This is a genomic window from Variovorax rhizosphaerae (assembly GCF_037889975.1).
GTDB classification, from domain to species: Bacteria; Pseudomonadota; Gammaproteobacteria; order Burkholderiales; family Burkholderiaceae_C; genus Variovorax; species Variovorax rhizosphaerae.
On the sequence record NZ_JBBKZT010000023.1, the window covers coordinates 1 to 56,218 of the forward strand.

The 56,218-nt window shown below is 66.2% G+C and carries 52 protein-coding genes (1 of these 52 cut by a window edge); 8 read left to right on the plus strand and 44 right to left on the minus strand.

The features are described 5' to 3' along the window. Window positions 1–69: 69 nt before the first annotated feature. The 5 genes from WKW82_RS32685 to WKW82_RS32705 all read right to left on the minus strand — a co-directional run bounded on the left by WKW82_RS32685 (window position 70) and on the right by WKW82_RS32705 (window position 6,056). Window positions 70–2,433: an SdrD B-like domain-containing protein gene (locus tag WKW82_RS32685; RefSeq protein WP_340347071.1), complete on the minus strand. Its 2,364-nt coding sequence runs from the start codon at window positions 2,431–2,433 to the stop codon at window positions 70–72. Window positions 2,434–2,867: 434 nt separating this feature from the next. Beyond that, a complete protein-coding gene (locus WKW82_RS32690; RefSeq protein WP_340347073.1) occupies window positions 2,868–3,185 on the minus strand; it encodes a hypothetical protein in 318 nt (105 codons plus the stop codon). Window positions 3,186–3,201: 16 nt separating this feature from the next. Continuing rightward, complete coding sequence (rlmB, locus tag WKW82_RS32695) at window positions 3,202–3,957, minus strand: 23S rRNA (guanosine(2251)-2'-O)-methyltransferase RlmB (RefSeq protein WP_340347075.1); 756 nt, start codon at window positions 3,955–3,957, stop codon at window positions 3,202–3,204. A gap of 59 nt (window positions 3,958–4,016) precedes the next feature. Next, a complete protein-coding gene (locus tag WKW82_RS32700; RefSeq protein ID WP_340347076.1) occupies window positions 4,017–5,000 on the minus strand; it encodes a hypothetical protein in 984 nt (327 codons plus the stop codon). A 135-nt stretch (window positions 5,001–5,135) separates the two neighbouring features. Beyond that, complete coding sequence (locus WKW82_RS32705) at window positions 5,136–6,056, minus strand: helix-turn-helix domain-containing protein (RefSeq protein ID WP_340347077.1); 921 nt, start codon at window positions 6,054–6,056, stop codon at window positions 5,136–5,138. A gap of 112 nt (window positions 6,057–6,168) precedes the next feature. Between WKW82_RS32705 and WKW82_RS32710 the strand changes: the two genes are divergently transcribed. The 3 genes from WKW82_RS32710 to WKW82_RS32720 are packed head-to-tail and all read left to right on the plus strand — an operon-like array spanning window position 6,169 to window position 9,331. Next, window positions 6,169–7,158: a Bug family tripartite tricarboxylate transporter substrate binding protein gene (locus WKW82_RS32710; protein WP_340347078.1), complete on the plus strand. Its 990-nt coding sequence runs from the start codon at window positions 6,169–6,171 to the stop codon at window positions 7,156–7,158. 5 nt (window positions 7,159–7,163) lie between these two features. Continuing rightward, entirely contained in the window at window positions 7,164–8,909 is a 1,746-nt protein-coding gene (locus WKW82_RS32715; RefSeq protein WP_340347079.1) for a thiamine pyrophosphate-binding protein, read from the plus strand. Then, the gene (locus WKW82_RS32720) at window positions 8,906–9,331 is read left to right on the plus strand and encodes a GlcG/HbpS family heme-binding protein (RefSeq protein WP_340347081.1); all 426 of its coding nucleotides are present in this window, start codon (window positions 8,906–8,908) and stop codon (window positions 9,329–9,331) included. The genes WKW82_RS32715 and WKW82_RS32720 overlap by 4 nt, the downstream gene beginning before the upstream one ends. A gap of 139 nt (window positions 9,332–9,470) precedes the next feature. On the opposite strand, the gene WKW82_RS32725 is transcribed toward WKW82_RS32720, so the two are convergent. Genes WKW82_RS32725 through WKW82_RS32745 form a run of 5 tightly spaced genes read right to left on the minus strand, consistent with a single transcriptional unit; the run spans window position 9,471 to window position 14,891 of the window. After that, complete coding sequence (locus tag WKW82_RS32725) at window positions 9,471–10,460, minus strand: Bug family tripartite tricarboxylate transporter substrate binding protein (RefSeq protein ID WP_340347083.1); 990 nt, start codon at window positions 10,458–10,460, stop codon at window positions 9,471–9,473. Next, window positions 10,460–12,043 (minus strand): bifunctional 3-(3-hydroxy-phenyl)propionate/3-hydroxycinnamic acid hydroxylase, encoded by a 1,584-nt coding sequence (locus tag WKW82_RS32730; protein ID WP_340347084.1) that lies wholly within the window; start codon window positions 12,041–12,043, stop codon window positions 10,460–10,462. The genes WKW82_RS32725 and WKW82_RS32730 overlap by 1 nt, the downstream gene beginning before the upstream one ends. 3 nt (window positions 12,044–12,046) lie before the next feature. Then, window positions 12,047–12,910 carry a fumarylacetoacetate hydrolase family protein gene (locus tag WKW82_RS32735; RefSeq protein ID WP_340347086.1) on the minus strand — a complete coding sequence of 288 codons (864 nt, stop codon included), beginning with the start codon at window positions 12,908–12,910 and terminating at the stop codon, window positions 12,047–12,049. Next, window positions 12,907–13,818, minus strand: a complete 912-nt coding sequence (locus WKW82_RS32740; RefSeq protein ID WP_340347087.1) for a VOC family protein — start codon at window positions 13,816–13,818, stop codon at window positions 12,907–12,909. The genes WKW82_RS32735 and WKW82_RS32740 overlap by 4 nt, the downstream gene beginning before the upstream one ends. Continuing rightward, window positions 13,815–14,891 carry an amidohydrolase family protein gene (locus WKW82_RS32745; protein ID WP_340347089.1) on the minus strand — a complete coding sequence of 359 codons (1,077 nt, stop codon included), beginning with the start codon at window positions 14,889–14,891 and terminating at the stop codon, window positions 13,815–13,817. The genes WKW82_RS32740 and WKW82_RS32745 overlap by 4 nt, the downstream gene beginning before the upstream one ends. 139 nt (window positions 14,892–15,030) lie before the next feature. Here WKW82_RS32745 and WKW82_RS32750 point away from each other — a divergent pair, with 139 nt between their 5' ends. Further along, entirely contained in the window at window positions 15,031–15,933 is a 903-nt protein-coding gene (locus tag WKW82_RS32750) for a LysR family transcriptional regulator (protein ID WP_340347090.1), read from the plus strand. A gap of 39 nt (window positions 15,934–15,972) precedes the next feature. Here WKW82_RS32750 and WKW82_RS32755 read toward each other — a convergent pair whose 3' ends face one another. After that, on the minus strand, window positions 15,973–16,341 hold the full coding sequence (locus tag WKW82_RS32755; RefSeq protein ID WP_340347091.1) for a ribosomal protein L7/L12: 369 nt from the start codon (window positions 16,339–16,341) through the stop codon (window positions 15,973–15,975). A 21-nt stretch (window positions 16,342–16,362) separates the two neighbouring features. After that, entirely contained in the window at window positions 16,363–17,052 is a 690-nt protein-coding gene (locus WKW82_RS32760; protein ID WP_340347093.1) for an ABC transporter ATP-binding protein, read from the minus strand. Window positions 17,053–17,114: 62 nt separating this feature from the next. Here WKW82_RS32760 and WKW82_RS32765 point away from each other — a divergent pair, with 62 nt between their 5' ends. Next, window positions 17,115–17,714: an arylesterase gene (locus WKW82_RS32765; protein ID WP_340347167.1), complete on the plus strand. Its 600-nt coding sequence runs from the start codon at window positions 17,115–17,117 to the stop codon at window positions 17,712–17,714. A gap of 90 nt (window positions 17,715–17,804) precedes the next feature. On the opposite strand, the gene WKW82_RS32770 is transcribed toward WKW82_RS32765, so the two are convergent. From WKW82_RS32770 to WKW82_RS32780, 3 genes are all read right to left on the minus strand, one after another. Continuing rightward, window positions 17,805–18,008 (minus strand): hypothetical protein, encoded by a 204-nt coding sequence (locus WKW82_RS32770; RefSeq protein WP_340347094.1) that lies wholly within the window; start codon window positions 18,006–18,008, stop codon window positions 17,805–17,807. A 90-nt stretch (window positions 18,009–18,098) separates the two neighbouring features. Beyond that, entirely contained in the window at window positions 18,099–19,304 is a 1,206-nt protein-coding gene (locus tag WKW82_RS32775; RefSeq protein ID WP_340347095.1) for a PLP-dependent transferase, read from the minus strand. 226 nt (window positions 19,305–19,530) lie between these two features. Continuing rightward, on the minus strand, window positions 19,531–20,616 hold the full coding sequence (locus WKW82_RS32780; RefSeq protein WP_340347096.1) for a glycerol dehydrogenase: 1,086 nt from the start codon (window positions 20,614–20,616) through the stop codon (window positions 19,531–19,533). Between the two features lie 206 nt (window positions 20,617–20,822). Between WKW82_RS32780 and WKW82_RS32785 the strand changes: the two genes are divergently transcribed. Continuing rightward, entirely contained in the window at window positions 20,823–21,266 is a 444-nt protein-coding gene (locus WKW82_RS32785) for a VOC family protein (RefSeq protein ID WP_340347097.1), read from the plus strand. A 227-nt stretch (window positions 21,267–21,493) separates the two neighbouring features. Here the strand turns inward: WKW82_RS32785 and WKW82_RS32790 are convergent, their stop codons facing one another. The 20 genes from WKW82_RS32790 to WKW82_RS32885 form a co-directional block, all read right to left on the minus strand. Beyond that, window positions 21,494–22,018 (minus strand): phosphoribosyltransferase, encoded by a 525-nt coding sequence (locus WKW82_RS32790; RefSeq protein WP_340347099.1) that lies wholly within the window; start codon window positions 22,016–22,018, stop codon window positions 21,494–21,496. Between the two features lie 48 nt (window positions 22,019–22,066). Then, entirely contained in the window at window positions 22,067–23,398 is a 1,332-nt protein-coding gene (locus WKW82_RS32795) for an adenylosuccinate synthase (protein ID WP_340347101.1), read from the minus strand. Between the two features lie 25 nt (window positions 23,399–23,423). Beyond that, on the minus strand, window positions 23,424–24,578 hold the full coding sequence (locus WKW82_RS32800) for an ATP phosphoribosyltransferase regulatory subunit (protein WP_340347103.1): 1,155 nt from the start codon (window positions 24,576–24,578) through the stop codon (window positions 23,424–23,426). Between the two features lie 74 nt (window positions 24,579–24,652). Continuing rightward, complete coding sequence (locus WKW82_RS32805; protein WP_340338777.1) at window positions 24,653–24,841, minus strand: DUF2065 domain-containing protein; 189 nt, start codon at window positions 24,839–24,841, stop codon at window positions 24,653–24,655. Window positions 24,842–24,858: 17 nt separating this feature from the next. Further along, window positions 24,859–25,788 carry a protease modulator HflC gene (gene hflC / locus WKW82_RS32810; protein WP_340347104.1) on the minus strand — a complete coding sequence of 310 codons (930 nt, stop codon included), beginning with the start codon at window positions 25,786–25,788 and terminating at the stop codon, window positions 24,859–24,861. Between the two features lie 12 nt (window positions 25,789–25,800). After that, window positions 25,801–27,180 carry an FtsH protease activity modulator HflK gene (gene hflK / locus WKW82_RS32815; protein WP_340347168.1) on the minus strand — a complete coding sequence of 460 codons (1,380 nt, stop codon included), beginning with the start codon at window positions 27,178–27,180 and terminating at the stop codon, window positions 25,801–25,803. Between the two features lie 78 nt (window positions 27,181–27,258). Beyond that, window positions 27,259–28,431 carry a GTPase HflX gene (gene hflX / locus WKW82_RS32820; protein WP_340347105.1) on the minus strand — a complete coding sequence of 391 codons (1,173 nt, stop codon included), beginning with the start codon at window positions 28,429–28,431 and terminating at the stop codon, window positions 27,259–27,261. 60 nt (window positions 28,432–28,491) lie between these two features. Then, window positions 28,492–28,737 carry an RNA chaperone Hfq gene (hfq, locus tag WKW82_RS32825; protein ID WP_340338774.1) on the minus strand — a complete coding sequence of 82 codons (246 nt, stop codon included), beginning with the start codon at window positions 28,735–28,737 and terminating at the stop codon, window positions 28,492–28,494. A gap of 176 nt (window positions 28,738–28,913) precedes the next feature. Continuing rightward, window positions 28,914–30,257 (minus strand): ribosome biogenesis GTPase Der, encoded by a 1,344-nt coding sequence (gene der, locus WKW82_RS32830; protein WP_340347106.1) that lies wholly within the window; start codon window positions 30,255–30,257, stop codon window positions 28,914–28,916. 54 nt (window positions 30,258–30,311) lie between these two features. Then, window positions 30,312–31,454 (minus strand): outer membrane protein assembly factor BamB, encoded by a 1,143-nt coding sequence (gene bamB, locus WKW82_RS32835; RefSeq protein ID WP_340347108.1) that lies wholly within the window; start codon window positions 31,452–31,454, stop codon window positions 30,312–30,314. A 7-nt stretch (window positions 31,455–31,461) separates the two neighbouring features. Beyond that, a complete protein-coding gene (locus WKW82_RS32840) occupies window positions 31,462–32,136 on the minus strand; it encodes a YfgM family protein (protein WP_340347109.1) in 675 nt (224 codons plus the stop codon). Window positions 32,137–32,141: 5 nt separating this feature from the next. Next, window positions 32,142–33,464 carry a histidine--tRNA ligase gene (gene hisS / locus WKW82_RS32845; protein ID WP_340347110.1) on the minus strand — a complete coding sequence of 441 codons (1,323 nt, stop codon included), beginning with the start codon at window positions 33,462–33,464 and terminating at the stop codon, window positions 32,142–32,144. A gap of 12 nt (window positions 33,465–33,476) precedes the next feature. Beyond that, on the minus strand, window positions 33,477–34,751 hold the full coding sequence (ispG, locus tag WKW82_RS32850; RefSeq protein ID WP_340347170.1) for a flavodoxin-dependent (E)-4-hydroxy-3-methylbut-2-enyl-diphosphate synthase: 1,275 nt from the start codon (window positions 34,749–34,751) through the stop codon (window positions 33,477–33,479). 5 nt (window positions 34,752–34,756) lie between these two features. Continuing rightward, entirely contained in the window at window positions 34,757–35,641 is an 885-nt protein-coding gene (locus WKW82_RS32855; protein ID WP_340347111.1) for a helix-turn-helix domain-containing protein, read from the minus strand. Continuing rightward, window positions 35,634–36,461 carry a type IV pilus biogenesis/stability protein PilW gene (gene pilW / locus WKW82_RS32860; protein WP_340347112.1) on the minus strand — a complete coding sequence of 276 codons (828 nt, stop codon included), beginning with the start codon at window positions 36,459–36,461 and terminating at the stop codon, window positions 35,634–35,636. The genes WKW82_RS32855 and pilW overlap by 8 nt, the downstream gene beginning before the upstream one ends. Before the next feature lie 237 nt (window positions 36,462–36,698). Next, window positions 36,699–37,868: a dual-specificity RNA methyltransferase RlmN gene (gene rlmN / locus WKW82_RS32865; protein ID WP_340347113.1), complete on the minus strand. Its 1,170-nt coding sequence runs from the start codon at window positions 37,866–37,868 to the stop codon at window positions 36,699–36,701. Between the two features lie 3 nt (window positions 37,869–37,871). Then, window positions 37,872–38,297: a nucleoside-diphosphate kinase gene (gene ndk / locus WKW82_RS32870; protein WP_340338765.1), complete on the minus strand. Its 426-nt coding sequence runs from the start codon at window positions 38,295–38,297 to the stop codon at window positions 37,872–37,874. Window positions 38,298–38,447: 150 nt separating this feature from the next. After that, window positions 38,448–40,238, minus strand: coding sequence for a pseudouridine synthase (locus tag WKW82_RS32875; protein ID WP_422823650.1), 1,791 nt, complete (start codon window positions 40,236–40,238; stop codon window positions 38,448–38,450). A gap of 206 nt (window positions 40,239–40,444) precedes the next feature. Continuing rightward, complete coding sequence (gene scpB, locus WKW82_RS32880; protein WP_340347116.1) at window positions 40,445–41,287, minus strand: SMC-Scp complex subunit ScpB; 843 nt, start codon at window positions 41,285–41,287, stop codon at window positions 40,445–40,447. Between the two features lie 135 nt (window positions 41,288–41,422). Continuing rightward, the gene (locus WKW82_RS32885; protein ID WP_340347118.1) at window positions 41,423–42,409 is read right to left on the minus strand and encodes an RluA family pseudouridine synthase; all 987 of its coding nucleotides are present in this window, start codon (window positions 42,407–42,409) and stop codon (window positions 41,423–41,425) included. Window positions 42,410–42,465: 56 nt separating this feature from the next. On the opposite strand from WKW82_RS32885, the gene WKW82_RS32890 reads away from it, so the two are divergent. Beyond that, a complete protein-coding gene (locus tag WKW82_RS32890) occupies window positions 42,466–43,275 on the plus strand; it encodes an outer membrane protein assembly factor BamD (RefSeq protein WP_340347119.1) in 810 nt (269 codons plus the stop codon). An 8-nt stretch (window positions 43,276–43,283) separates the two neighbouring features. Here WKW82_RS32890 and WKW82_RS32895 read toward each other — a convergent pair whose 3' ends face one another. Together WKW82_RS32895 and WKW82_RS32900 are read right to left on the minus strand one after the other, a co-directional pair. Next, a complete protein-coding gene (locus tag WKW82_RS32895) occupies window positions 43,284–45,290 on the minus strand; it encodes a DNA repair helicase YoaA (RefSeq protein WP_340347121.1) in 2,007 nt (668 codons plus the stop codon). Next, window positions 45,290–45,493: a DUF465 domain-containing protein gene (locus tag WKW82_RS32900; RefSeq protein WP_340347172.1), complete on the minus strand. Its 204-nt coding sequence runs from the start codon at window positions 45,491–45,493 to the stop codon at window positions 45,290–45,292. Before WKW82_RS32900 ends, WKW82_RS32895 begins: the two co-directional genes overlap by 1 nt. 109 nt (window positions 45,494–45,602) lie before the next feature. Between WKW82_RS32900 and WKW82_RS32905 the strand changes: the two genes are divergently transcribed. Continuing rightward, window positions 45,603–46,388: a PP2C family protein-serine/threonine phosphatase gene (locus WKW82_RS32905; protein ID WP_340347122.1), complete on the plus strand. Its 786-nt coding sequence runs from the start codon at window positions 45,603–45,605 to the stop codon at window positions 46,386–46,388. A gap of 20 nt (window positions 46,389–46,408) precedes the next feature. Here the strand turns inward: WKW82_RS32905 and WKW82_RS32910 are convergent, their stop codons facing one another. The 7 genes from WKW82_RS32910 to WKW82_RS32940 all read right to left on the minus strand — a co-directional run. After that, window positions 46,409–47,044, minus strand: a complete 636-nt coding sequence (locus WKW82_RS32910) for a hypothetical protein (RefSeq protein ID WP_340347123.1) — start codon at window positions 47,042–47,044, stop codon at window positions 46,409–46,411. Next, complete coding sequence (gene zapE, locus WKW82_RS32915) at window positions 47,041–48,141, minus strand: cell division protein ZapE (RefSeq protein WP_340347124.1); 1,101 nt, start codon at window positions 48,139–48,141, stop codon at window positions 47,041–47,043. The genes WKW82_RS32910 and zapE overlap by 4 nt, the downstream gene beginning before the upstream one ends. 6 nt (window positions 48,142–48,147) lie before the next feature. Beyond that, on the minus strand, window positions 48,148–49,575 hold the full coding sequence (lpdA, locus tag WKW82_RS32920; protein WP_340347125.1) for a dihydrolipoyl dehydrogenase: 1,428 nt from the start codon (window positions 49,573–49,575) through the stop codon (window positions 48,148–48,150). Window positions 49,576–49,725: 150 nt separating this feature from the next. Further along, on the minus strand, window positions 49,726–50,988 hold the full coding sequence (gene odhB, locus WKW82_RS32925) for a 2-oxoglutarate dehydrogenase complex dihydrolipoyllysine-residue succinyltransferase (RefSeq protein WP_340347126.1): 1,263 nt from the start codon (window positions 50,986–50,988) through the stop codon (window positions 49,726–49,728). A 51-nt stretch (window positions 50,989–51,039) separates the two neighbouring features. Continuing rightward, window positions 51,040–53,916, minus strand: a complete 2,877-nt coding sequence (locus tag WKW82_RS32930; RefSeq protein ID WP_340347127.1) for a 2-oxoglutarate dehydrogenase E1 component — start codon at window positions 53,914–53,916, stop codon at window positions 51,040–51,042. 169 nt (window positions 53,917–54,085) lie between these two features. Beyond that, window positions 54,086–55,996 carry a propionate--CoA ligase gene (locus tag WKW82_RS32935; RefSeq protein WP_340347128.1) on the minus strand — a complete coding sequence of 637 codons (1,911 nt, stop codon included), beginning with the start codon at window positions 55,994–55,996 and terminating at the stop codon, window positions 54,086–54,088. A gap of 172 nt (window positions 55,997–56,168) precedes the next feature. Beyond that, window positions 56,169–56,218 carry the end of an isochorismatase family protein gene (locus WKW82_RS32940; protein ID WP_340347130.1) on the minus strand. The gene runs 553 nt beyond the window's last position, so 50 of the gene's 603 nt are visible here — the last part of the coding sequence; its start codon lies off the right edge, out of view; the stop codon is at window positions 56,169–56,171.

The following is a 56,218-nucleotide window of genomic DNA, read 5'->3' on the forward strand; positions in this document are numbered from 1 at the left end:
CCGTGCACCGCCATCCTTGTCCAGTTCCATCGTCAACATCCTCAATGTGAAGACGTCGACCTTCCTTCATCAAGGATCCATTCGCAAGAACGGGGACGCTCGGACATTTACATTGGCATTGGCATCCACCCAGACGCGATCGCCCAGTTGGGCCGAGCCGACACGAACCAGGCCCGCGTCTACCGTCAGGTTCTGTTCGCCCGCGGCCAAGGTGTATTGGCCCGTGTTGCCATAGGTGGGCGTGTTCGCATCCCCATAGGGGTTGGCGTCGCTGTCGGAGGCGTCATTGCCGACGTTGTAGCCAACGAAGCGATAGTCATCGGGGACCATGAACTTGACCGAGTAGGTGCCCGCTGCCAGGTTGTTGAACAGGTAGTTGCCGCTGGCATTGGAGACCTGCGTGGCAATCACCGCCCCGGTGCTGTCGAGCAATTTGACCGTGACGCCGGCCAGGCCGACTTCACCGGCGTCTTGCTGACCGTTGTTGTTGGCGTCCAGCCAGACGCGATCGCCGATGGCGGCATTGTTGAGGGGCTTGAAGCCTGCATCCACCGTGGTGTTGGTCTGGCCGGAGGTGAGCGTGTAGACACCCGTCAGGCCATTGGCGCCTGCGTCCGAGTCCGTCGCGTCATTGCCCACGTTGGCCGTGGTCAGCGTCGAACCATCGGGGCTGGTGAACTTGACGACGTAGTCGCCCGGCTTCAGGCCGGTGAAGTTGTAGCCCCCGTTGGCATCGGTGGTCTGCGTGCCCACCAAGGTGCCCGGTGCACCGTTGACCGAGGTGTACACCTGCACGGTCACACCCGCCTTGCCGGCTTCGCCCGCGTCCTGGACGCCGTTGCCGTTGGTGTCGGTCCAGACACGGTCACCGATGCTGGCGTTCTTGTAGAAGCCCGCATCGATCGTCAGGTTCTTCTCACCGTCGGCCAGGCTGAACACGCCGGCTGTGTTGTAGCCCCATTGGTCGATGTTGCTGTCGATGTTCGACGCACCCGCGTTCGCTGCGGTGACCACGTACCCGCTGAGCCCCGTGAATCTCACCCAGTAGTCGTTGCCGGCGGTGAGGTTGTTGAAAAGGTAGTTGCCATTCACATCGGTGGTCTGCGAGCCGATGGCGTTGCCGCCCTTGTAGAGCGTGACGGTCACACCTCCCAGGCCCGCTTCACCCGCATCCTGGAGCCCGTTCGCGTTGGCGTCGATCCAGGCGCGATCGCCGATGCTGGCGGTGGCCAGTGGCTTGAAGCCGGCATCCACCGTGGTGTTCACTTCGCCCGAGGTGAGCGTGTAGACACCCGTCAGGCCATTCGCGCCTGCGTCCGAGTCGGTGGCATCGTTACCACCCACGTTGGCCGTGGTCAGCGTCGAGCCATCCGGGCTTGTGAACTTGACAATGTAATCGCCCGGCTTCAGGCCCGTGAAGTTGTAGCCACCGTTGGCATCTGTTGTTTGCGTGCCCACCAAGGTGCCCGGTGCGCCGTTGACTGCCGTGTAGACCTGCACGGTCACACCCGCCTTGCCGGCTTCGCCCGCGTCCTGGACGCCATTGCCGTTGGTGTCGACCCACACCTTGTCGCCAATGCTGGCGTACTTGTAGAAGCCCGAGTCGACGGTGGCGTTGTACTCCCCGGCCGCGAGCTTGATGACGCTGGACAGCAGGCCATCGCTGTTGGTCCCCGAAGCCGCATTGCCGTCCACTTGGCGCGGACTGGCCGCGTCGTAGCCCGCGGGGTTGACGAAGCGCACCTGATAGCTCAGGCCCGGCGTCAGGCCCTTGAAGCTGTAGCTGCCGTTGGCATCGGTGGTGGTGGTGCCCAGCACTTCGTTGGCGCCGATGAACTGGCCGTCGCCGTTGGCGTCACGCACGAGTTGCACGGTGGCGCCCGAAATGCCGGACTCACCCGCATCCTGGATCCCATTGGCGTTGCTGTCGGCCCAGACGCGGTCACCGAGCTTGGCGGCCCGGGTCTCGACGATCAGGTTCTGGTCGTGGATCTCGCCCCTCACCGGGTCGATGACCACGGCGATGATCTGGCCGGCATCGGCCACGAAGTCGTTGTGGCTCTTCGCCATGTCGACCAGGCCGTTGGGAACCGAATAGTCCCCGGTGATCAGTTGCCAGATCGTCTCTTGCACCGACTCGGCCGAGTAGCCCGAGGTCCCGCCGCGGTAATGGTTGAGCAGCCAGTTGATGGCGCCTGACTGTTCGAATCCGTTGTCGGCCGCCACTTCGAAGCCCGGATAGCCGAAGCCCGAATAGACGAAACCGCTGTTGTAGTCCAGGCGGACCTGGGGCTGGATGCACCAGGCATCCAGTACCGTGCCCGACGGCCCCAGTGGCGAGGCGGCATTGAACAGTACATCGTAGTAGCTATCGTTGCCGGGACTTGCCGGCTTGGAAATCACGATGGGCGAGGCGAAATAGGCAGTTGCCATGTCGAGCGATCCTTGTCAAAGCTGAACAAATCCGATGCGCGGGCGCAGTCCAGGCAGCAGCCCTCGACCGGCCCATGCACCGGCATGCAGGATGAAGAAGGGTTGATGTGCGATCGCGATCGTCAGGCACGCACACACGCGTACCCCAGCGGGTCGCGTGCGGTGATTGACGGCTTCCGGCGATCACACGCCAAGGTGTGCCGCCAGGTTGTTCTTGCATCCCCCTGCCAATCCAATTCACCCGTTCCGATGAATTGGCTCGGATGCTACAGAAGCGCTGAACCTTTTGACTTACCAATCGACCTAGATCGAAGGTATGTCAACGCCACCGGTCCATGGGTCGAGGCGGCCGCGAGGAAGATGCCGCACCTGCGTTGCAGCGCCGTCGGCCAGTCACCGTGCGGCGGCGCCCGCGAGCTTGGACGAAACCGGATTCAGCTCTGGTCGGGCGCCAAGGGAATATCACCCAGCGCCTCGTCATTGCGCACGCCATGCGCGGCCTTGAGCAGTCCGATCGACAAGCCCTCTTCCTGGTTCGCGAAGCCCTTGGCGATGCCTTCGAGCGCAGTCGCGAGGTTGGCGTCGCCGTCATCGCGCGCGTCCATGCTGATGTTGAGCACGCGCGCCGCCATCTGGCGATAGGTGACCACGCCCGATCGCTCGAGCACCGCCACGAGGTCCAGGTAGAGCGCGAGATTGACGTCGAAGACCAGCTTCGCGGAAACATCGATTTCTTCGTGCCTGTTCTCCATGGGCTTGCTCCTCTTTCTAGGTACGGATGGGTTGGCGCTGCCGCATGGCCTCGTACAGGCACACACCGCTGGCCACGGACACATTCAAGCTTTCTACCGCACCCGCCATCGGGATGCTGATCAATTCATCGCAGGTCTTGCGCGTCAGCTGCCGCATGCCTTCGCCTTCGGCACCCAGCACCAGCGCCAGCGGACGCTTCAGATCGCACTGGTAGAGCGTACCCGACGCGTCGTCGCTGGTGCCCACGCACCAGATGTTGCGCTCCTTGAGTTCGTTCAAGGTGCGGGCCAGGTTGGTCACCATGAAGTACGGCACGGTGTCCGCCGCGCCGCTCGCCACCTTGGCCACGGTGGCATTGATGCCGGCTGCATGGTCCTTGGGCGCGATCACCGCATGGGCGCCGGCGCCGTCCGCCACGCGCAGGCAGGCGCCGAGATTGTGCGGGTCGGTCACGCCGTCGAGCACCAGCAACAGCGGCACGGTACCGGCGGCTTCGAGGCCTTCGAGCAGTTCGTCGATCGAATGGCTTTGCTGCATCGGCGAAACGCGTGCGGCAACGCCCTGGTGCCCATGGCTGCCGGCCAGCTTGGCAATGCGCAGCGCATCCGCCTCGACCAGCCGCACGCCGGACTCCTGGGCACGCGCGACGAAGGTTTTCATGCGCGCATCGCGACGGCTGGCATCGAACAGCACCTCCAGCACCGATGCCGGCGCGGTCTTGATGCGCACGCCCACGGCATGGAAGCCGAAAATAACTTTGGGGGAAGACATGCGGGGATTATCGATGCCAGATCCGGAGGCTCCTCAGACGCATTGCGGACCGACTTCATTCAGGCGATGGGCAAGCCGCTCGCGGCACCGCTCATTTCATCGTGAACGTCCTGCACACGCTGCGCCGCAGGATGCACCCTGTCGCTGCCAACGGCCTCCAGGAAACGGCAGGCCGCATGGTCACGCGCCACGGCCTCATAGCGCGCAACCCAAGCCTCGCGCATCGGCAGCCGCTCCACTGCCACAGGCCACACACCCGGTCGCGGCCGCAGGTGTTCGGCAATGCCAATGCGCCAGGGCTTGGCCGTCAGGCGCGCACGAAAGCAGCCCTGGTTCTGGCACATGCGCGCATAGACCTTGTCGACACCCAAGTGCTTGAAGCAATCCGAGACAGCGGCACTCCCCGGATCGAAGACGTCATGCATCGCCAGCAAGCGGAAACCCGCGGGCGTGCGGTAGATGCGCAAGTGCCAGTCGGCATGCTGCTGCATGAAGCGCGCGATACGCGCCTTGGCACGCTTCTCGGGTCCGGGATTGACAGCGCTGGCAACGCCCTGCTTGCGCTGCTTGCCGATGCGCAACGCCACGACGAACACCACCAGCAGCGCGACCACGCCGGCGATCCATGAATTCGCAGACCAACCGGCCAGCAAGCCACCGACCAGCGCAGGTCCGAGCGCGAACTCGATCGCGCCGCTGTCCAGCTTCTGCGCCTCGAAGTCGATGTCGAGGAACAGCACATCGGGCGTGTTGAGGCACAGCGCGCCATAGCTGTTGCGCGTGATGACGGCGTCCCCGGCGCGCTGCACGATCTCTTCACGGATCGGCATGCCATCGGCGCCGTTGTAAGCCACCTTGCGCTCGCGCCGCGCCAGCTTCTCGCCCGTCGCAATGCGCTCGAATGCAGCCAGCGTGCGTCCGTCGGCATGCACCTGCGCTGCATCGGCGCTGTCATCGGACCAGCCGAAGCGCCGCACCGTGACCTGCTGGCCGTTGACCTGCTGTTGCAAGCGCCCTTCCGCCCAATATGCCGGAATGATCATCCCTTGAAGCTCCCTGTTTGTTCCGTTCGATCGTTCTTGAAAACCGCCATGCGATGAACGCGATGGGTGGCAGCACCAGCCAGCATACCGGTGACGAGGAAGGTGCTGCGCATCCGACCTTGACCGGCCATCGGATCAATCTGCCTGGCTCCGCGCGGGGTTGCGGGGCGCCGCGGCGATTCCTGCAGCCAGTGCCTCGCGATACGCCGAGGGCGCGCTTCCGGTGGCTACCTTGAAGAACCGGCTGAAGTAGCCCACGTCGTCGAAGCCCAACCGCGCCGCTACGTCGGCCACGCTGACATCCGCGTGGGCGAGCATCCGCTTGGCCTCCAGCGCGATCCGCTCATGCAGCAGTTCGAGCGCGCTGCAGCTGGTCGTTGCACGGCACACGCGGCTCAGGTGGTCGGGCGTCACGCCCAATGCAGCGGCATAGAAGCCAAGCGGCCGATGTTCGGCATAGTGCATCTCGACAAGGCCGCGGTAGCGCTGCACCAGCGTGTCCCGCAATGCGCGCAGGCGGCCCGTGCCCGTGGTCGCATCCTGATGCCGTACGAACCAGAGCGCCAGCAAGGTGACATGCGACTGCAAGGCCTCGGCTCGGCCGGCACGCTGGGCCAGGAACTCGTCGCCGAGCATGGCGAAGCGCTGCATGCACTCATCGAGGCCGGAGGCCAGCGTGGCCGCATCGAGCACGAGCTTCCTTGAAAGACGCTGTGCCATCGCCGGCGAGTGCGCGCTCAGTGCCACGAGCGCCTCACTCGGCACCGTGACCTGCGAGCCCACGCTGTCAGGCTCGTAGACGAAGCTGTGCACCACGCCCGGCGCGACCATGACCGCGGCCGGCGCCTTCAGCACATGCCGCTCGCCATCGAGCATGCCCACCATCGCGCCTTCCGTGAGCAACTGGAACTGGTGCAGGCCTTCATGGCGATGTGCCGGAATCGTCCAACCATGCTGGCTGGCCCGCACGCGGATGGCCTCGAAGTGCAGGCTGTCTTCCGGCTTGAAGTGCCGGACTTCGCGGAACGGGACGACGAGAAGGGGTGCGGCGCGCATCGTGGGTCGATCAGGATGCCGGAAATCTACATGCCGCCGACCCCTTCGTCCATGGCGCTTGTGCGCATGCCTCCGCAGAATCGACACGGACCCCAAGACAGGAGACAAGACCATGTGGAATCGACGCGAACTCATGTTGCGCGGTGCCGGACTGTCGGCGCTGGCAGGCCTCGCGCTGCCGCGGCTGGCACAGGCGCAGATCAACGGCACGGCTGCCATCGTGTCGGGCTTTCCGGCCGGTGGCATGGGCGACAACGTGGCGCGGCCGGTGGCCGAGAAGTTACGCGGCCACTATGCGAGCACCATCGTCGTGGAAAGCCGCACCGGCGCGGGCGGCCGCATCGCGGTCGAGTACGTCAAGCGGGCCGCGCCCGACGGCCTCACGATCCTGCAGATTCCGAGCTCGCCGATGGTGCTTTACCCGCACACCTACAAGAAGCTCACGTACGACCCGCTGGCCGACTTCGCGCCGGTGTGCTCGACCGTGACCTATGCCTTCTCCTTCACCGCCGGGCCCGGCCTGCCGGCGGAGATCAAGACCGTGGCCGAGTACGTGGCGTGGGCCAAGGCCAATCCCAAGCTCGCCAACTACGGCGTGCCGGCGTCCGGCTCCGCGCTGCACTTCGCCGGGATGATGCTGCAGAAGGCCACCGGCATCGAGATGACTGCGGTCGCCTACCGCGGCGGCGCACCGCTGCTCAACGACGTGATGGGCGGCCAGGTGCCGGTGAGCTTCAACGTGATCGGCGAGGTGATGCCGCACATCAAGGCGGGCAAGCTGCGCTCGCTGGGCATCACCAGCGCGCAGCGCTCGATCTTCCTGCCCGAGGTTCCGACGCTGATCGAGCAGGGGTACAAGGACATCGCGGTGCAGGAATGGCTGGGCTGGTTCCTGCCCGCGAAGACGCCCGCGGCCACGGTGCAGCAACTCAACACGATGGTGCGGGAGGCCCTGCAGGATCCTGCCTTCGTCGCGCAACTTGCCACCTACGGGCTGGAGCCAGTGCACCAGTCGCCCGAGGAATTCGCGCGCCGCGTGAAAGCCGATTACGAGCGCTGGGGCCCGATCGTGCGCGCCACCGGCTTCACCGCAGAGGATTGAGCAACGTGATCCGACTGACTGGCGCCCAGGCCCTGGTGCGCGTGCTGCAGGCCGAGCAGGTGCCCTTCGCCTTCGGCATCGTCGGCGGCAAGCTGGCGCCGCTGATGCATGCGTTGTCGCAGCAGGAAGCCGTGCGCTTCGTCGGCGTGCGGCATGAATCGACAGCGCCGATGATGGCTGCGGCGGTGCACGCGGGGTCCGGGCGCATGGCCGTGGCGCTCGGCGAGATGGGGCCTGGTGGATTGAACCTTGCGGCCGGCATGGGCGGCGCCTTCAACAACAACCTGCCGCTGCTGGCCATCACCACCAACCAGCACCGCGCCGCGGCCTATCCGCACAGCGGCATGTTCATGGACCTGGACACGCGCGCCGTGTTCGCGCCGATCACCAAATGGAACGCCGTCGTGCACGATCCGCGCCGCATGCCGGAGCTGGCGCGGCGCGCGTTTCGCGAAGCGCTGTCGGGACGGCCTGGGCCGGTGCATCTGGACGTGCCGCAGGACGTGCTGTCGGCGGTCGCGGAGTTCGCGGAGGACGAGTTCGAGCTGCCGCCGTCGAGGTATCGGCTGACGGTCGGACCTCGTCCGGCTGCCGCGTCGGTTGATGCAGCGGTGCAACTGTTGCGCGAGGCGAAGCGCCCGCTGGTCGTCGCCGGTGGCGGCGTCGTCACAAGCGGCGCGGCGACACCCCTGCGCGAGATTGCGCGCCGCCTTGGCGCGCCCGTGGTGCCGACGCAGATGGCGCTCGGCGTGGTGGCCAGCGACGATCCGCAGTTCATCGGCCACGGTGGCCTCATCTCGGGCGATGCGGTGCGCGCAGCCTTCGATGGCGCCGACGTGATCCTGAGCGTCGGTTGCCGCTATTCGTCGTGGATGTGGGATGACCGCGGCCCGTTCGCGCGCCGGCATCACCGCAGCATCAACATCAACATCGATCCGTCCGCGCTTGGCCATCCTGCCCTGCACGAAGTGGCGATGCAGGCGGATGCGAAGCAGGCGCTGGACGACCTGCTGGCCGCGCTCGCCACGCCCACCGCGACCGATGCAGGTTGGCTGCAAGGCATCCGCGACGTGCGGGCAAGCTACGAAGCGAGGCTCGCGGTGATGGCAAGCGAAACGACCGAGGTCATGCACCCGGCCGCGCTCGCCAAGGCCATCGCCGATGCCCTCCCCTCGAACGCGCTCGCGGTCTACGACGGTGGCCACACGACCTTCTGGAGCAACGACTTCACGCCGGTCCACGAGGTGCGAACACGATTCCACGAGCCAGGCATGAGCCACCTCGGCTTCGGCCTGCCTTGCGCCATGTCCTTGCAGTTGCAGCACCCCGGCCGCCCCGTGGTCCACATCACCGGCGACGGCTCCTTCGGCTTCACACTGAACGAACTCGACAGCGCGCGGCGCAACCGGCTGCCGGTGCTCACCATCGTCCACAACAACGCGGCATGGGGAATCATTCGCCAGGGCCAGAAGATGCAACTCGACTTCGAGCTGGGCACCAGCCTCGCGGACACCGACTACGCCGCCATCGCGCGCGGCTTTGGCTGCTTCGGCGAGACCGTGAAGCGCGTGGAAGACGTGGCGCCCGCGATGGCGCGTGCACTGGCCTCCGGCCTGCCCGCGGTGCTGGACTGCCACACGCGCTTCGTTCCGCACCCCGCCGGCCCGGCCTTCGGCGCCATGAACCGCTTCGGCTTCGATGCGCTCACGCGGCCGACAATCACAGCCACCACTCCCCCCCACAAGCCATGACCACACTCACCCTCTTCCAGGCCCACCAGATCATCAGCGGCGCCCTTGCCGCCTCGAAGGAGGCCGGCTATGCGCCCATGGGCGTCGCCGTGCTCGACGAATCCGGCAACCTGAAGGCCTACGCGCGCGAAGACGGCGCCAGCATGTTCCGCTTCGACGTGGCGCAAGCCAAGGCCTGGGGCGCGGTCGGCATGGGCGTGTCGAGCCGCACGCTCGGCGAGCGCGCCAAGGGCAACCCGAACTTCTTCGTGTCGCTCGCGGCCACGTCGAACGGACGCTTCCTGCCGCAGACCGGCGCGGTGCTGATCAAGGATGCGAATGGTGCGGTGCTCGGCGCTGTCGGCGCGAGCGGCGGCAGTGGGGACGAAGACGAAGCGATCTGCATCGCGGGCGTGAAGGCAGCCGGACTCCTGCCCGGCTGACCCTCGAACGACCTCGCACTCCAGCGCATGACCGCGTTGCATCGCGGTGCTGCGCTGGCTGCGGCGTTCGGGCCTGTACCGCGCTTGATTGCAAAGATGCATGACTGCCGCTTCGATGACCCCTCGAAGCTGACAGCCCTCACTCCGGCAACAACCCGATCTCCACCGCGATCTGCCCGAGCCGCTGATGCTCCGCCCGAAGGAAGGCATCGAATTGCTGCGGCGTCTGCGGCGGCGCGGCAATCGGTCCGACGGCCAGCATCTTCTCGGCAAGGGCCGGCTTTTCCAGCATGCCGTTGATGCCCGCGTTCATGCGCGCGACGATGGGTGCGGGCGTGCCGGCCGGCGCGACCACGGCGAGCCATCCGACCATGTCGAAACCCGGCAAGGTCTCGGCCAATGCGGGCACGTTGTCCCAGCCGGCGATGCGCTTCGGCGACGTCACAGCCAGCATGCGCATGCGGCCCTGTTTCACGAGTTGCCCGGTGGACGCCACATCCGCGACCAACGCATCCACCTGACCGCCGATCAGGTCCTGCACGCCGGTGGCAATGGAGCTGTAGGCGACGAGATTGGCGCCGGCCTTGGCACGCGCATTGAACAGCCGCGCGATCATCCCGCCGAAGGTGCGCGGGCCCTCGTTGGCCAACGACAGCTTGCCGGGATCGGCCTTGCTGCGCGCGACCAGGTCCTGCACGGTCTTGATCGGCGACTCCGCGCCCACCAGCAATGCGAACGGGCTGTTGGCCACGAACGCGACCGGCGCGAAATCCTTTAGCGGGTCGTAGGGCAAGGTCTTGAACAGGTAGCTGTTGGTGACCAGCGCCGCCGTGGTCGCGAAATAGAAGGTGTAGCCGTCCGGCGGCGACTGCTTGACTGCCTGCGCGCCGATCACGTTCTGACCGCCTGGCTTGTTGTCGATGACGAAGGGCTGGCCGATCGACTGCGCGAGGCCGTCGCTCAGCATGCGCGCGATGGCGTCCGGCCCCGAGCCGGCGGGCTGCGACAGCACGAGCTTGATGGGCCTGGAGGGCCACGGGTCCTGCGCGTTGGCCACACGCCATGACCCGCATGCGGCCGCCGCCCCTGCCGCTGCAAGTCTCAGGTGGAAGCTTCTTCTGTTCATCATCACGTTGTCTCCGTTGTTTGAATGGGTGAGTGATCTGTGAATCGGGCGGCGAGCGCATCGAGTTGCGCGGCGAGTTCGGGCGCGTTGGAGGCCACGCCGTACACATAGCGGTCGGGGCGTACGATGGCCGCGCGGCAGCCGTGTCGACGGAACCAGGCCGCGGCGATGCCTTCGGTTTCGGGCAGCGAATCGCCCAAGCGCAGGGTCGTGATGCGCGGCGTGGCGTGTTCCCAGTCGACGTCATCGAAACCTTCGTCCAGCACCAGCCACCAGCCATTGCCGCCCAGGGCATCGAGGCGCACGCGCTCGCTGCCTTGCGCGATCCACGGTTGCGGAAAGAGCGTGCCATTGCCCGGATGCGCCACCGGCGACAGCAGTCCGCCTTCAAGCCCCGGAATCACATCCTGTCGCGGCATGTCGCGCACCACGCCCCCACACTCTTCAAGCATTCGTGCGTCGCGTTCGCGCGCCTTCGCCACGTCCCGCTCGCAGATCACCGCACCGATGCCCTTGATGCGCGTCGTCAGTTGCTCCACGTGCCGCTTGCGCTCGACGCCATAGCTGCCGAGCAGCGACTCCGCCGCAGCGCCGGTCACTTCGCCACGTAACACCGCCGCGAGCTTCCACGCAAGGTTGGCAACGTCGCGCACGCCCTGGCACATGCCCTGCCCCAGGAACGGCGGCTGCTGGTGCGCCGCATCGCCCGCGACGAACACGCGGCCACGGCGCCACGTGTCCGCCACCAGCGCATGAAAGCGGTAGCTGGCCTGCCGCCACAGCGTGCCCTCGTCCGGCGAGAGCCAGCGCGACAGCAGCTTCCAGGTCTCGGCAGGCTCGATGACCTTTTGAGGGTCTTCGCCGGGCTTGAGCGAGATCTCCCAGCGTCGATGGTTTCCGGGGCCGATCACCATCGTGCAGGGCCGATCAGGCTCGCAATACTGCACGCTGGTCTTCGGCAGCTTCGCCAGCCCGCGCTCGTTGGCCAGCACGTCGACCACCAGCCAGGGTTCATCGAAGCTCAGATCTTCCAGCGCGATGCCCACCTGCTCGCGCACGAAGCTCGATGCGCCGTCGCATGCCACGACGTAGCGGGCGCGCGTGCGGCCCACCTCATCGTTATCGCGCCGCCACTGCAGGGTGACGGCCTCGGCGTCCTGCGAGAGCGCGGTCACTTCGGTGCCGAGCGCAACCGTTGCATGCTCCAGCGACTGCACATGCGCTCGCAACGCCGCCTCGACCGGCGGCTGTGTGAACACGTTCGACGGCGTGTAGCCCAGCGGATACGGCGGCTCGACCATCGTGAGCCGCTTGATCAGCTGGCCGTCCACACCGAAGTACTCCGACGGCGTGAAGGGCTCGACAAAGGGCATCACCGCATCCACGACGCCCAGTTGCTGGAACACGCGCAGGATCTCGTGGTCGATGGCCACGGCGCGCGGCTTGTCGTACACCTCGCGCGACCGGTCGCACACCCACACGCGCAGGCCCATGCCCGCCAGCAGGCCCGCAGCGACCGCGCCCGACGGGCCGAAGCCGACCACCGCGACGTCGAAGACGACATCGCGCTGCACTGGGGAATCCATGGTTCAGCCCTCGGCGACGATCTTGTTCACCAGCGTGCCGATGCGCTCGATCTCGACCTCGTAGGTGTCGCCCGCCTTCATCCACACCGGCGGCGTGCGCGCCTGGCCGACGCCGGCCGGCGTGCCCATCACGATCACGTCGCCGGGCTCCAGCGTCAGCACATCGCTCAGCAGCGAGATGGTCTCGGCCACGCCCCAGATCATGTCGGTGGTGTTGGCGTCCTGCATGACCTCGCCGTTGAGGCGGCCCTGGATCTTCAGGCCGGTCGCGGCGGGCGGCAGTTCGTCGGCCGTGACCAGCACCGGCCCGAAGCCGCCCGTGCCGTCGAAGTTCTTGCCGATGGTCCATTGCGGCGTGCGCTTCTGGTAGTCGCGCACCGACATGTCGTTGAAGCAGGTGTAGCCGAAGACATGGCCCGGCGCGTCGTCCTGCGACACATGGCGTGGCACGCGCTTGCCGATCACCAGCGCCAGCTCCGCCTCGTAGTCGAACTTGCCCGAGACCTTCGGCAGGATGCCCGGCGCGCCGTGCGCGACCAGCGAGGTGGCGCCGCGGAAGAAGAACCACGGGTAATCGGGCTTCTCGCGACCGCCTTCCTTCGCATGGTCGAAGTAGTTGAGGCCGAGGCAGATGATCTTGCCGGGCTCCGGGACCAGCGGTGCGAGCTTCAATGACGCCAGCGGCTGGCGTGGTGCATCGGAAGCGATGGCCGCCTTCGCGGCGGCGGCCAGGTCGACACCGGCAGCCAGCGCCGCGCGAAGGCTGTCCGGCACCTGCGGCTGTGCCGCGTTGAGGTCGATGACCTGGTCGCCATCGACCACGCCCAGGCGCGCGCGATCGTCTTTCAGGAAGGTGGTGAATCTCATGAATGCTCCGGAGTCGGGATGAAGAAAACCTGTCGCTGCGCTTCCTTGAGGCGCGCCGAGGGCGGCTGGGAGATGCCCCACTGGTCGACCCGGCCGGGCGGCCAGGTCCAGTCGGCGGGGCCGCCGGCCACGTAGCTGTCGTCGATCTGCTCGACCTCGGCCGTGTACTCGATGACCTCGCCGAACGGGCCGATAAAGTAGTTGAAGGCGTTGTCCCCGGGACCATGGCGACCCGGGCCCCATTCGATGGCATGGCCCGCGTCCTTCATGCGACCGCCGCCGCGCATCACCGATTCGAGGTCCGGCATGACAAAGGCGATGTGGTTCAGCGCATCGTTGTCGGTGTCGCCGAGCGCCACGCTGTGGTGGTCGCTGTTGCAGTTGAGGAAGGCCATGATGCGCGTTCGATCAGCCAGGCGGAAACCCAGCGCTTGTTCGAAGAAGGCTTGCGTGGCGGCGACGTCATGGCTGTTGAGCACCACATGGGCGAGGCGGGATGGCCGGTCCTTGTCTTCATGTGCGTCGGCGTGCTGCGCATCGCCGTGCACGACCTGCAGCAACCGGCCATGCGGATCTCGCATCGTCAGTCCCGTGCCGCCGCCGGGCGCCGCAAGGGAGGCAATCGGTTGAACGACCTGGCCGCCAGCGCGCACCGTCGCTTCTGCCACGGCCTGCAATGCCTCGGCGCTTCGTGCGCGCAAGGTCACATGGCGGATCGCGCAGGGGCCTTCATGACGATGCAAGGACAGCAGATGATGGTCGCCGCCGGTGCCGCGCAGGTACAGCGCATCGTCATGGCGCTCGGCCACCTCCAAGTGCCACACATCGGTGTAGAACGTCTCGGCGCGCGCCAAGTCGGCCACGTTGAGCGCCACGCTGCGCAGGCCGCTGATCCAGGGTGAACTCATGCCCTCTCCTTCGGTGATTCGGTTGGTGCCGCAAACGCGCGCGCCAGGAAGCGGCGCGCATTGCCATCGGTCAGCAGTGCCGCCACGTCAGCGTCCAATCCAGCCGCATCGATTCGCGCGAGCGGCGCGCGCTCGTGGAAGTTGAACGGGTAGTCGGTGCCGACCATCAGCTGTGTCTGTCCAAACACCGCGATCAGGTGCGCCAGCGTCGGCGCATCGAACACCAGGGTGTCGAAGAATAATTGCCGCGCCTGCTCGACCGGCGATACCTGCACCTGCTCCTTCAGCGCCGGAAACACTCCCCACCCCTGCTGCAGGCGCGGCAGCAGCATCGCCAGCGTGCCGCCGCCATGGCTGAAGGCGATGCGCAGCCGAGGCCGCCGCAGCATCAGGTTGCCGGTGATCACCGATGCGGCAGCCAGGCCGACATCCGTCGGATAGCCCAGCACCTGCTCCAGCGGCGCGGGGCCGACCAGCCGGTCCATCCCGGTCGGCTTGAGCGCATGCACGAACACCGCCGCATCGAGCGCCTCGCAGGCCTCGAAGAAGGTATCGAAGCACGGGTCGCCGATCGGCACGCCGTTCACGTTGCTGCCGATCTCCACGCCCGCAAAGCCCAGGGTCTCGATGACGTAGCGAAGCTCCGCGATCGCCGCATCGACGTCCTGCAGCGGCACCGCACCCATGCCGATCAAGGCGCCACCGCTCTCGGCCACCATCGACGCAATCTGCTCGTTGAGATAACGCAGCAACTGTTGCGCATCCGCCGGGTCCATCCAGTACGACAGCAACTCGGGCATGGGCGAGATGGCCTGGAGTGCCAGGCCCATCTCGGGAAGGTCGGCCAGGCGGCGCGTCACGCTCCAGCACTTTTCCGAGACGGTCCGGTAGTTCTTGCCGGCGATCATCACGTGCCGGTGGCAGAGGCCGCCGGCATCCGGCGCAGCGGCGGTCGAAGGCCATTGCGCCGGCATCTTGCGGCCGAGGTAGGCCGGGAATTCCGCCGGCACCATGTGCGCATGCACATCGATGCCGCAGGCACAGTGCAGCCGCTGCGGTACGTCGTCAACCATGCGGTGCGCCCCGCGAAGTCCTTCGGTCCATGTCGTCTCCTGGCGCCCGACGATCAGGTCGACGGGCTTGTGGAGGTGAAGTCTAGGCAGGAGCCCCGCATTGATGAAGTGGATTGGACGTATACATAGAATCCACGCCATGGATATCCGCCAAGTCGACCTCAACCTGCTCGTGGCCTTCCACGCCATGTCGGAACACCGCAGCGTGACCCGTGCCGCGGAGTCCATCGGCCTGAGCCAGCCGGCCATGAGTGCCGCCGTCGCGCGACTGCGCCTGCTGTTCAACGACGCCCTGTTCGTGAAGACCGGCGCCGGCATGCAACCCACCCCGCGCGCGGCCGAACTCGACGGTGCGGTGCGGCGCGTGATCGACACGGTGAAGGCCGAGATCCTGCCCGCGCCGGACTTCGACCCGCTGCGCGACAGCAAGGTGTTCACGCTGGTCACGCCGGACATCGCCGAGGTGCATTTCCTGCCGAAGATCCTCGCCTGCTTCGCCCAAGAGGCGCCGCATTGCGACCTGCGCACGCTTTCCATGCCGCGCCAGGCCGCGGCGGAGGCACTGGAAACCGGCGCGGCCGAACTCGCCATCGGCTACCTGCCGGACCTGCAGAAGGCCGGCTTCTTCCTGCAGAAGCTGTTTCGCAACGACTACGTGTGCATCGTGCGCGGCAAGCATCCGGCCATCGGCGAGCGCCTCACGCTCAAGACCTACCTGGCCGCCTCGCACGCCGTGGTGAGCCCCGATGGCCGCGAGCACCTGCTCGACCAGTTCCTGCAGCGCCGCGGGCTGAAGCGGCGCGTGCTGGTGGGGTTGTCGCACTTCATGAGCCTGCTGCCCATCATCGAGACTTCAGACCTGGTCGCGACGGTGCCGCGCGACCTTGCGAACATCTGTGTGCAGCACGCCGACATCCGCATCGTCGATCCGCCCTTCAAGGCGCCGGTGGTCGAGGTACACCAGTTCTGGCACCGGCGCTTCCACCAGGACGCGGCCAACATCTGGCTGCGCGGGCGGGTGCACAAGCTCTTCGGCGCCTGAAGGCTCGATCGCTGTCAGGCGCCGAGGGAAAGTCGCCCGCTATTCGCCTGGCTTGAAAAACCGCCAGGCAATTACCGCGATGGCCAACAGCACCAACCAGAACACCGGCGACGAGAGGAATGTGCTGCGCACCCGCCCCGGCTCGGCCATCGGGTCGGCCATCACATTGCGCATGCTCCGGTCGACCGTCGAATGATGGACTGGCGGCGCGAACGCCTCGTCGAACTCCTCCGTCGTGCCCGCCGCCACGCCCAGCGGCGACCGGTCGCCGTTGCGGTAGCGCTCGACCGCATCCTTCGCCTCCTTGAGACCGAGCCCGGTGTGTTCCCGCACCAGCTTGATGGCCTCGATCCATTCGCCGCGATCAATCGCGGCAATCGCATCAGGCGGCAGGTTCAGGTTCGACATGGCGAGCCCCTTGGTTGGCGACTATGAATCGGACGCGACCTGCCCGGCCTCGATCGTGATGCGCCGCTCGCACTGCGCCGCAATCCCGCGATCATGCGTCACCAGTACCAGCGTGGTGCCACGCTCGCGGTTCAGGTCGAACATCAGTTGCATGACCTGCTCGCCGGTCGCAAAGTCCAGGCTGCCCGTCGGCTCGTCGGCCAGCAGCAGCGCCGGCTGCACCACGAAGGCGCGGGCCAGCGCCACGCGTTGTTGCTCGCCGCCGGACAGGACCTTGGGATAGTGGCCCAGCCGCTGCCCCAGCCCGACGCGTCCGAGCATCTCGGTCGCCGCCTTGCGTGCATCCTTGCGGTCGGCCAGTTCGAGCGGCAGCATCACGTTCTCCAGCGCACTCAGGTTGGCCAGCAGCTGGAAGCTCTGGAACACGAAGCCGACCTTCTGCGCACGCAGCGCGGCCCGGTCGTCCTCGTTGATCGCGAAGATGTCCGCGCCCGCCAGCTTCACCGTGCCGCGCGTCGGCGTGTCGAGGCCGGCGATGATCGACAGCAGCGTGCTCTTGCCCGAGCCCGAGGCGCCGACGATGGCCGCCGTCTCCTTCGCACCCAGGGTGAAGTCGATGTCCTGCAGAATGTCCAGCGTGCCGGTCGAGTCGGTCACGGACTTGAAGACATGCTCGACCGCAACTATTTGCTCGGACTTGAGTACAGACATTTGGAAGGGCTCTCGTTTTGAATCGCAGACACTTTATCCCGGTAGCCACGCTGGCCCTCGCAATGGGCTTTCCGGGGCTGGGCGCATGGGCCCAATCAACGAACGGCCCGACCATCCTGATCATGGGCGATTCCTTGAGCGCCGAATACGGACTGAAGCGCGGCGAAGGCTGGGTCGCGTTGCTGGAGAAGCGGCTGGCCGCCGAGAAGATCCCGGCCCAGGTCGTCAACGCCAGTATCAGCGGCGAGACAACGGCCGGGGGCAAGCAGCGCATCGACGCCTTGCTCAAGACGCACAAGCCGAACGTCGTGGTCATCGAACTCGGCGGCAACGACGCTCTGCGCGGGCTGCCCTATACCCAGACCCAGGCCAATCTTTCGGCCATGGTCGATGCGTCGAAGGCGGCGGGCGCCAAGGTGCTGATCGTCGGCATCCAGGTGCCGCCGAACTACGGCATGCAGTACCTCAACAACTTCAACAAGGTCTTCACAAACGTGGGCGTGGCGGGCAAGGCACCGGTGGTGCCTTTCATGCTGAAAGGCGTGGCGGACGGCCCCGATGCGGCGACGATGTTTCAACCCGACCGCATCCACCCAGTCGCCGCCGCGCACCCGCGCATCCTGGACAACATCTGGCCCGAGCTGAAGAAGCTGCTGAAATAGCTTCAAGGCCGCGCTGCTTGCGCCAACAAGAAAGCCGCCGCCTGCATTGCGCAGGTGGCGGCTTTTTCCTTGCCGGCCTGGTGGGTCTTTTCAGCCGTTCTTCGTCGGGATCGTGGGCACCGTCGGCGGCTCGTTCTCCAGGGAGGCCACGTCCGTTTCCGGATCACCGGGCATCAACCCTTCGCTGCTCGGGCTCAGCTTTCGGATGGCCTTTTCTCGAAGCTTTTCTTCCTTCTTTTTCTTCTTGGCCAGTTCCTTCTGGCGCTTCTCGTATCCGTAGTTGGGTGCGGCCATGTTGCTCCTGATGTCGCGCCCCGGAAGCGGGGCAAATCTGCACTCACTTTAAGCGATAACGCTTCCCGCGAAAACGCACCCGAAAAGCGGTCAGTTACCCATGCCTTCCAGAGCCTGCGTCAAGTCGTCCTGCAAGTCGGACAGCGCCTCCAGCCCGACGGAGAAGCGAACCAGCGTGCCCTTGTAGGGCCAGCGCGCCACGCTGGCGTCGCGCATCAGGCCGATGTCGTAGGGCACGACCAGGCTGATGGGCCCGCCCCAAGAATAGCCCAGTCGAAAGAGTTTCAAGCCGTCACAAAAACGATCGACCTGCTCGCTGCTGAAACGCTCGTCGAACACCACCGAGAAGATGCCGGCGGCGAGGTCGCTGTCGCCGCACAGCGCGCGCCAGTTGTCGTGCCCCGGCGAGCCTTCGATGGCGGGATGCAGCACCTGCGCGATCTCGTCGCGCGCGCCGAGCCAGTGCGCCAGTGCACGCGCAACCTTGTCATGGGCCGCATACCGGATCGCGATGCTCGGCAGCGAGCGCAGCAACGTCTCGACGTCGCCCACGCCGACGCCCCAGCCCATGCGCATGTGCGTGAGCTTCAGTGCCTGGTGCAGCCGGCCGTCGTCACGCGTGACCACGCTGCCCATCAGCACGTCGCCACCGCCGCTCGGGTACTTGGTCAGCGCATGGACGGACACATCGACGCCTTGCCCGGTGCCGTTGAAATCGAACGGGTCGAAGGCCAGGCCTGCGCCCCAGGTGTTGTCCAGCGCGGTGATCACGCCGCGAGCGCGGCACAGGGCCACCAGTGCCGGCAGGTCCGGAAACTCCATCGTGACCGAGCCCGCGGCCTCGACCCAGACCAGCTTGGTGCGTTCCGACAGCTTGGCCGCCAGGTCGGCCGGATTCATCGCATCGTAGGTGCGATGCGTGATGCCGAAGTTGGCCAGCTCGCCATTGGCCAGCGCCTTGTTCGGGCCATAGGCGTTGTCGGGCAGCAGCACCTCGTCGCCGGTCTTGAGGAAGGCGAATGCCACCAGCGAAATGGCCGCGAGCCCGCTGGGCACCAGCAGGCAATGCGTGCCACCCTCCAGCGTGGCCAGCCGCTCTTCCAGCGTGAAGGTTGAAGGCGTGCCGTGCAGGCCGTAGGTGTAGCCCACTTTGGTCTTCCAGTCGCGCGCCCGCATCGCGGCGACATCGGAGAAGAAGACGGTCGAGGCCTTGTAGATGCCCGGCTGCGGCGCCGCGAACTTCGCGGGCGGCTTGTAGGGATGATGGATGAGGTCGGTGATCGGTTCGTGAGCCATGACGCGATGCTAGCCCGGTTGGGGGCATCGTCGGCATGGCGTGCGCAACCGGCGCGCGTGCCTTGTGCAACGCAAAGGCCGCGTTGCCCGTCTTGCCCGCCTTGCCCGCCTTGCCCGCCTTGCCCGCCTTGCCCGTCTTTGTCCGCTCTGCCCGCTTCGCCCGCTCTTGCCGCTGACGCTCCAGCCGCCAGCGACTCCCCGAAGCACGTTGCCGAACGGGGCCCGCTCAGGCCCGCGAAGTGGCGAGGATCGCTTCCGCCAACTCGCCCGCGACGAGCGTTCGCGAAAAGTGCTTCAGATGCGGGGATGTCGCCACGGTGACCTCCGCAATCTTCAGCGCAGCCTCGGCCAGCCCATCCTGCGGCACGCCAAGTGCCTGCAAGGAGGCCGGCAGGCCGGTCATGCGGTAGTACGGCAGCAGCTGGTCGAGCATGGCTTGCTGCACGTCCCGTTCGAGCAGCAACTGCACCAGCAGCCCGAAGGCCACCTCTTCGCCATGCAGGCTGCCGTGGATCGCGGGTATGGCGGAGAGGCCCCGCGTCAGCGAATGCGCCACCGACAGCCCGCCGTTCTCGAAAGCGAGCCCGGACAACAAGATCGTGGCCTCCAGCACGCGTTCGAAAGCGGCATTCGGCGCCTTCGCCTCCACCGCCGCGAGCGCATCAGCGGTATCGGCCATCAGCGTGCTGAAGCAGGCCTCGCCGATCAGCGTGGTCAGTTGCCCCTGCCGGCCCTTGTAGAAGTTGATGCCGCCGGCACCAACGCACTGGCCCATCTCGAACTTCTTCGACAACGCATCGCCCAGCCCCGAGACAAAGAAGCGCCGCGGCGCCTGGACCAGCACAGCGGTATCGACCAGCACCACGTCGGGATTGGCACGCATGGCGCGCACTTCAGCCAGGCGATGGTCGTCGGTGTAGAGCACGGCCACGCGGCTGGTCGGCGCATCGGTCGAGGCCACGGTCGGCACGATGAACACCGGGCAGCCCAGCGCGATCTGCGCACCCTTGGCGGCGTCGATCGACTTGCCGCCACCGGCACCCACGATGAGGTCGCAAGCGCCGTCACGAAAGCTTTGCACCACGCGGTCCACCTCGGTCGCGGTGCATTCGCCGGCGAACACATGCCAGCGCAAGCCTTGCAGTTCTGGCACGGCATCGCACAGGAGCTTGCGCACGAAGTCGTCGGCCACGACCAGCGCGCGCGTCGACCTGAATTCGTCGAGCAAGGGCAGCAGTTGGGCCAGGGTGCCGGGCCCCTGGATGTAGCGCGCAGGTGCGCCGAAGGCGAGATGCGTGGTAGTGCCGTTCATGGTGCGTCGATGGTCTGGCGTCGGGCGAACATCCTTCCCGCTGCTTCCTGTTTGCAGGTCTCGGTCGATGTTAGATCGTTCCACGCGCCGGGACACGGGGTTCGTCGCGATGCGCCCGCCTCGGTGCTGATTCGATCACGCGCGAAGTCCGGCAAGGCGCAGAATCATCACAGCGCGCGCAGACGCGCTGCAAGGAGCAATTGCCCATGGCGATCCACGAACTCTTCCCCTACCTCCGCGTGCACGATGCGGCGGCGGCCATCGATTTCTATTGCGCCCTGTTCGGTGTCAAGGAGAAGTTCAGGCTCACAGAACCCAGCGGGCGCATCGGCCATGCCGAGATCGACTTTGGCAATGGGGCCACCTTGATGCTGTCCGACGCATACCCCGAATACGGCATGGACAGCGCACGCGCCATCGGCGCAAGCCCTGTCGCGATGCACCTTCACGTAGACAACGCCGACGTGCTGATCGAGCGCGCGGTCGCCGCGGGCGCCACGCTGGTGATGGCACCACAGGACCACTTCTACGGCGAGCGCTCCGGCAGCTTCGACGACCCGTTCGGCCATCGATGGAGCATCGGGCACAGCATCGAGGATGTGACGCCCGAGGAAATGCAGCGGCGCTACACCGCCATGATGTCTACTTGAATTGAACCACCCCTGAATGCGCCTGCGGCGCCGGGGCGGCCGCCAGAGCCGGCTGCTCCTGCAGGCCGTCCAAGCCTCAGGCTTGGAGCCGCGGCCTTCAGTCCCTCAATGGGGCGCACCCAACGGCCAGGCGAAACCGATTTCGCGGAAGCCCACGAACAGGCATTGCTCGACTTGGTTTCAGGCGTCGCGGGTCGCGCAACCGCACGGCAGGAAAGTGATATGAATCAGACCGACCACTTCTCGATCAGCTTGTCCGCACCCATGCCGTCATAGCCTTCGAAGGGCTGATGAATCCACGGATTCGTCGCGAGGAATTCGACGGAGTAGTCCGGCTCGAAGGTCGACAGGGCCTTGGTCCAGATCACCGCGCTGCGCAGTTCGGTGATCGGCGCATAGCGGTTGCGCAGCATGTCGACCACCGCGTGCAGCGTGTGGCCCGAATCGGCCAGGTCGTCCACCAGCAGCACCTTGCCGGCGATCTCGCCCTTGGGCGTGGTGATGTAGCGGGCGATGTCGAGGTGGCCCTGGACCGTGCCGGCATCGGCGCGGTAGGAGCTGGTCGACATGATGGCCAGCGGCTTGTCGAAGATGCGCGAGAGCACGTCACCGGGGCGCATGCCGCCACGCGCCAGGCACAGGATGGTGTCGAACGCCCATCCCGACTGATGCACCTTGATCGCGAGCTTCTCGATCAGATTGTGGTACTCGTCATAGCTCACGTAGAGATGCTTGCCGTCTTCCGTCAACATGGGTTGGCTCCTGATTTGGGATGTTTTGAGGTCGTGGGAAAGGGATGATCAGTCGGCGAGGTAGGGGTGCCGCATCATGATCGTGTGGTCGCGGTCCGGGCTGGTCGACACCATGTGGATCGGCACGCCGGTCACCTGCTCGATGCGCTGCAGGTAGAGGCGCGCGTTCACCGGCAGCTTGTCGTATTGCGTCACGCCGACGGTGCTGTCGCTCCAGCCTTCCAGCGTTTCGTAGATGGGCGTGCAACGCTCGATCTCGTCCGCGCCCATCGGCAGGATGTCGGTCACTTCGCCGTCCAGCGTGTAGCCGGTGCACAACTCGAGCTTCTCGAGACCGTCGAGCACGTCGAGCTTGGTGATGCACAGGCCCGACAGGCCATTGACCTGCGCCGAGCGCTTGAGCAGCGCCGCATCGAACCAGCCGCAGCGGCGGCTGCGACCGGTGGTGACACCCTTCTCCGCGCCCACGGTGCTCATGTGGTAACCGGGCGTGCCGGGCGTGGCCCAGTCGAGCTCGGTCGGGAACGGACCACCGCCCACGCGCGTGCAGTAGGCCTTCGTGATGCCCAGGATGTAGTGCAGCATGCCCGGACCCACGCCCGAGCCTGCGGCCGCATTGCCGGCGACGCAGTTGCTGGAGGTGACGTACGGGTAGGTGCCATGGTCGACGTCGAGCAGCGTGCCTTGCGCGCCTTCGAACAACAGGTTGGCGCCATTCTTGTGGGCGTCGTTCAGTTCGCGCGACACGTCGGCCATCATGGGCTTGAGCAGTTCGGCATGCTTCATCGCCTCGTTGAACACCATATCGAAGTCCACCGCCGGAGCGCCCAGCACTTCCACCAGCACATGGTTGTGCAGGTCCAGGCACACGCGCAGCTTGGCCGCGAAACGCTCGGGGTGCTTCAGGTCCTGCACGCGCAGTGCACGGCGCGCGATCTTGTCTTCATAGGCCGGGCCGATACCGCGGCCGGTGGTGCCGATCTTCTCGATGCCGCCCTTCTCGCGATAAGCCTCGCGCGCGATGTCGAGCGCGGAGTGGAACGGAAGGATCAGCGGGCAGGCCTCGCTGATGCGCAGGCGCGAACGCACCTCGACGCCGACCTTCTCCAGCCCTTCGATTTCCTCGAACAGCTTGGCCGCCGACAGCACCACGCCGTTGCCGATGTAGCACTTCACGCCGGGGCGCATGATGCCGCTCGGGATCAGGTGCAGTGCGGTCTTCACGCCGTTGATGACCAGCGTGTGGCCCGCGTTGTGGCCGCCCTGGAAGCGAACCACGCCCTGGGCGCTCTCGGTCAACCAGTCGACCAGCTTGCCCTTGCCCTCGTCGCCCCACTGGGTGCCGACGACGACCACGTTTCTTCCGGTGGTAACGCTCATGACTACTCGCTTCTCAAAAACAGATTCAGATGGATTGCACTGTCCACTGCCCGCCTCGCTCGACGAGCTCGCGGTCACAGTGGAATTCGTCGATTTCGCTCTCGTGGCCGGGCAGCACGCAGACCACGGTTTCGCCGCTGCGGCGCAGCGCGGCAATGGCGGCGCGCAAGCCCGAAGCATCGCTCCACGGTGCGCGTACGGCCGCGCGCAACGGACGCGCGGGCAGCACCTCGACCAGCTCGCGCAGGTCCAGGCTGAAGCCGACGGCAGGACGGTTGCGACCGAACACCGCACCGACTTCGTCATAGCGGCCGCCGCGCACCAGCGCATCGGCCGCGCCATTCACGTAGATGCCGAAGCGCATGCCGCTGTAGTAGGCGTAGCCGCGCAAGTCGGACAAATCGAAGCTCACGTTGGCGCTGCCGCTGAGCCGTTGCGCGAGTTGACGCAAGTCGGCCAGCGCCTGCCGGACGGTAGAGGTGCCAGGCAAGGCGCGCTCGGCTTCGTCGAGCACCTTGGCGTCGCCGTACAACTGCACCAGCGCCAGCAGACCATCGCGCGAAGCCGCGGGAAAGTCGCGCGTCAGCGTACGGAGTTCGCTGCCGTCCTTGGTCGCCAGCGCCGCATGCACGCGGGCCAGCACAGCGGCATCGACCGGCACACCCGCAAACAGCGAACGCACGATGCGCGCATCGGCCATGTCGACCAGCACCTTGTCCTTGATGCCGGCCGCATGCAGGCAATCGAGCGCGAGCACGAGCGACTCGGTATCGGCCTCCAGGCCGGCATGCCCGTAGATCTCGGCGCCGAACTGCAGCGGCTCGCGCGTGGCATGCGGACGATCGGGTCGCACGTGGACGACCGGGCCGCAGTAGCACAGCCGCGCAACGCCTTGGCGGTTCAGCAGGTGCGCGTCGATGCGCGCAACCTGCGGCGTGGTGTCGGCGCGCAGGCCCATGCTACGACCGGAGAGTTGGTCGACGAGCTTGAAAGTCTGGAGGCCAAGCGCCTCGCCGGTGCCCGAGAGCAGCGATTCGAGGTGCTCGAGCATCGGCGGCATGACCAGCTCGTAGCCATAGCCACGGGCGGTGTCGAGCAGCTGACGACGAAGTTCTTCGATGTGGCGCGCTTCGGAAGGCAGCACATCGGCAATGTGATCCGGGAGGACCCAAGCGGACATGGGAAAAGGAGGCGTGGGTTAAACGTGAATTCTACCGGCCCCGCAGCAGCCTCCCGACGACCGAGTTCAGAGCCTCAGTTTGCAACCCACAGCAGTAGTACGCCGAGCAGGATGCTGCAAAGTCCGAAGAACCGAAGCTGCCCGTCGCGCAACTGGAGCAACTGGATGAAGCCCTTGCGCCAGGTGCCGGGCGACAGGAAGGGCATTGCACCCTCGATCACCAGCACCAGCGCCAGCGCGCTCCAGAAGACGTCGGAGCTCACCGCGACGACCCCTTCTGTCAGCGCCGCGCAGCCGGCGGCACGGCAGCGGCCGATGCAGCACCCGCACCGGCGCCAGAACCACGCATCGCGCGGAAGAAGTCGCTCGATGCAGGGTCAACCACCATCACATCGTTCTTCTTGTTGAAACTCTGCTTGTAAGCATCGAGGCTGCGATAGAACTGCGCGAACTGCGGATCCCGGCCGAAGGCATCGGCATAGATACCGGCGGCCTGCGCATCGCCGTCGCCCTTGATCTTCTGCGCATCGCGATAGGCATTCGCCACGGTCACTTCGCGTTGGCGATCGGCGTCGGCACGGATCTTCTCGCCTTCGGCAAAGCCGGTGGAACGCAGTTCATTCGCCACGCGCTTGCGCTCGGCCTCCATGCGGCGATAGACCGACTCGGTGATGGCCTCCACATAGTCCACGCGCGTGATGCGCACGTCGACCACATCCACGCCCCAGGGCTTCGCACCCTTCACCACGGCCAGCACCTCGCGCTGCACGTTAGTCATCAACTCTTCGCGGGTGGCCGAGATCAACTGGCGCACCGTGTACTTGTTGATGTTCTCCTGGAACGCATTGCGCACCACGCGGTTGAGTTGCATGGCGCCGGCGTTCTCGTCCAGCCCCACGTTGCGGATGTACTCCGACGGGTTGGAGATACGCCAGCGCACATACCAGTCGATCACCACGCGCTGCTTCTCGGCCGTGAGCATCGGCTCGGTGTCCACGCTCGACAGCATCAGCAGGCGCTTGTCGATGTACGACACGTTCTGGAACGGCGGCGGCATCTTGAAGTTGAGGCCCGGTTCGGTGATCACGTTCTTGATCTGGCCGAGTTGGTAGACCACGCCGAACTGGCGCTGGTCGACGACGAAGAGCGTGGAACTCAGCAGCGCAAGCGCCACCAGGATCGACGTTGCGATAAATCCGATTCTGTTCATGTCAACGTTTCCTCAGCGGGCGTCGCGATCACGCGAACGGCCTTCACGGGCGCGCGTCTCGGCGCCCGTCGTCGGTGTCACCGGAATCACCGAGGACTGGGTCGGCGCGGTGCCGGCCACATTCGGGCTGGCTGCATCAGATGGCGTCGGCGTGGCAGCGCCGGCTTGCGCGCTCATCTGCATGAGCTTGTCGAGCGGCAGGTAAAGCAGGTTGGAGCCTTGCCTGGAGTCGATCAGCACCTTGGTCGTGCTGGCGTAGATCTGCTGCATGGCGTCGATGTACATGCGGTCGCGCGTGACCTGCGGGGCCTTCTGGTACTCGGCCAGCACCTGGCTGAAGCGCCCGGCATCACCTTGCGCCTGCGCCACGATGCGCGCCTTGTACGCTTCGGACTCCTCCTTCAGGCGTGACGCGGTGCCGGTCGCCCTGGGGATCACGTCGTTGGCATAGGCCTGCGCCTCGTTCTTCGTGCGCTCGCGTTCCTGGCCGGCCTTCAACACATCGTCGAATGCAGCCTGCACCTGCTCGGGCGGACGCACGCCGCCCTGCTGCAGGTTGATGCCGACGACTTCCACGCCGACCTTGTAGCGGTCGAGGATGGTTTGCATCAGCGTTCGCACACGCGGCGCAATCTGGTCGCGCTCCTCGGCCAGCGCCTTGTCCATCTTCATCTTGCCGACGACTTCGCGCACCGCGGTCTCGGCCACCTGCACCACGGTCTCGCCAGGCGACTTGCTCTCGAACAGGTACTGCCGCGCATCGCTCAAGCGGTATTGCACGGCGAACTTGATCTCGACGATGTTCTCGTCCTCGGTCAGCATGGCCGACTCGCGCAGGCCGGTGGAACGCACGATGCTGTCGCGCCCCACGTCGGCCGAGCGAATCTGCGTCACGACCACGATCTCGTGACGCTGGATCGGGTATGGGAGGCGCCAGTTGAAGCCGGCACCCACCGTGCTCTTGTAGCTGCCGAACTGGGTGATCACGGCCTGCTGGCCTTCGTTGACGATGAAGAAGCCCGTGCCGAGCCAGATCAACACCGCTACCGCACCCACGAGCCCCAGGCCGAAACCGGCGTTCTTCATGTCGGGCTTGAACCCGCCACCGTTGCCGTTGCCATTGCCGCCCCCATTTGGACGCTGGCCGTTGCCGCCGCCGCGGCTGCTACCGAACAGCCCACCGAGCTTGCGGTTGAAATCACGCCAGAGTTCGTCGAGGTCCGGCGGCCCTTGGTTCGGACCCTGCCCACGCGGCGGGCTGGGCCGCGGGGGCGGCGGAGGCGGTGGCGTTGCGGGTGGTTCGCTGTCGGGCCGATTACCGGACGGTCGCTGCTCCCCATTGGACGAGGGCTCGTCGCCCCGTCCCCATCGACCGTCGTTCAGGTTGAACATGCCCTGAAGACGACTCCACACTGGCTTTGCATTCATTCGTTTTGCTTGTTATCTCGTCAGAGGCGGGATTGTGCCCAATCAACTTGCTGCATCGTGCAATTCAGCGTCGGCGTCTAAGGTCATGGCCGCGGCACTCGCGGAGCCGGAACGCGAGGCCAGTTCGGCCCGCAGTGCCGGCACCCCCTGCCCCGAATGGGCACTGACGAAAATGCGCGGAACCTGGACGCCGTCAACCTCGATCTCGTCCTGCAGATGAAGCGGCTGTTGCTCACTTTCAAGGGCGTCGAGCTTGTTGAACACAAGCAACTGCGGAATATGGCCCGCGCCGATTTCCGCGAGCACCCGCTGCACCTCTGCCATCTGCTCGGGATGATGCGGGTTCGACGCATCGACAACGTGCAGCAACAAGTCCGCGTCGACGGCTTCCTGCAATGTGGCCTTGAACGCGTCGACCAATCCGTGCGGTAGTGCACGGATGAAACCCACCGTGTCGGAAATCGAAACCTGCCGCCGCGCATCGCCCAGGTACAGGTTACGCGTGGTGGTGTCGAGCGTCGCGAACAACTGGTCGGCCGCATAGGCGCGAGCCTTGACCAGCGCATTGAAGAGCGACGACTTGCCGGCATTGGTGTAGCCGACCAGGGAGATGTTGAAGGTCTCGCGCCGCTCGCGCTGCCGGCGCTGCGTGCCGCGTTGCTTATGTACCTTGGCCAGGCGCTCGCGCGTCCGCTTGATCGACTCGCTGATCATGCGGCGGTCGAGTTCGATCTGCTTTTCACCGGGGCCGCCGCGAACGCCTGCCCCGCCGGTCTGGCGCTCCAGGTGGGACCACCTGCGAACGAGTCGTGTGCTGAGGTACTGCAGGCGCGCGAGTTCGACCTGCAACTTGCCTTCGTGCGAGCGTGCACGCTGCGCGAAGATCTCAAGAATGAGAAAAGTCCGGTCGTACACCGCAAGATCGAGCTGGCGCTCGAGGTTGCGCTGCTGCGCCGGACTCAAGGCTTGGTCGAAGATGACCTCGCTCGCGCGATGCATCAAGGCCAGCTCCTTGATCTCGCCAGCCTTGCCGCTGCCCACGAACAGGGCGGCGTCGGGCGCCTTGCGCTTGCACACAACGCGCGCCACAGGCTGGAGGCCCGCGGTTTGCGCGAGCAAGCCGAGTTCCTCCAGTCCGCTGTCGAAGTGAGGCAAACCGAAGTCGACGCCGACGAGAACGGCGGCGCCTTCCTGGGTTGAAATCAGTTCAGACAAACGGAACCGTACCGATCAGGGAAAGCGCGGCGGGCATGGCCGCCGCGTCGGAGATAACGCTCAAGAACCCGAGTCGTCGCTCTCGGCGGCCGAAAAATTCACCGCGCGACCTGGAACGATCGTGGAAATTGCATGCTTGTACACCATTTGAGTAACAGTGTTGCGCAGCAGCACGACGTACTGATCGAAAGACTCGATCTGACCCTGTAGCTTGATGCCGTTCACCAAGTAGATGGAAACCGGCACATGCTCCCGACGCAAAGTGTTCAGGAACGGGTCTTGCAAAAGTTGCCCTTTGTTGCTCACGATATTCTCCGTGTTCAAGGAAGAGTTATAGGAGCGACGACCTTAACACAGCGTTTCCGCGCTGCAGCAACGGTTGCCAATGCCCTGGAAAAATAACTTCTTCTATCCGACTCAACTTTCGCCTCTGGACAGCGGAACTGTTGTCTTTAGCAGTCAAAAGTGCACCAATAGGGAGTTCACTGTCCCGATTTATCGGCGTACGGATTGGTCGAGGTCTTGAACTCGATTCGCATTGGTGTCCCAACGAGATCAAACTCCTTGCGAAACCTCGCTTCGAGGAAACGTTTGTACGAATCCGTGACGTGTTCCAGCGAGTTGCCGTGGATCACGATCACCGGCGGGTTCATGCCGCCCTGGTGGGCATATCGCATCTTGGGGCGGAACATGCCGGCGCGCTGCGGCGCCTGGAACTGCACGGCCTCCAACAGCAGGCGCGTGAGTACCGGCGTGGACATCTTGCGGGTGGCCGACTTATGCGCCTGCGCGATCGACTGCCAGACCGGGCCCAGGCCCTGCCGCTTGATGGCCGAGATGAAGTGCAAGGCGGCGAACTTCAGGAACGGCAGGCGGGTCTCGATCTGCCGCTGGATCTGCTCGCGCTGGTAGCTGTCGACGGCATCCCACTTGTTGATGGCAATGACCACCGCACGGCCAGATTCGAGGATGTAGCCGGCGATGTGCGCGTCCTGGTCCGTCACGCCCTGCGTCGCATCCAGCAGCAGCAGCACGACGTTGGATGATTCGATGGCCTGCAGCGTCTTGACCACAGAGAACTTCTCGATCGCCTGGAACACTTTGCCCTTGCGTCGCAACCCGGCCGTGTCGATGAGTTCGAATCGCTGGCCGTTGCGCTCGAAAGGCACCGAGATCGCGTCGCGGGTCGTGCCGGGCATGTCGAACGCCACTAGGCGCTCCTCGCCGAGCCATGTGTTGATCAGCGTCGACTTGCCGACGTTGGGGCGCCCCGCCACGGCGAGCTTGATGGGCTTGGCTTCGCCGTCATCTTCCTCTTCCTCGGGTTCGGCCAGGTTCAGCGGCTCCAGCGCCAGTTCGATCAGGTCGCGCATGCCCTGTCCGTGCGCCGCGGAGACGCCATGCACATCGCCCAGGCCGAGCTCGTAGAAGTCGACCAGCTTGGTGCCGTCCTGCATGCCCTCGGCCTTGTTGGCCACGAGCACCGTCGGCTTGCCGAGCCGGCGCAATTCGCGCGCGATGTCATGGTCCTGCGCCGAAAGGCCTTCGCGTGCATCGACGACGAAGATGACCACGCCGGCCTCGGCCACGGCCTGCCGCGTCTGCTTCGCCATCTCCTTGAAGATGCCGCTGCCGGCGTCGGGTTCGAAGCCTCCGGTGTCGATCACGATGAACTCGTGCTTGCCCAGGCGCCCGTTGCCGTAGTGGCGGTCGCGCGTCAAGCCGGCGAAGTCGGCAACGATCGCATCGCGGGTCTGGGTCAACCGGTTGAACAGCGTCGACTTGCCGACGTTGGGCCGCCCGACCAGCGCCAGTACCGGCTTCATGGCCGGGCCCTCATCACTGCTGGCTTCAAGGTCGGTCTTTCAAGATGGGGTGGGTCATTCAGGGCGGAAGCCGAACACGCCACCGTTGCGCGTGACGACGACCACCGTGTTGGCGGCGACCACCGGCGTGGCGGCGATGGCCGAGCCATCGACCGTCAGGCGGTTGAGCGGGGCGCCGTCTTCGCGCGAGACGAAATGCAGCAGGCCCGTGCGGTCGCCGATGACGATCGAGCGGCCGACCACCAGCGGCGCCGTGAGGTCTCGGTGCTTGAGCCGGTCCGACTGCCAGGCGCGCTCACCATCGGCACGGCGCCATGCGACCAGGTTGCCGTCGGACTCGGTGCCGACCACGAACTGCCCGTCGCCACTGAGGCCCTCGGCGCTGACCGCCGGCTTGCTCCACAGCAGGCCGCCACGCACGGCATCGACGCAACCGACATTGGTGTAGTAGGCGCGCGCGCAGACGCTGTCGCCGACGCGGCTGACGCTGCCGGTCAAGTCAACCAGTCGCTCGACGTCATTGGTGCCCCGAGGCGCTGCGATGGGTGCTTCCCAGCGCGAGGAACCGTTGCCGGGGTTCATTCCCACCAAGCGGCCACCGACACCTGTCAGCAGCGTATCGCCCACCGCGAGCAACACGCCGGGCTTCTTCAGCACCAGGGCCTCGGGGGTACGTTGCTGGATCCAGAGGCGGCGCCCGCTCCCGCCGTCGTACGCACTGGTGGCACGGTCAGCGGTCTGGACGAAGACGCGTCGCCCCGCCACCAGCGGCGCGGTATAGGTTTCTGCCGCGAGTTGCTCGCGCCACAGGATCTTGCCGCCTTCCATGACGACGAGTTCGTTCTTGTTGGTCACCACGGCGGCCATCGAGCCATCGCTGCCGACACCCGCGGTGAGCGGCGCGCCCGCGCTGGCGCGCCAGGCTTCGGTGCCGGTGCGCGCATCGATGGCCACCACCGTGCCGTCGGCGCTGGCCACCGTGACCATGTCGCCGCTCACGTTGGACTGCAAGGGGAAGGCGACCTGCGGGATCTTCACGTTCCAGGCCTGGCGCACCCCGAGCACCACCACATTGGCCGGCAGTTCCGGCGGCTTGGGCTTGCTCGTGCTGGAGCATGCCGCCAAAGCCGCGACCAGGACCATCGCCAACCCGGTGCGAAGAACGGGTGCTGCAGGCAGGAGACGCTTGAGATTCATGTTTCGATCAGGATTGTTTGGAGGCTGCAGGCTTCAGGGATTGCGGGTCGACGCCGACCGCATTGAGCTTGATCTCGACCATGCGCCGGTAATCGTTGCGTGGCTCCAGCGCGGTCCATGCCTTCTGGTATTCGGCGCGGGCCTCGTCGCGCTTGCCCTGGGCCATGTAGATGTCGCCCTTGCGGTCCGCAGCGAGCGCTTCGTATTCCTTGGGGAAGGTACCGGCGAGTTGCTTCAGCGCGTCGTCGTAGGACTTGCTGTCGAGCAGTTCGGCCGCAAGCCGCAGGCGTGCCACGGCCTGGTAGCCGGGGTCGACGGCCTTCTCGGCCACCCAAGTCAACGCGGCGCGCGAGGCCTCGGCGTTGCCCTTGTCGTGCAAGGCCTTGGCAGCGAGCAAGCCGGCTTGCTGGGCATACGGCGTGGAACCGAAGCGGTCCTTCATCTCGCCCAGCGTGCGCTCGACGATGGCCGGGTCGCCGGCCTCGACGCTGCGCTCCAGCGTGTCGTACAGGGCGGCGGCCTGCGCCGCCTGGTTGCGCTGGTAGTACTGCCAGCCGTTCCAGCCGGCAAAGGCGAGCGCGGCCACGAGCAGCACCGAGGTGATGAGGTTGCCCCAGGTCTTCCAGAAATGCTTGATCTGGTCGAGTTGTTCCTGTTCCTGGAGGTCTAGAGGTTGTGCCATGCGGATCAATGTGAGGGAGCCGGGGATTGTAGGGTGGCGGCCCATTGGGCCACCTCGGAGAGGGTGCGCGCGACTTGGCCGCCATCGCCATCGCGCAGCGACTTGACCGAGACTTCGCCGCGGGCCAGTTCATCGCCACCGAAGATCAATGCGTGGCGCGCGCCGCTGGCGTCTGCCTTCTTGAGCTGCGACTTGAGGCTGCCGCCGCCCGCGTGCATCTGCACGGTGAGGCCGGCAGAACGCAGAGCTTCCAGGGTCACTTGCACCTTGGGGCTCAGGCTCGGGTCGGGAACCACCGCGTAGACCTGCGGCGCAGCGGAAGGCACAGGCAAGCCCAGGGTATCGATCAGCAACAGCAGCCGCTCGACACCCAGGCCAAAGCCCACGGCCGGCGTGGGCTTGCCGCCCAATTGCTCGAACAGGCCGTCATAGCGGCCACCACCGCACACGGTGCCCTGCGAGCCGAGCTGGTCGGTCACCCACTCGAACACGGTCAGGTTGTAGTAGTCCATGCCGCGCACCAGGCGGGTGTTGACGCGGTAGGCCAGGCCGGCCTCGTCGAGAACCGCACGCACGGCGTTGAAGTGCGCCAGGGTCTCTTCACCGAGGAAGCTCATCAGCTGTGGCGCTGCATCGATCAGCGCCTGCATCGACGGATTCTTGCTGTCGAGGATGCGCAGCGGATTGGTCAGCAAGCGGCGCTTGGAATCTTCGTCGAGCTGTTCTGCATGCGACTCGAAGTACGCAATCAATGCGGCGCGATGGGCCGCACGCTCAGCGGGCTGGCCCAGGCTGTTGAGTTCCAGGCGCACATGCTCGCCTTCGACCAGGCCCAGCTCCCTCCAGAGCCGGCGCAGCATCAGGATCAGTTCGGCATCCACATCCGGCCCGGCAAAGCCCAGGGCCTCGACGTCGAGTTGGTTGAACTGGCGGTAGCGCCCCTTTTGCGGGCGCTCGTGGCGGAACATCGGGCCGAGGGTCCACAGGCGCAACGGCCCGTTGTAGAGCGCGTTGTGCTCGACCATCGCGCGCACGATGCCGGCGGTAGCTTCGGGACGCAGCGTGAGCTTGTCGCCGTTCATCGAATCTGTGAAGGAATACATCTCCTTTTCGACGATGTCCGTCACCTCACCCAGGCCCCGCACGAACAGCGCCGTGGGCTCGACGATCGGCGTCAGCATGTACTGGTAGCCGTAGCGGCCCAGCACCGAGCGCAGCGTGTTCTCGAACCACAGCCAGAGCTGCGAATCCGGCAGCTTGTCCTTGCGGGTCACGCTGCCCGGCAATATGTCGTTCATGCCTTTGACGGCATTCAGTTTTTCAGCCATGGGTCCTGGATGTCAGGCAACGACGGCCGGCTGGCCGAAGCGCTTCTTGATGTAGTTTTCGACGAGCTGGTGGAACTCGTTCGCGATGTTGTCGCCGCGCAGCGTCAGGGCTTTCTGGCCGTCGATGAAGACGGGCGCGGCCGGCGACTCGCCGGTGCCCGGCAGGCTGATGCCGATGTCGGCATGCTTGCTCTCACCGGGACCGTTGACGATGCAGCCCATCACGGCCACCTTCATGTTCTCGACGCCAGGGTACTTGTTGCGCCAGACCGGCATCTGCTGGCGCAGGTAGTCGTCGATCTGCTTGGCCAGTTCCTGGAAGGTCGTGCTGGTGGTGCGGCCACAGCCCGGGCAGGCCGTGACGCTGGGCACGAATACGCGCAAGCCGAGGGCCTGCAGGATCTCATTGGCGATCAGCACTTCCTGCGTGCGCGATTCGCCCGGCTGCGGCGTGAGCGACACGCGGATGGTGTCGCCGATGCCCTCCTGCAGCAGGATCGAGAGTGCCGTGGCCGAAGCCACCGTGCCCTTGGTGCCCATGCCGGCCTCGGTCAAGCCCAGGTGCAGCGTGTAGTCGCAGCGCTTGGCCAGTTCGCGGTAGACCGAGATCAGGTCCTGCACGCCGCTCACCTTGCAGCTCAGGATGATCTGGTTGCCATTCATGCCCATCGACTCGGCCAGCTTCGCCGAATCGATCGCCGAGGTAACCAGCGCCTCGTACATCACCGACTTGGCATCCCAGGGCTCGGCGCGCTGGCTGTTGGTGTCCATGAGGCTGGCGAGCAGTTCCTGGTCCAGGCTGCCCCAGTTCACGCCGATGCGCACCGGCTTGTTCCAGCGCATCGCGGCCTCGATCATCTGGCCGAACTGCTTGTCCTTCTTGTCGCCCTTGCCCACGTTTCCGGGGTTGATGCGGTACTTGCTGAGCGCTTCGGCGCAGGCCGGATAGTCGGTCAGCAGGCGGTGGCCGTTGTAGTGGAAGTCGCCGATCAGCGGCACGTCGACGCCCATGCGGTCGAGCTGCTCGCGGATGTAGGGCACCTGCTCCGCCGCCTCGGGCGTGTTGACGGTGATGCGCACCATCTCGGAACCCGCCAGCGCCAGTTCCTTGACCTGGATGGCCGTGCCGATGGCGTCGACCGTGTCCGTGTTGGTCATCGACTGCACGCGCACAGGTGCGTCGCCGCCGACGGTCACCGTGCGAGCCCCCCATACCACACTGGCTTGGCGCGAGTTGCGCGCCCGTGGCGATGCCGGTTCGATCGGCAGGCAGGGAGGGACGATCAGATCATTCACGGCTTGACCTCGAATCTTGCAACGCCGCCGGCCTTGGCCAGCGGCGCGGTGTCGAAGGGCTTGCCTCGCACTTGCACGTCGACCTGCGAAGCGCGCCCGACGATCACCTTCAGGGGCGGCGTACCCGACACGCCCACCGTTTCACCGGCCTTGACGATCCGGCGCAGCAACTCTTTGCCCCCCGATTCGGTCACGGTGACCCACGAATCGCCCTTGGCGGTGAATTGCACCAAATCCGCAGGCGGCGCCGGCGCCGGAACAGATGCAACCACCGGAGCCGCCGGCGGCATCGGTTCCACAGCGGGAGCGCTGGGTGCGACGGGTTCGACAACGGTGCCGGTCGGTGCCGGTTGTGCCTCGACCGCTGCCGTCTCGGACCGGCCGCTCATTTTCGAGACCGCAGCGCTCAGCTTGTCGAATGCCGATTGCGGAATCCAGAACATCAAGGCGGCGCCCGCCAACAGCAAGCCCACCACTACCATCAAGGCACGGGACGGCATGGACACGCCGCCAGCGCGCCCTTGGTGCGGCGCACCCGAACGGATGTTGGAACTCATGGTGCGGTCGGCATCGGCGAGTCCCGGCCGCTTGGCGCCAGGGATCTTGGCCAGCACCGGCGCGGGATCGACCTTGAGCGCACGGCAGACGCTGGCCGCCAGCGCGCGCGCAAACACCGGGTCGGGCAATGCGCCGATGTTGTCGTCCTCCAGGGCCTCCAGCTTTTGCACCGGCACCTTGAGCGCGGCAGCAACCACGGCAATGTCCAAGCCATGCGCCTCGCGCGCCTGGCGCAACATCGCGCCGGCGGTCATCAGCGAACTGTCGCCGCCTCCCAACGGCACGGCGGCCGTGGTACCAAACTGACTCGCACGTTCAATCATTGAAGTTTCCGCGCTCATACGCAATGGCTTCCCGCGACTGCGGGAAGCGGGTCTGCAACTGGCCGCCCAACTGGCTCACTGCTTCCCGGTTGTTCAACTTTCGCTCGACCTTGACGCCGAGCCACAGCGTCTCGGCATTGGCCGCAGGGCCGTTGTTGACGCGGCGCACATAGAACTGGGCACGGGCCCAGTCCTCGCGCTTGGCCAGCAGCGCCGCAAGGTTGTAGCCGATCACGGGGTTGGCGGCATCGAATTCGTAGGCCTTCATCAAGGTCTTCTCGGCATCGGCGTTCTGGCCCGCGCGAATCTGGCACAGGCCCTGTGTCATCAAGGTCTTGGATGAGTCGATGTAGCCGGGCACAGCCAACGCGGCATTGAACTGCTGCATCGCATCGTTGAAGCGATTCTGCTGGCACAGCAGCCAACCGTAGTTGTGCATAGTGTTGGCGTCGCGCGGATTGATCGCGATGGCGCGCCGGAAGCTGTCTTCGGCCAAGCCGGGGTCGTCCATGCGCATGTACACCAGGCCGCGCAGGTTGTAGGCCTCGGCGTAGTTCGGGTCCGCCGCCAGCGATTGCTTGATTTCATCCAGCGCGGTCGTCGTCTGCCCGGCCTCGAAATAGCTGATCGCCAGTTCGAGGCGGGTGCGCGCACGCTTGCGCGCCTTGCCCTCGTCGGATTCGGTCGTGAGCTCGGCGCCACTGGCGGCCGTCGTCGTGGACGCCGCCGGCATTCCCTTGTTCGCGCAGCCGGCCAGCGTCACCACCGTGGCCGCGAACAACGGGGCTAGTACCCACCGGCCCGGAAAGACTTTGCTCATGGATTCAACCTTGAAACGGCAATTGGATGCGCCCGAGGGCGCCGCGATCAGTGTGCCGGCCAAGACGAACGGACAAAGGGGGGCGAACCAGGCGCGATCGAGCCGTGAGGCAGGTTGCGCCCGGCAGCGTGCGATCAGGTGCAAGGCGCCTGCAGCCTCGTCGACGAGCGCGATCGCAGTCGGCGACGTCATGGCACGTGCGGGTCCCGCGAGGCGAAGGCACGGTGAACAGCGGATTCAAGGTTCAAGCTCCTGCACACCCGGCTTCGCCGCGGCGCGCCGCGGCCGATGCACCGTCACGGGGTGTTCCGCAAGGCGGCGTTGCGCCATCCGTTCGGCAGCGCGCGTCCGATCCTTCACGTCGCCGGCCAGTTGCCCGCAGGCCGCATCGATGTCGTCCCCGCGCGTCTTGCGCACGGTGGTGACGATGCCGGCCTCGCTCAACAGCTTCGCGAACGCCAGCACGCGCGGCTGCGGTGAACGCAGCAGGCCCGAGGCGGGAAACGGGTTGAACGGAATCAGGTTGAACTTGCAAGAGACGCCGTGTGCGCCCTTCACGAGTCCGATGAGTTGCCTCGCATGCTCGGGCTGGTCATTGACGCCGTCGAGCATGCAGTATTCGAAGGTGATGAAGTCGCGCGGCGCATGCGCCAGGTAGCGGCGGCAGGCATCGAGCAGTTCTTCGATCGGGTACTTCTTGTTGAGCGGCACCAGGTCGTCGCGCAACGGATCGTTGGGCGCATGCAGCGACACCGCCAACGCGACCGGGCAATCGAGGCCCAGGCGGTCCATCATCGGCACCACGCCGGAGGTCGACACCGTCACGCGACGGCGCGACAGGCCATAGGCGTTGTCGTCGAGCATGGTGCGCAAGGCTGGCACCAGCGCGGAGTAGTTCTGCAGTGGCTCGCCCATGCCCATCATCACCACGTTGGAGATGACGCGCTCGGAACGCTTCAGGTGCTTGCGAAGGAAGTGCTCGGCGAACCAGAGTTGGGCGATGATTTCGCCGGTCGTCAGGTTGCGGCTGAAGCCTTGATGGCCCGTCGAGCAGAAGCGGCAGCCCACGGCGCAGCCGGCCTGCGAGGACACGCAGAGCGTGCCGCGATCGTCCTCGGGGATGAACACGGCCTCGACCGCATTGCCATCGCCGACATCGAACAGCCACTTGATGGTGCCGTCGGCGGATTCGTGCTGCGAGAGCACCTTGAGCGCCTCGACGCGGGCAGTGCCGGCGAGCTTCTCGCGCAGCGACTTGGCAAGGTCGGTCATCTGGCCGAACTCGCTGGCGCCACGCTGGTGGATCCAGCGGAACAGCTGCGTGGCGCGGAACTTCTTCTCGCCGAGCTTTTCGCAGAACGCGGCCAGCCCCTCGAGGTCAAATTCGAGCAGGTTGGCCGTGGTCATGGATCAGCGCTGGTAGACGTTGAGACCCGCGAAGAAGAAGGCGATTTCGCCCTTCGCGGTTTCGGGTGCGTCGGAGCCGTGCACGGCGTTGGCGTCGATGCTGTCAGCGAAGTCGGCGCGGATGGTGCCGGCGGCTGCCTTCTTGGGATCGGTGGCGCCCATCAGGTCGCGGTTCTTGACGATGGCGTCTTCGCCTTCGAGCACTTGCACGAACACCGGGCCCGAGATCATGAACTCGACGAGGTCCTTGAAGAAAGGACGTGCGCTGTGGACGGCATAGAACTGCTCGGCTTCGCTGCGCGACAGGTGCACCAGCTTGCCGGCGACCATCTTGAGGCCAGCAGCTTCAAAGCGGGAGACGATCTTGCCGATGACGTTCTTGGCGACGGCGTCGGGCTTGATGATGGAGAGGGTGCGTTCGATGGCCATTGAGATGCTTCCTGAGATTAGGATTTTTGAAATGTTCGATCAAGCGCGCAACGAAGGGTTGCACTGCATTGACAAAGCCTTTGATTTTAACCGGCGCGGACTTGGGGTCCGAAGCCGGACCCATCAAAGACCGCTGCCAGTCGCCTGAATTCAGCGACCGCGGCGACGCTGGCCGCCACCACCACCGCCGGGACCGCCACCGGGGCCACCGCGTCGCGGGCCCTGGCGCTGTTCCTTGCGCTGGCGGGAGAAACTGTCCGCGCCGATGTAGCCGAGCGAGGTCTTCATCGGGTCCGGCTGGTTGGCGCCGGTCGGTGGTCCGTCGCCACGTCCACGCGGGGCGCCACCGCCACCACGTCGCTGGCCGCCCTGCCCTTGGCCTTGGCCACCTGCGTTGCCGCGATTGCCCCGGGGCCCGCGACCGTCGCCGAGCGGGTTCGGAATGTTGTTGGGTTGGCCGCGCATGTCGTCACGCGGGCCGGCCGGGCCCTTGCCGCCCTTGCCACGGCGGCGCTTGTTGCGGTTGCCACCTTCGCCGCCGGGTCCGCCACCGCCCGGACCGCGCGCCTGCTGCGGACGCGGGCCGCGCTCGGCGACACCGCCCGCTGCCTGGAACAGGCCACGGATGTCGCGTTCGTCGAGTTCCATCCAGGCGCCGCGCTTGAGGCCGCGCGGCAGCACCATCGCGCCATAGCGGATGCGGATGAGCCGGCTGACCGCATGGCCGACCGATTCGAACAGGCGGCGCACTTCGCGGTTGCGGCCCTCGGAAATCGTCACGCGGTACCAGCAGTTGGAACCTTCGCCGCCACCATCCTCGATGCTGCCGAACTGGGCCATGCCGTCGTCGAGACGCACACCGTCGAGCAGTTTCTGGCGCTCTTCCTTGCTGATCGCGCCGAGCACGCGCACGGCGTATTCGCGCTCCAGACCGAAGCGCGGGTGCATCAGGTTGTTGGCCAGTTCACCGGAACTCGTGAACAGCAGCAGGCCTTCGGTGTTCAGGTCGAGCCGGCCGACCGATTGCCATTTGCCTTGCTGGAGGCGCGGAAGCTTGCGGAACACCGTCGGGCGGTTCTGCGGATCGTCGTGCGTGACCACTTCACCGACGGGCTTGTGGTACGCGATGACGCGTGCCGGTGGCGGTGCGATGCGGTAGCGGATCGGCTTGCCGTTGACCTTGACCTGGTCGCCGTACTGGATCCGCTGGCCGATGTGGGCCGGCTCGTTGTTGACGGAGATGCGGCCCTGGAGGATCAGCGCCTCCATCTCGAGGCGGGAGCCGAGGCCGGCCTGGGCCAGCACCTTGTGCAGCTTGGGCGAATCGGCTTCGGGCAACAGCACGCGCTTGAGGGCCGGCACTTCCGGGCTCTCTTCGTCGGCATCGAACTGGCCCGACACCACGTCGGCAAAGCGGATCGGTTGCGGCGGCGGGGCATTGCGCTGTTCGCGTTCGGCTTGCCGTCGGGCGCGGTCGAGGTCGTCTTCCTCTTCGTCTGGTTCTTCTTCCTCGTCGTAGTTGTCGTCTGCGTCGGCCTGGGCAACGGGTTCGACCTGGGCAACCGGCTCGGCTGGCGCAACTGGCTCGGCCTGGGCAACTGGCTCGGCCCGGACAACGGGCTCGGCCTGCGCAACTGGCTCGGCCCGGGCAACCGGCTCGGCCCGGGCAACTGGTTCGGCCTGCGCAACTGGCTCGGCCCGGGCAACTGGCTCGGCCTGCGCAACTGGCTCGGCTGGGGTCAAGGACTCGGCCTGGGCGACGGGCTCAGCCCGTTCAACGGGCTTGGCCCGCTTGACGGGCCTGGCCCGCTTGACGGGCTTGGCCTGCCCGACTGGCTCGGCTTGCACAACGGGCTCGGCCCGAGCAACCGGCACGTCATGCGCTACAGGCTCGGCCTGCGTGACGGGCTCCGCTTGAGGTGGCAATTCCGTGGGCGCCATCGAGCTCGCCGATTCGCCGGATTCGCTCGACTGCACCGGTGCGTCCTGCACTGCGGCCTTGCGGGCGCGTGGGCGACGCTTGCGCGGCGCGGCGGGGCCACCCTCGGCAGTATCGGCATCCTGCACGGGCGCGACTGCCGCCGCGGCCGCCTTGTCTTCAGCAGCAGGCTCGACCGGCAAGATCAGTGCGTCGGGATCGGTGGGGCTCATGATGGGGTTCCGGAAGGGGCAGGAGTCAGGTCGTCGGCCGGGTCGCGATCGGTGTCGGAGTCGGACGAGGTGGGGTCTGGATGATGGGTGCCGGCCAGCTCGTCGGCTTCGGCGACCAGTGGGGTCTCCGGATCCGTCGCACCATCGGCGTCGGCATCGGGGAGCGGCGCGGCCACCGATTCGGTCGCGCCACTGGCTTGGACCAGCGAGGGCACAGGTTCGTCGATGGCATCGCCGTTCGACGCCGGCGCGCCCATCGGCAGGTCGGGCTGCACGGCCTCCGCAGCAGCCGCCGCGGCCAGCGCATCGACCAGCGCGCCCTGCCGGGCCGGCGATTCGATCAATGGCAACTGGTCGAGCGAGGCAATGCCGAGGTCGTCGAGGAACTGGCGCGTGGTCGCGTAGAGCGCCGGGCGCCCGACAGTCTCACGGTGGCCGATGACCTCGACCCAGCTTCGGTCCTCGAGTTGCTTGAGGATTTGCGAGCTGATGGTCACGCCGCGGATGTCTTCCATGTCGCCGCGCGTGACGGGCTGGCGGTAGGCAATGATGGCCAGCGTTTCGAGCGCGGCACGGGTGTAGCGCGGCGGCTTCTCGGGGTGCAGGCGGTCCAGGTGGTCGCGCAGTTCGGGGCGGCTCTGGAAGCGCCAGCCGCTGCCCACGCTCACCAGTTCGAGCCCACGCTGCGCCCAGTCCAGTTGCAGGTCATGCAGCAGGGACTTGATGGTGTCGGCGCCGAGTTCGTCGTCGAAAAGCACCCGCAACTCGCGGACCTGCAGCGGTTGGGCTGAACAGATCAAGGCCGTTTCCAGAATGCGCTTGGCATCCGCCGTGTTCATGGTTCGCGTTTTTGTCCGGGACAAGGCGCCAGCAGGCGCGCATTCAGTGGGATCTAGGTCGGGTGGGGCGTTGCAGGCACATGGGCAAGTGCAACGCAGGGCCGGCTCCGGGTGGCTGGCGCGGCCCGCAGGCCGTCAGGCGCGATTGTAGTCCAGCCCCCATTCGTGCGCGCCCGCCGCCAGATCGGGCGGCAATGGCGAGTGAAAGGTCATGGCGGCCTGCGTCGCGGGATGCACGAAGGCGAGCCGGTAGGCATGCAACGCCTGTCGTACGACGCCCGCAGCCGGCAAGCCGCCGTAAGTGGCGTCTCCCACCAGCGGATGGCCGATCGACGCCATGTGCACGCGGATCTGGTGCGTGCGCCCGGTTTCGAGCGTGCAACGGACGATGCAGCCCTTGTCGCCACTGTCGAGCCGCTCGATCAGCGTGCGCGCCGTCTTTCCGGAATGGCGCTCGAGGTCGACCACGGCCATGCGCAGGCGATTGCGCGGATCGCGCCCGATCGGCGCATCGACGTGGCGCGCCGCGGCGCCCTCCCAGGGCCGGTGGGCCATGGCAATGTATTGCCGGGTGACCTCGCGCGCGGCGATCAGGGCGACCAGGGCGTCCATCGTGGCGCGGGTGCGTGCAACCACCATGAGGCCGCTGGTGTCACGGTCAAGCCGGTGGACGATGCCGGCGCGCGGCAGCAGGACCGCCTTTGGGTCGAGGCCCAGCAGGCCGTTCAGCAGCGTGCCGCTCCAGTGCCCCGGCGCGGGATGGACCACGAGTCCGGCAGGCTTGTCGATCACGCGCAGGTGGGCATCCTCGTGCACCACGCGCAGTTCCATCGGCTCGGGACGGAAGGCCTGGCTTTGCGGCGTGGGCTTGAGTTCGATCGTCCCCGCCTCGCCGGCATGCATCGTCATGGACGGCTTGGTGGCCGCCCGCCCGCCCTGCAAGCTGACCGCGCCAGCCTCGATCAACTGTTGCAGGTAGCTGCGCGAGAACTCGGGCACCAGCACGGCCAAGGCCCGGTCGAGGCGCTGGCCGTGCTGGGGCACGTCGATGGTGAAGGCGCGGGTTTCGCTGGCGTCGGAAAGGTCGGCGGCCTCGTCCGACTCTCCTGGCGTCAGGGTCATGTCCAAAGGGTCGGTCGATATAATTGAAGGCTCCTGTTTCACGAAAGCTTCATGTGATGTTTCGCGCCAAATTATCGGCGGTGCCCGGCTGGATGGTGGCTCTGGCCGCGGCAGGGCTGGTGGCCGGCTGCTCGACAACCGAGGACGACAAGACGGCGAACTGGAGCCCCAACAAGATTTACGCGGAAGCCAAGGACGAGGCCGATTCAGGCGCCTACGACAAGGCCGTGCCGCTGTTCGAGAAGCTCGAGGGCCGCGCCGCCGGCACGCCGCTGGCCCAGCAGGCCCAACTCGACAAGGCCTACGCCCAGTACAAGGCCGGCGAAAAGCCCAATGCCATCGCCACGCTCGACCGCTTCATGAAGCTGCACCCGGCCAGCCCGGCGATGGACTATGCGCTCTACATGAAGGGCGTCATCAATTTCAACGACGACCTCGGCATGTTCTCGTGGATGACGCGGCAGGACCTGTCCGAGCGCGACCAGCGGGCGGCCAAGGAATCGTTCGAGGCGTTCAAGGAACTGGTCACGCGCTTCCCGGACTCTCGCTACTCGCCCGATGCCCGCGCGCGCATGAACTACATCGTGAACTCGCTCGCGCAGTACGAGGTTCACGTGGCGCGCTACTACTACTCGCGTGGCGCCTACCTGGCGGCCATCAACCGGGCCCAGATCGCGCTGGCAGACTACCGCGAGGTGCCGGCGCTCGAGGAGGCGCTGTACATCATGGTGCGTTCGTACGACCAGCTTGGCCTGACGCAGCTGCGCGACGACGCGCAACGCGTGCTGGCGCAGAACTACCCGAACAGCCAGTTCGTCGCCAAAGGCTTCCGCGGCAAGGACGACCCCTGGTGGAAGCTGTGGTAGCCGCCTGGCTACACCAGTTCGGCGAGCGCTGAGTCGAAGGCGGCCTCGCCCTCCACTCGCCGCATGGGCGGCAAGGCGGCCAGCAGGCGCTTGCCGTAGCCCATCGCCACCAGGCGGGTGTCGCAGATCACCAGCAAGCCGCGGTCGGTCTCGCGCCGGATCAGCCGGCCCGCGCCCTGCTTGAGGGCCACGCCCGCCTCGGGCAGGAAGTAATCGTTGAAGGAACTGCGCCCCTGGCCTTCGAGGCGGCGCGAGCGCGCCTCCACCAGCGGGTCGTTGGGCGGCGGGAACGGCAGCTTGTCGATCACCACCAGTTGCAGCACGTCGCCCGGCGCATCGAAGCCCTCCCAGAAGGACGCGGACGCCACCAGCACGCAGCCGGCCCGACCGGCATCCGCACCTTCGCGGAAGCGGTCCATGAGCACGCGCTTGGGCAGTTCGCCCTGCACCAACACCTCGGGACGCAGTTCGGCTTCGGTGTGTTCGAAGTGCTGGCGCATGGCATCGCCGATGGCGCGCAACGCCCGCAGCGTGGTGGTGAGCACGAGCGTACGGCCGCCCAGCACGGCGGCGCCGCGGGCGGCGAGTTGTGCGACCGCGGCGCTGTGGCTCGGATCGTTGGGTTTGGGAAACTGCCGCGGCACATACAACGCCGCTTGTGCCGCGTAGTCGAACGGGCTGGCCACGCGCAGCACCTCCGCTTCGCCGAGGCCACAGGGCTCGGTGAACCAGCGCAGCCGGGCATCGTCGCCGAGCGTGGCGGAGGTGAATACCCACGCCCGCCCGATGGCATCGGGGTCGGTCTTGTCCGCCTTCAGCACGCGCGTCTGCACGGCTTCGGCAATGTCCAGCGGCGACTCGATCAGGCGCAGCTGCTGGCCCACATCGACCCAGCGAACGGACTCCGGCGGGCATGCCAGTGCAAAGCGAGCGGCGCGCTGCGCGAGTTGGGTGGCGCGCTCGTGCAGGCGCACGAAATCGGGCGCCATCTCGCTGACCGTGTCGATGGCCTCGGCGGCCTGCTCAAAGCCCTGCTGCAGGGCCTCGAGCGAGCGCTGCCAACCCTCGGGCTCGATGCCTTCGGGCGCGGCGTCCAGCCAGCGCAACTTGGCGCCAGGCCATTGCTTGCCGACAACCAGTCGAAGCTCGCGCGCGGCGCGCTCCACCGTGGCCGCGACCAAGGTCCAGTCGACCAGCCCGCGCGCATGCTGCAGCCCCGCAGCAAGCACGTCGCGCGCGAAGTCGAGGGCCTGCGCGGTGCCGATCTGCACGCCGAGGAACTGCACGCCGGTCTCGTTGAGTTGGTGCGCCTCGTCGAACACCACGACGCGCACCGTCGGCAACAATTCGGCCATGCCCGACTCGCGCACGGCCAGGTCGGCGAAGAACAGGTGATGGTTGATCACCACCACGTCCGCCGCCAGCGCCTCGCGCCGGGCCGCATTGACGTGGCAAGGACGGAACTGAGGGCACTGCGCGCCGAGGCAGTTCTCGCGGGTCGAGGTGACGAGCGGGATCAGCGGCGAGCGCTCGTCGAGGCCGGGCAGTTCGGCCAGATCGCCGGTGCGCGTCGCCTGGGCCCATTGCTCGATCTTGGCCAGCGTGCGCGCCGAGACCCGGTCCGGACCCGCGTCATGGCGCGCGAGGTCGAGGCGGTGCAGGCAGAGGTAGCTGGCGCGGCCCTTGAGCAAGGCCGTGCGTACCGGAAGGCCCAGCGCCTTGACGAGCCGTGGCAGGTCGCGGCCGAAGAGTTGGTCCTGCAGGGTCTTGGTGGCGGTCGACAGCAGTACCCGCTCACCGCTCAGCAGCGCCGGGACGAGGTACGAGAAGGTCTTGCCGACGCCGGTGCCGGCCTCGACCACCAGTTGCCCGCCGTCCTCGATGGTTCGCGCCACGGCCAGCGCCATGTCGGTCTGGCCGCCGCGCTCGCGAAACTGGTCGGCGGCCAGCGACAGCGCGCCCTCCTGCGCGAAGGCTTCGCGCGTCCGCGCGACAAGATCCCCCTCGCTCGCCATCAAGCGGGCTCGGCCGGATCGATCTGCCGCACCAGCCGCTCGATCTGGTCGCGCAGGGCCAAGCGGCGCTTCTTGAGGCGGCGCAGCAGCAATTCGTCTTGCGGCGACGCGTCCGCCAGCCGGTCGATGGAGGCGTCGAGGTCGGCGTGTTCGATGCGCAGTTCGATCAACTGGCGCGAGAGGGAGTGAAGATTGGAGTCCAACGGGATGGGGTTCGACCGCATGAGGGCCGACACGTGTTCACTTGATAATACGTCCAGTCTTTGCCTGACGAACACCACATGGATCGCGCCAGAGGCGCACAAGGCGCGCATGAGCCGAGGCTTTCGAATCGCAGCAGCCACGGGTCTCCACAAGGGAGACCGCCCGTATCAACAGGATCAGGTGCTCCTGATCGAACACCCCCGCGCCAAGGGTTGCGTGCTGGGCCTCGTGGCTGATGGCATGGGAGGGCGCAGTGGCGGGCGAAAGGCATCCGACCAGGTGTTGATGACGGCCAAACAGCTTTTCAGCCGCTTCTCGCCCGCCGTCGACGACATGCACGACCTGCTTCGCCGGATCGTCAACGATGCGCACACGGTGATCAAGCTGACGGCCTTGTCGAGCGAGAGCGAACCGCACAGCACGCTGGCCGCGTTCCTGGTCAACCCCGGCGGCGAGTGCGTCTGGATCCACGCTGGCGATTCGCGCGTCTACCATTTCCAGCGCGGGCGCATGGTGCTGCGCACGCGGGACCATTCGTACGTCCAGGCGCTGGTCGACCTCGGCAGGATCACAGAGGACGAGGCCGAGGTGCATCCGCAGAGCAACATCCTGATCGGCTGCCTTGGCATGACGGCGGCGCCGCCGCCCATCGATACGCACCACATTGCCAAGCTCAGGCCGGGCGACTTGTTGATGGCCTGCAGCGACGGACTCTGGCATTACTTCACGCCGGAAGAAATGGGAGCGGTGCTGGCCGATCAATCGCCGCGATCGGCCGTCGAACTGCTGGTTGACGAAGCGCGCAGGCGGGCCATGGGTACTGGCGACAACATATCGATTGCCGTGCTCAAACTCGAAGCCTTGCCGCGAGGGCCAATGACCGCCGAGGACTAGGGCGCGCACTGGTCCGCGCGTCAGGGCGGCAGTGGCGCGGCGCGGGGCTTGTCGCGCGCGGCATTGCGCCTCTCGATGTCCGAGCGATGCCTTGCCGCCTTCTCCAGCCGCTCGTTGTCTGCCTCCTCCTTGACTGGTTCCTGCGCCCGGTCACGCTGGCGCTTGGCCTGGGCCCTGGCATGGCGCTGCTGCTTCTCGGCAAAGGCGCGCTGCTTCTGAGCTTCCTGCGCCGTCATGGCTTCACGGCTGGCCGCATGATCCGCGGCACGCTGTTCGCGTCCCTTTTGCGCATCGACGGCTTGTTCGCGCTGGGCCGCCTGGTCTCGCGCGCGCTTCTCCGCGGCGTTGTCCTGGAGCTTCTGCGTTTCGAGAGCGGCGCGGCGCTTGCGCTCGATGTCGTTGAGTGCCGACTCTTGCCGCTTCAGGTCATCGCTGACCACCCGCGCACGGCGGCGGCTGTCGCTGAGGCAATCCTCGACAACGAACTTCTGGTAGCAGGCGGCGCGCTCGGTGCTGACACGCAATTGCAGCGCCTGCCGCTCGGCGGCGATGCGCGCCCGCTCGACCGCGGGGTCGAGCCCGCCCGAGTTGCTGCCCTGGGCCCCTGCGAACCCGGCCAGAAGCGCCAACAGCAGCGAAAACGCAAGTTTCTTCATGTGAGACGGGTGTCTACGGTGCGACGTTCCAAGGCGAGGAATTCGGCCGACTGCATTTCGTTGAGGCGGGAGACGGTGCGGGGGAACTCGTGTGCCAGCGGGCCTTCGGTGTACAACGCCTCGGGCGGAACCTCTGCCGACATGATGAGCTTCACGCGCCGATCGTAGAACACGTCGACCAGCCAGGTGAAACGGCGGGCTTCCGAGGCCCGGTTGACGCCCATCTGCGGCACGTCCGACAGCAGCACCGTGTGGTACTGGGCCGCGATTTCCAAGTAGTCGTTCTGCGAGCGCGGGCCGCCGCACAAGGTCTTGAAATCGAACCAGACAACACCGCCCGCCATGCGCCGCGCGTGGATCTCGCGCGCCTCGATGTGCAGGATCGGGTTCTCATCGGCCGACTCCGCCAGCCGCACGAACGCATCGCGCATTTCCGCGTCCGCCGCTGCGCCATTGGGCGTGAGGTACATGCGAAGCTGCTCGAGCGTGCGGCGCCGATAGTCGGTGCCGTTGTCCACGCTCAGCACTTCGAGCTTCTCGTTCAGCAGCGCGATGGCCGGCAGGATGCGGTCGCGGTGCAGGCCGTTCGGATAGAGATCGTCCGGCTTGAAATTGGAGGTGGTGACGAAGCCCACGCCGTTGTCGAACAGCGACTTCAGCAGGCGGTGCAGGATCATCGCGTCGGTGATGTCCGCGACGTGGAACTCGTCGAAGCAGATGAGCTTGTAGCGCCTGGAGATGCGCAGGCCCAGTTCGTCGAGCGGGTTGACCGTCCCTTGCAGGTCAGCCAATTCGCGATGGACCTCGCGCATGAACTCGTGGAAGTGCAACCGCGTCTTGCGACGCAGCGGCACCGCGTTGAAGAACAGGTCCATCAGGAAGCTCTTGCCCCGGCCGACCCCGCCGTACATGTAGACGCCGCGCGGGATGTCGGGCCGGTTGAGGAACTTCTTGAAGGCGTTGGAGCGCTGCGCCTTGTAGTCGGCCCATTCGCGCGCGCAGCGGTCGAGCGCTTCCACCGCGCGCAGTTGCGCGGGGTCGCTCTGGAACCCGCGCGTGACGAGTTCCGCCTGATAGGCCTGGAGGACGCTGCTCAAGGGAGCTCAGAAGTTCAGCGTGCGCTTGTCCACTGCGAGAGCGGCTTCCTTGGTCGCTTCCGACAGCGACGGGTGCGCATGGCAGATGCGCGCGATGTCTTCCGCGCTGGCCTTGAACTCCATCGCCACCACGGCTTCCGAGATCAGCTCGCTGACTTGCGGGCCCACCATGTGCACGCCGAGGATCTCGTCCGTCGCCGCATCGGCGAGGAACTTGACCATGCCGGTCGTGTCGCCCAGCGCACGTGCGCGACCATTGGCCAGGAAGGGGAAGGTGCCGGCCTTGTAGGCGCGGCCTTCGGCCTTGAGTTGCTGCTCGGTCTGGCCGACCCACGCGATCTCCGGCGAGGTGTAGATGACCCACGGGACGGTGTTGAAGTTGACGTGCCCATGCTGGCCGGCAATGCGCTCGGCCACGGCCACGCCCTCTTCTTCCGCCTTGTGCGCCAGCATCGGACCGCGCACCACGTCACCCACGGCCCAGACGTTCGGCAGGTTGGTCTTGCAGTCGTCGTCGACCACAATCGCGCCGCGCTCGTCGAGCTTGAGGCCGACCGCCTCGCCGTTCAGGCCGATGGTGTTGGGCACGCGGCCGATCGAGACGATCAGCTTGTCCACGTCCAGCTTCTGGTCTTCGCCCTTGGCATTGGTCCAGGCGATGCTCACGCCCTTCTTGCCGGACTTCACCTCGCCGACCTTCACGCCGAGCTCGATCTTCAGGCCCTGCTTGTCGAAGGCCTTCTTGGCTTCCTTGGCGATCTGCTCATCGACCGCGCCGAGGAAGGTCGGAAGCGCTTCGAGCACGGTCACTTCGGAACCGAGGCGGCGCCAGACCGAGCCCATTTCCAGGCCGATCACGCCGGAGCCGATCAACGCCAGCTTCTTGGGCACGCCGCCGATGCGCAGGGCACCGTCGTTCGAAAGAATGTTTTCTTCATCGAACGGTGCACCGGGCAGCGCGCGGGCGTTGGAGCCGGTGGCGATGATCACGTGCTTGGCGCTGATCGATTCCTCGGCGGTGCCAGCAACCTTCAGTTCATAGCCCGTCTCGTCCGTCTTGGAGAACGACGCACGGCCGTGGAAGAAGGTGACCTTGTTCTTCTTGAACAGGTACAGGATGCCGTCGTTGTTCTGCTTCACGACGGTGTCCTTGCGGGCCAGCATCTTCGCAACGTCCAGGCCCAGGCCCTCGACCTTGATGCCGTGGTCGGCAAAGTGCTTGCCGGCATGCTCGTAGTGCTCGGACGATTGCAGCAGCGCCTTCGACGGAATGCATCCGACGTTGGTGCAGGTGCCGCCCGGCGCCGGGCCGCCCTTGCCGTTCTTCCACTCGTCGACGCAGGCGACGTTGAAGCCGAGTTGCGCCGCGCGGATCGCCGCGATGTAGCCGCCGGGGCCGCCGCCGATGACGACGACGTCGAACTGTTTACTCATTTGGATCTTTCAGTATCTTTTTCTTGCCGCGTTGCAAGGCCGACGCCCCTTCGCGAAACACCGCGGAACCGGCTCTGCCGGGCCGCTGGTGTTGCCCCCGGCGAGGGGGTTGGCGAAGCGACACGAAGTGCGCGCAGCCTGGGGGAGTGCTTAGATGTCGAACAAGAGGCGCGACGGATCTTCCAGCGCTTCCTTCATGGCGACCAGGCCCAGCACGGCTTCGCGGCCGTCGATGATCCGGTGGTCGTAGCTCATGGCGAGGTAGTTCATCGGGCGGACGACGATCTGGCCGTTCTCCACCACTGCGCGGTCCTTGGTCGCATGCACGCCCAGGATGGCCGATTGCGGCGGGTTGATGATCGGCGTCGACAGCATGGAGCCGAAGGTGCCGCCATTGCTGATCGAGAAGGTGCCGCCGGTCATTTCCTCGATGCCCAGCTTGCCTTCCTGTGCCTTCTTGCCGTACTCGGCAATCTTCTTCTCGATGTCGGCAAAGCTCATCTGGTCGGCGTTGCGCAGGATCGGCACGACCAGGCCGCGCGGCGATCCGACGGCGATGCCGATGTCGAAGTAGCCGTGGTACAGGATGTCGTTGCCATCGACCGAGGCGTTGAGCACCGGGAACTTCTTCAGCGCATGCACCGCGGCCTTCACGAAGAAGCTCATGAAGCCGATCTTGACGCCGTGTTCCTTGCTGAACGCGTCCTGGAACTTCTTGCGCATCTCCATGACCGGGGCCATGTTGACTTCGTTGAAGGTGGTCAGGATGGCGTTCGTGCCTTGCGATTGCAGCAGGCGCTCGGCGATGCGGGCGCGCAGGCGGCTCATCGGCACGCGTTGTTCGGGACGGTCGCCGAGGTCCGGTGCGCTGACCGGCGCCGCGACTTGCGCGAGCGCCGGGCGGGCGGCGGCCACAGGCACTGCCGCGGCCGGTGCGGCCTTGGCGGTGGCGCCGGCAGCCACGGCACCGAGCACGTCGCCCTTGGTCACGCGGCCGTCCTTGCCGGAGCCGGCCACGTCGCCGACCTTCAGGTTGTTGTCGGCCAGCAGCTTGGCGGCGGCCGGCATGGCGACGTCGGACTTCGAGCCGCCAGTAGCAGCAGCCGCGGCGGGTGCTGCTGCCGGTGCCGCGGCAGCGGGCGCAGCAGCAGGTGTCGCCGCGCTCGCCTTGCCGGCGGTGTCGATCTTCGCGATCAACTGCTCGGCCACCACCGTCGCACCGTCACCCTGGACGATCTCGGCCAGCACACCAGCCGCAGGCGCCGGCACTTCCAGCACCACCTTGTCGGTCTCGATCTCGATCAGGATCTCATCGATGGCGACGGCTTCGCCGGCTTTCTTCTTCCAGGTGAGCATGGTGGCTTCGGCCACCGATTCGGACAGCTGGGGGACTTTGACTTCTACGATAGACATTTGAATTTCGCTCCGCTTCGTGCGCGTTCTGTTGAGTTCTTGTGATTCGGATTACTTGGTCAGCACGAAGCCCTTGAGCTTGGCGAACGCCGCATCGACGAGCGCCTTTTGCTGTTCCTGGTGCAGGTGCGAGTAGCCTGCGGCCGGCGATGCCGACGCGGCACGTCCGGCGTAGCCGAGCTTCTGGCCTTCCTGCATGTTCTCGTGGATGTAGTGCTGCACGAAGAACCAGGCGCCCTGGTTCTGCGGCTCATCCTGGCACCACACCACGTCGGCGAGGTTGGTGTACTTCTTCAGTTCCGCGGCGAAGGCCTTGTGCGGGAACGGGTACAGCTGCTCGACGCGGATGATCGCCACGTCGTCGCTGCCACGCTCTTCGCGCTTCTTGGCCAGGTCGTAGTAGACCTTGCCCGAGCAGGCGATGACGCGCTTGACCTTCTCGGCCTTGAGGTCGCGGCTGTCCGGGATCACCGTCTGGAAGCCGCCCTTGGTGAACTCGGACAGCGGCGAGGTCGCGTCCTTGTTTCGCAGCAGCGACTTCGGCGTCATGATCACCAGGGGCTTCCGCAGGTTGCGCACCATCTGGCGGCGCAGCACGTGGAAGATCTGGCTGGCCGTGGTCGGTTGCACCACCTGCATGTTGGTGTCGGCCGACAGCTGCATGAAGCGCTCGATGCGCGCCGAGCTGTGTTCCGGGCCCTGGCCTTCATAGCCGTGCGGCAGCATCAGCGTGATGCCATTGACGCGGCCCCACTTCACTTCGCCCGACGCGATGAACTGGTCGATCACCACCTGCGCGCCGTTGACGAAGTCGCCGAACTGCGCTTCCCAGATCACCAGCGTGTTGGGGTCGTTCGAGGCATAGCCGTATTCGAAGGCGAGCACGGCCTCTTCCGACAGGATCGAGTCGATCACGACGAACGGGCCCTGGCCGTCGGCCACGTTTTCCAGCGGCGTGTAGATGCCGGTGTCGAACTTCTCGCGGTTCTGGTCGTGCAGCACGGCATGGCGGTGCGTGAAGGTGCCGCGGCCGCAGTCTTCACCCGACAGGCGCACCGGATAGCCGCTCGCCACCAGCGAGGCAAAGGCCATGTGCTCGCCCATGCCCCAGTCGACATTGATCTCGCCGCGGCCCATGGCGGCGCGGTCGTCCAGCACCTTCTTCACCAGCGGATGCACGGTGAAGCCGCCAGGCACGGTGGTGATCTTCTCGGCGAGGCGCTTCCACTCGGAGGTGGGAATGGCGGTGTCGCCCGCGTCGGTCCACTTCCGGTTGAGGAAGGGGCTCCAGTCGACCGCGTACTTGCTCTTGAAGTTGGTCAGCACCGGGTCGATGGTGTTGCGGCCTTCGTCGAAGGCGGCGCGCTGCGCCTTGACCATGTCGTCACCCAGCGTGTCGCCCATGCCTTGCGCGGCCAGCTTGTCGGCATACAGCTTGCGCGTGCCGGGATGCTGGGCGATCTTCTTGTACATCAGCGGCTGGGTCAGCGAAGGCGTGTCCTGCTCGTTGTGGCCCAGCTTGCGGAAGCAGACGATGTCGACGACCACGTCCTTGTTGAATTCCTGGCGGTACTCGAGCGCCCATTGGGTCGCAAGCACCACGGCTTCGGGGTCGTCGCCATTCACGTGCAGCACCGGCGCCTCGATCATCTTGACGATGTCCGAGCAATACAGCGTCGAGCGGCTGTCGCGCGGATCGCTGGTGGTGAAGCCGATCTGGTTGTTGATGACGATGTGCACCGTGCCGCCCGTGTAGTAGCCACGGGTCTGTGCCAGCGCCAGCGTTTCCATGACGACGCCCTGGCCGGCAAAGGCCGCGTCGCCGTGCACGATGATCGGCAGCACCGAGTCGCCTTCGGAGTCACCGCGGCGGTCCATGCGTGCGCGCACCGAGCCTTCGACCACAGGGTTGACGATTTCCAGGTGCGAGGGGTTGAACGCGAGGGTCAGGTGCACCGGGCCGCCGGGCGTGGTCACGTCCGAGCTGAAGCCCTGGTGGTACTTCACGTCGCCAGCCGGCAGGTCTTCCGGCGCGGTGTGCTCGAACTCGGCAAACAGGTCCGCCGGCAACTTGCCGAGGGTATTGACCAGCACGTTGAGCCGGCCGCGGTGGGCCATGCCGATCACGATTTCCTGCACGCCGGCGATGCCAGCCTGGTTGACCAGTTCGTCCATCGCGACGATGAAGCTCTCGCCGCCTTCCAGCGAGAAGCGCTTCTGGCCGACGTACTTGGTGTGCAGGAAGCGCTCGAGGCCTTCGGCGGCGGTCAGGCGGTTGAGGATGTGCTTCTTCTGCTCGGCGGTGAGCTGCGGGTTGGTGCGCGCACGTTCGAGCTTTTCCTGCCACCAGCGCTTCTGGTTCTGGTCGGTGGTGTACATGTACTCGGCGCCGATGGTGCCGCAGTAGGTCTCACGCAGGGCGTTGAGCAGGTCGCGCAGCGACATGGTGTCGCGGCCGAAGAAGGTGTTGCTGGTGTTGAACACGGTCTCGAGGTCGGCGTCGTGGAAGCCGTAGAACGAGGGTTCGAGTTCAGGAATGGAGGGGCGCTCGGTGCGCTTGAGCGGGTCCAGGTCGGCCCAGCGGGCGCCGACGTTGCGGTACGCGGCGATCAATTGCTGGACTGCGGTGCGCTTGCGGCCGAGTTCGGAATCCGCGCCGCTGGCCTGCACCACACGCGTGGTGCCTTGCTTGGCCCGTTCGGCGAAGGCGTTGATCACCGGCAGGTGAGGAACGTCGCGGGTGTTGCTGCCGTCGCCGGCGGGGACGTTCTGGAGCGCGTCGAAATACGAGCGCCAGTTGTCGGGCACGCTGCCGGGGTTGGCAAGGTAGTTTTCGTACATCTCTTCGACATAGGGCGCATTGCCGCCGAAGAGGTAGGTGTTGCCTTGATAGGCACGGTACGCCGATGGCGTGTTGGATTCGCTCATATTCCGCTGACCTTCGCTTCCCTGGGGGAAGCACTAGCTGGTTAAGAAACCTTCCGCGACACGGCTGAACCGATTGGCGGATGCGACTGTGGCTGGGGAAGGGCCTGAGTACGGGGGCGATTGTGCCACGTTGAAACGTGACACAACATGCGAAGCTTTCGTGAAGCTTTCAAGGTGCAACCAGTTGTTTGATCTGCTGCAACGACGAAGGGTCGTCGATGGTCGTCAGGTCACCGGGGTCGCGCTGCTCGCAAATGGCCTGGATGGCGCGGCGCAGGAGCTTGCCGCTGCGGGTCTTGGGCAACGCCGTCACGAAGCGCACGCGGGCCGGGCGGGCCACTGCACCGAGCTGGTCGGACACGCGCTGCATGATTTCCCCTTCCAGCGCCAGGGCCGCGTCCGCATCGCTGGCTGCCGTGCCAGCCTTGGGAACGACGAAGGCCATCGCGACCTGGCCCTTGAGCGCATCGGCGACGCCGACCACCGCAACCTCGGCCACGTTCGAATGGCCTGAAATGCTTTCCTCGATCTCGCGCGTGCCCAGGCGATGCCCGGCCACATTGATCACGTCGTCGGTGCGGCCGAGGATGTAGAAATAGCCGTCCTCGTCCTTGATGCCCCAGTCGAAGGTCGAGTACACGACCTTGCCGGGGACGCTGCTCCAGTAGGTCTTGACGAAGCGTGAGTCATCGCGCCAGACGGTCTGCATGAAGCCGGGCGGCGTCGGGCCTTCGATGGCGACCACGCCTTTCGCGTGGGGCGCGGTGAGTTCCTCGCCGGTTTCCTCGTCCAGGATCTTCACGCGCCAGCCGTACATCGGCACACCGGGGCTGCCCAGCTTGCTCGGCTTCTTCTCGACGCCATTGGCGATGGTGAGGATCGGCCAGCCCGCTTCGGTCTGCCAGTAGTTGTCGATGATCGGCACGCCCAGGCCTTCGCTGATCCAGCGCGCGGTGGGCTCGTCCAAAGGCTCGCCGGCGAGGAACAGGGCGCGCAGGCTGGAGAGGTCGTACTTTCCGAGCAACGCGGGGTCCTGCTTCTTCAGCACGCGGACCGCGGTGGGCGCGCTGAACATGACGGTGACCTTGTACTTCTGTACCAGGCTCCACCAGATGCCGCCGTCCGGTTGCTGGTCCAGGCCCTGCGTCGGCAGGCCCTCGTACATGATGGTCGCCATGCCGGCGATCAGCGGGCCATAGACGATGTAGCTGTGGCCCACCACCCAGCCGATGTCGCTGGTGGAAAAGTAGGTTTCCCCGGCGCGGCCGTCGAAGATGTGCTTCATGCTGGCAGCGAGCGCGACGGCATAGCCGCCTGTGTCACGCTGCACGCCCTTGGGCTTGCCCGTCGTGCCGCTGGTGTAGAGGGTGTAGCTGATGGCCGTGGCGTCGAGCCAGGTGCACGGAACTTGGGTATCGATGTGCCTGGCGCGCAGTGCGCTCATCAGGTGGTCGCGTCCCGCCACGAGGTCCATGGGCGCCAGCCCGCGATCGGCCAGCAGGACGGCATCGGGCTTGTGCCTGGACAACCGGATGGCCTCGTCGAGCAGCGGCTTGTAGGCCTGCACCTTGCCGCCGCGCGAACCGGCATCGGCGCTGACGACGACCCTGGGCTCCGCATCCTCGATGCGCGATGCCAGCGAGACGCTGGCGAAGCCGCCGAACACCACGCAATGGACCGCCCCGATGCGCGCACAGGCCAGCATCGCAAAGGCAGCCTCGGGGATCATCGGCATGTAGATCAGCACGCGGTCGCCCTGCCCCACGCCGAGTTCGATCAGGCTCGCGGCCATGCGCTGCACTTCGGCATGCAGTTCCTTGAAGGCGTAGGCGCGCTCGACGCCGGTTTCGGTCGAGACGAAGATCAGCGCGGCGTCGTCGCCACGCGTCGCGAGGTGCCGGTCGACGGCGTTGTGGCACAGGTTGGTCGTGCCGCCCACGAACCATCTGGCGAAGGGGGGATTGCTCGCATCCAGGATCTGCCTGGGCGCTGTCTGCCAATCGATCAAGCCGGCCTGCTCAGCCCAGAACGCCTCCGCGTCGTCCACAGAACGACCATAGAACTCACTGTACGAACCCATTGACTTGTCTCCTTGATACGTTCCGCTGTGGCGCGAAATCTCATGCCCGGATCAGGCCTGCTTGCTTCGATCCGGCGCACCGTGGAACCGGCATTGCGGGGCCACTGGCGCTGCCCCGGCGGGGAGTGAAGATGCGCCACGAAGTGCGCGGATCCTTGGCGCGCCCCCAGCGCTATCGAATCATCGCCTGAAATTCCTTGAACTTCGGATGCTCGGCCGTGG

What these genes read in the sequence shown, in the direction of transcription:
- WKW82_RS32685 (WP_340347071.1), bottom strand. Translation starts at nt 2,433, where the DNA reads ATGGCAACTGCCTATTTCGCCTCGCCCATCGTGATTTCCAAGCCGGCA.
- WKW82_RS32690 (WP_340347073.1), bottom strand. Translation starts at nt 3,185, where the DNA reads ATGGAGAACAGGCACGAAGAAATCGATGTTTCCGCGAAGCTGGTCTTC.
- rlmB (WP_340347075.1), bottom strand. Translation starts at nt 3,957, where the DNA reads ATGTCTTCCCCCAAAGTTATTTTCGGCTTCCATGCCGTGGGCGTGCGC.
- WKW82_RS32700 (WP_340347076.1), bottom strand. Translation starts at nt 5,000, where the DNA reads ATGATCATTCCGGCATATTGGGCGGAAGGGCGCTTGCAACAGCAGGTC.
- WKW82_RS32705 (WP_340347077.1), bottom strand. Translation starts at nt 6,056, where the DNA reads ATGCGCGCCGCACCCCTTCTCGTCGTCCCGTTCCGCGAAGTCCGGCAC.
- WKW82_RS32710 (WP_340347078.1), top strand. Translation starts at nt 6,169, where the DNA reads ATGTGGAATCGACGCGAACTCATGTTGCGCGGTGCCGGACTGTCGGCG.
- WKW82_RS32720 (WP_340347081.1), top strand. Translation starts at nt 8,906, where the DNA reads ATGACCACACTCACCCTCTTCCAGGCCCACCAGATCATCAGCGGCGCC.
- WKW82_RS32725 (WP_340347083.1), bottom strand. Translation starts at nt 10,460, where the DNA reads ATGATGAACAGAAGAAGCTTCCACCTGAGACTTGCAGCGGCAGGGGCG.
- WKW82_RS32730 (WP_340347084.1), bottom strand. Translation starts at nt 12,043, where the DNA reads ATGGATTCCCCAGTGCAGCGCGATGTCGTCTTCGACGTCGCGGTGGTC.
- WKW82_RS32735 (WP_340347086.1), bottom strand. Translation starts at nt 12,910, where the DNA reads ATGAGATTCACCACCTTCCTGAAAGACGATCGCGCGCGCCTGGGCGTG.
- WKW82_RS32740 (WP_340347087.1), bottom strand. Translation starts at nt 13,818, where the DNA reads ATGAGTTCACCCTGGATCAGCGGCCTGCGCAGCGTGGCGCTCAACGTG.
- WKW82_RS32745 (WP_340347089.1), bottom strand. Translation starts at nt 14,891, where the DNA reads ATGGTTGACGACGTACCGCAGCGGCTGCACTGTGCCTGCGGCATCGAT.
- WKW82_RS32750 (WP_340347090.1), top strand. Translation starts at nt 15,031, where the DNA reads ATGGATATCCGCCAAGTCGACCTCAACCTGCTCGTGGCCTTCCACGCC.
- WKW82_RS32755 (WP_340347091.1), bottom strand. Translation starts at nt 16,341, where the DNA reads ATGTCGAACCTGAACCTGCCGCCTGATGCGATTGCCGCGATTGATCGC.
- WKW82_RS32760 (WP_340347093.1), bottom strand. Translation starts at nt 17,052, where the DNA reads ATGTCTGTACTCAAGTCCGAGCAAATAGTTGCGGTCGAGCATGTCTTC.
- WKW82_RS32765 (WP_340347167.1), top strand. Translation starts at nt 17,115, where the DNA reads ATGGGCTTTCCGGGGCTGGGCGCATGGGCCCAATCAACGAACGGCCCG.
- WKW82_RS32770 (WP_340347094.1), bottom strand. Translation starts at nt 18,008, where the DNA reads ATGGCCGCACCCAACTACGGATACGAGAAGCGCCAGAAGGAACTGGCC.
- WKW82_RS32775 (WP_340347095.1), bottom strand. Translation starts at nt 19,304, where the DNA reads ATGGCTCACGAACCGATCACCGACCTCATCCATCATCCCTACAAGCCG.
- WKW82_RS32780 (WP_340347096.1), bottom strand. Translation starts at nt 20,616, where the DNA reads ATGAACGGCACTACCACGCATCTCGCCTTCGGCGCACCTGCGCGCTAC.
- WKW82_RS32785 (WP_340347097.1), top strand. Translation starts at nt 20,823, where the DNA reads ATGGCGATCCACGAACTCTTCCCCTACCTCCGCGTGCACGATGCGGCG.
- WKW82_RS32790 (WP_340347099.1), bottom strand. Translation starts at nt 22,018, where the DNA reads ATGTTGACGGAAGACGGCAAGCATCTCTACGTGAGCTATGACGAGTAC.
- WKW82_RS32795 (WP_340347101.1), bottom strand. Translation starts at nt 23,398, where the DNA reads ATGAGCGTTACCACCGGAAGAAACGTGGTCGTCGTCGGCACCCAGTGG.
- WKW82_RS32800 (WP_340347103.1), bottom strand. Translation starts at nt 24,578, where the DNA reads ATGTCCGCTTGGGTCCTCCCGGATCACATTGCCGATGTGCTGCCTTCC.
- hflC (WP_340347104.1), bottom strand. Translation starts at nt 25,788, where the DNA reads ATGAACAGAATCGGATTTATCGCAACGTCGATCCTGGTGGCGCTTGCG.
- hflK (WP_340347168.1), bottom strand. Translation starts at nt 27,180, where the DNA reads ATGTTCAACCTGAACGACGGTCGATGGGGACGGGGCGACGAGCCCTCG.
- der (WP_340347106.1), bottom strand. Translation starts at nt 30,257, where the DNA reads ATGAAGCCGGTACTGGCGCTGGTCGGGCGGCCCAACGTCGGCAAGTCG.
- bamB (WP_340347108.1), bottom strand. Translation starts at nt 31,454, where the DNA reads ATGAATCTCAAGCGTCTCCTGCCTGCAGCACCCGTTCTTCGCACCGGG.
- WKW82_RS32840 (WP_340347109.1), bottom strand. Translation starts at nt 32,136, where the DNA reads ATGGCACAACCTCTAGACCTCCAGGAACAGGAACAACTCGACCAGATC.
- hisS (WP_340347110.1), bottom strand. Translation starts at nt 33,464, where the DNA reads ATGGCTGAAAAACTGAATGCCGTCAAAGGCATGAACGACATATTGCCG.
- WKW82_RS32855 (WP_340347111.1), bottom strand. Translation starts at nt 35,641, where the DNA reads ATGATTGAACGTGCGAGTCAGTTTGGTACCACGGCCGCCGTGCCGTTG.
- pilW (WP_340347112.1), bottom strand. Translation starts at nt 36,461, where the DNA reads ATGAGCAAAGTCTTTCCGGGCCGGTGGGTACTAGCCCCGTTGTTCGCG.
- rlmN (WP_340347113.1), bottom strand. Translation starts at nt 37,868, where the DNA reads ATGACCACGGCCAACCTGCTCGAATTTGACCTCGAGGGGCTGGCCGCG.
- ndk (WP_340338765.1), bottom strand. Translation starts at nt 38,297, where the DNA reads ATGGCCATCGAACGCACCCTCTCCATCATCAAGCCCGACGCCGTCGCC.
- WKW82_RS32875 (WP_422823650.1), bottom strand. Translation starts at nt 40,238, where the DNA reads ATGGCGCCCACGGAATTGCCACCTCAAGCGGAGCCCGTCACGCAGGCC.
- scpB (WP_340347116.1), bottom strand. Translation starts at nt 41,287, where the DNA reads ATGAACACGGCGGATGCCAAGCGCATTCTGGAAACGGCCTTGATCTGT.
- WKW82_RS32885 (WP_340347118.1), bottom strand. Translation starts at nt 42,409, where the DNA reads ATGACCCTGACGCCAGGAGAGTCGGACGAGGCCGCCGACCTTTCCGAC.
- WKW82_RS32890 (WP_340347119.1), top strand. Translation starts at nt 42,466, where the DNA reads ATGTTTCGCGCCAAATTATCGGCGGTGCCCGGCTGGATGGTGGCTCTG.
- WKW82_RS32895 (WP_340347121.1), bottom strand. Translation starts at nt 45,290, where the DNA reads ATGGCGAGCGAGGGGGATCTTGTCGCGCGGACGCGCGAAGCCTTCGCG.
- WKW82_RS32905 (WP_340347122.1), top strand. Translation starts at nt 45,603, where the DNA reads ATGAGCCGAGGCTTTCGAATCGCAGCAGCCACGGGTCTCCACAAGGGA.
- WKW82_RS32910 (WP_340347123.1), bottom strand. Translation starts at nt 47,044, where the DNA reads ATGAAGAAACTTGCGTTTTCGCTGCTGTTGGCGCTTCTGGCCGGGTTC.
- lpdA (WP_340347125.1), bottom strand. Translation starts at nt 49,575, where the DNA reads ATGAGTAAACAGTTCGACGTCGTCGTCATCGGCGGCGGCCCCGGCGGC.
- odhB (WP_340347126.1), bottom strand. Translation starts at nt 50,988, where the DNA reads ATGTCTATCGTAGAAGTCAAAGTCCCCCAGCTGTCCGAATCGGTGGCC.
- WKW82_RS32930 (WP_340347127.1), bottom strand. Translation starts at nt 53,916, where the DNA reads ATGAGCGAATCCAACACGCCATCGGCGTACCGTGCCTATCAAGGCAAC.
- WKW82_RS32935 (WP_340347128.1), bottom strand. Translation starts at nt 55,996, where the DNA reads ATGGGTTCGTACAGTGAGTTCTATGGTCGTTCTGTGGACGACGCGGAG.